The organism is Nostoc sp. (assembly GCF_036917815.1).
GTDB lineage: Bacteria > Cyanobacteriota > Cyanobacteriia > Cyanobacteriales > Nostocaceae > Nostoc.
In genome coordinates this window covers 1-57,671 of the sequence record NZ_JBALEK010000022.1, presented here as the reverse complement: position 1 = coordinate 57,671, position 57,671 = coordinate 1, and the positions used below count along the sequence as shown (strand labels likewise).

The window sequence follows — 57,671 nt, the reverse complement described above, 5'->3', positions numbered from 1 at the left end:
TTCAGGGTACTTTTGATATTGAAGTTTTCAATTATGCTATTAACAAAGTAATTCGCTGTCATCCAGGTTTACGAACGCGAATTTATGAATCTGAAGGTAAGCCTTTGCAGACAATTGCACCGCATCAAGATGTAAAAGTGACTTTGGTTGATTTTTCAAGTCATGAAAATAGTGAACGAGATGCCGAAGAGTATATAAACAGGCAATTTTCCATGCCTTTTAGCTTTGGGAAAAATTCCCCACTTGTGGCTTTTCAACTAATTCGTACTAACAGCCAAAAACATATTATTTTTGCTAAATATCATCATGCCATCACCGATGGTTGGGGAACCTCTATTTTCTTCAGGGAAGTCATCAAGACTTATAATCAACTTATCACCAAAGGTGCGGATAATCAAACAGAAATAAATTGGTCTTTAATTGAATATCTTCAGGAAGAATCAGAGTATTTAGAATCCAAGAATTTTCAGCGCGATCGCGAATATTGGCAGCAACGCCTCAAACAGGTTTCATCTAAGATTTTTCCTCAAATTAAGCCCCAACAATTGATGGGAAACCGTCAATCTATTTATATTTCTCGCGAGCAATATAACCGGGTTAATACTCTTTGCCAAAATATTCAATCGAATGTCTTTCATCTAATTTTAGGTTTAGTTACAATTTATTTAACTAAACGCTATAATAAAAGTAATTTAGTTGTTGGTTTGTCTCTTTTAAATCGCAACAAAAAAAGCTTCAAGGATGCCATTGGTTTATTTGTCAGCACTATTCCGTTCTGGGTGGAGATCGATGGCAATAAAACAGTCCATGAACTTCTAGATAAAATCCGCTCTTTATTGCGGCAAGACTATCGCCATCAACGCTTTCCCTTAGGAGAAATAAAGCGAATCTCTGGCTTACAACCAAGCAGCAAAGACCATTTATTTGAAGTTTATCTTTCCTACGAAAGGCACGATTACAACGAATGTTTTGCTGATACTAAAACAAGCTGTGTTCCTCTCTACAGTCATCAACAAAAAGTTCCACTGATTATCTATGTGCGAGAATATGAGGAACATAGTGACATCAAAATTGATTTTGACTACAACCTTTCTTATCTAGATTCTGAGAGAGTAGAACAGATAGTTACCAACTTCCAAAACCTGTTTAATAAAGCTGGAGAAAATTTAGAACAAACCATTTCTAGCCTTTCTATTGTATTACCGGAAGTAAGGATTTCACGGGATTTGGAAAACCTCTCCCCTTTTAGCGGAGAGGCTTTGAATCTTCCCCCTTTCCTACAAGGTAAGGAAATTAGGGGGTTAGGTTTCGCGTCAACCATAGAAACACTCATTTGCGCTTTTGATAGCACGGCCAACAAATATCCTGAAAATCCAGCAGTTCAATTTAACAAAATCACGCTCACCTACGCCGAACTCAATGCAAAGGCGAATCGCCTAGCTCATTATTTACAAAGCCAAGGAGTGCAGCCAGGAACACGAGTAGGATTATGTTTAGAACGTTCTGAAAACGCAATTATTGCCATACTAGGAATCCTGAAAGCTGGTGCAGCCTATGTTCCTCTAGATCCTAATTCTCCCTCTGCACGTCTGCAACTAATTCTGCAAGATAGCGGGATTTTCGCATTCATTTCTGAAGACTCAATTTTATCAGAATTGACTCACAAAAAAGTAGTAGCATTTACCTTTAAATCTATAGAAAAGGAACTTAGCAATCAACCAGATACATCGCCAGCAATCTACTTAAAACCAGAATTTCCAGCTTATATAATTTACACGAGTGGTTCCACTGGTACGCCCAAAGGTTGTGTTGTAACCCATGCTAACGCCATCCGGTTAATGCGTTCCACAGAAGCTTGGTTTGGCTTTAACGAACAAGATATTTGGACGCTGTTTCACTCCTTCGCCTTTGATTTTTCCGTTTGGGAATTGTGGGGAGCTTTACTTTACGGGGGAAAAGTGATTATTATTCCGTTCTGGTTGAGTAGATCGCCAGAATCATTCCGCGAATTTCTCACCACAGAAAAAGTAACTGTCCTGAATCAAACTCCTTCCGCCTTCAACCAACTGATTCGCGCCGACGAAGCCAGTGTGGGAAAACTGGCGTTGCGCTATGTTATCTTTGGCGGTGAAGCTTTGGATTTGCCAAGTCTGCGTCCCTGGCTGGAAAGGTACGGGGATAAAACCCCGCGTTTAATTAATATGTACGGGATTACAGAAACCACCGTTCACGTCACCTATCGCCCCATTTCCCAGTCCGACCTTAGCAAAAATCGTGCTAGTGTAATCGGTACAGAGATTCCCGACTTGCAAATATACCTGCTTGATGAAAAACTAGAACCCGTTGCTGATGGATTACCAGGAGAAATTTATGTAGCCGGTGGAGGGGTGACTGGCGGTTACTTAAATCGTCCCGCACTCACAGCAGAACGATTTTTACCGAATCCTTTTGCAGAAGGACGACTTTACCGCAGTGGCGATTTAGCGCGGAGATTGCCTAACGGAGATTTAGAATATTTAGGAAGAATAGATAGACAAGTCAAAATTCGCGGTTTTCGGATTGAGTTGGGAGAAATCCAAACAGCGCTAACGTCCCATTTTCAAGTTCGTGAAGCTTTGATTTTGACTGATGAATGGGAAGAAGAAAATAGGCTGATTGCTTATTATGTTCCAGGGGAATCCCATCCTAATACCAATGAACTGCGTCAGTACCTCAAAACCAAGCTGCCTGATTATATGGTACCAGCAGCTTACGTAAGTTTAGAAGCCTTTCCTTTGACTGTTAATGGTAAAATTGATACACAAGCATTACCTGCGACCGATTGGAACCTTTTAAGGGTAGAAGAAGACTATGTAGCTCCCCGCAATGCTGATGAAGAAAGCTTCTGTGCAATTGTAGCCGCAGTCCTTGGTGTGGAAAAAGTCGGGATTGACGATAATTTCTTTGAAATTGGCGGTGATTCGATTTTGGCTTTGCAAGTTATTGCCAAAGCTAAAAAAGCAGGTTTTGCAATTTCCGCCAGAGACCTCTATGAATTTGCAACTGTGCGCCAGTTGCCTGTTAAAAAAGCAGTATTAACTACAACTGCATTGAGTGAAACTACCGCTATTTACCTTATATCAGAAAGCGATCGCCAGCGCTTACCAAAAGATGCAGAAGATGCTTATCCCCTCTCTAGTTTACAGGGGGGAATGCTCTATCACAGTGAGATGCATCCTGACTCGGCAATTTTCCACCAAATTTTCACCTTTGATTTACGCCTTACTTATTCAGAAGCGGCTTGGAAAAATGCGATCGCTGATATTTGTCGCGCACATCCAGTATTGCGGACTTCTTTCCACTGGACAGGATACAGCACGCCGATTCAAATTGTTCGCGCTCAAGTTGAATTACCTTTAACGGTTGTCGATTTGCGTAATTTGGGAGCGAATGCACCTCATCAAGTCGCCAAATGGATTGAGTCTGAAAAAACCCGCTCCTTTAATATTGCGAAACCTCCCTTATTCCGCTTCCAGATTCACCGACTCTCAGATGACCAACTCAGCTTCAGCTTCAGTTTTCACCACGTCATTCTGGATGGTTGGAGTGTCGCAACATTACTCACGCAATTATTACAACGTTATGTTCAGTATTTAGAAACTGGAAATGTTCCAGCATTGACAGTTCCAGAGATTGCTTACAGAGATTTTATCGCTCAAGAACAACAAGCGATCGCTGACAAACAACTGCAAGAATTTTGGCAAAAACATCTCAGCAATTTGGAAGTTAGCACCCTCCCGCGTCTGAATGTAGAGCATTCAATGTCTTTACAACGCCATCTGCAACGCTTATCAATCACCATTGACGAGCAGTTAGCTAATAGCCTCCGCAAACTTGCTAAAAATGCCGGAGTTCCTCTGAAAACAGCGCTTTTAGCTGTGCATCTACGCGTTCTCTCCTTTTTAACTGGACAAAATCAAGTCGTGACTGGTAACGTCATCAATGGACGACCCGAAACCCTTGACAGTCAAAATCTGTTAGGTTTGTTCGTCAATACGGTACCGTTGAGGATGGAATTGACATCCGGTAGTTGGTTAGAGTTAATCCAAAGCGTTTTCCATGCTGAACGGGACATTCTTCCTTATCGGAATTTCCCTTTAGCTGAGATGCAACGCCTAATCGATCGGCGTCCTTTATTTGAAGTGGGATTCAACTACGTCCATTTTCACGTATATGAAGGACTGCTAAATCTACCCCAAGTTGAAGTTAAAAACGTTGATATTTTTGAAGAGACAGACTTTCCCTTCTTGGTAGAGTTTTGTTTGGTTCCTGGAAGTGCAGCCCTACAATTGAATTTAATCTATGACGTGCAGCAGTTTTTGGATACACAAGTTGAGCAATATAGCAAGTATTATCAAACTGCCCTGACTGAACTCGCCACTCAACCACAAACACCATACCACAAGCGATCGCTCCTCTCTTCTCAAGAACGTCAAAGCCTACTGCAAGCTTCCAATCTCGACTCAGCCAGTTATCTATCTAACAAAACCCTGGTTTTTGCCTTTGCTCAAGCGGTGTCCCAATATGCAGACAAAACCGCCCTCTGTTTCCAAGAAACTACTCTCAGTTTTGCAGAATTAGATACTTGTTCCAATCGCCTTGCACATTACCTAAAAAGTAAAGGCGTTAAGCCAGAAACCCTTGTAGGGCTTTGTTTGGAACGTTCCGAACATTTAGTAATAGCCATCCTGTCAATCCTCAAAGCTGGTGGTGCTTATGTTCCTGTTGATACTAGTCATCCAAGCGATCGCATAGAATTTCTATTACAAGATAGTGGCGTTTCTCTACTCATCACCCAGCGTTCAGTCGTTCCCCAAATTCTCGCAGGTGATACCGAAATTATCATTCTAGAAGATATAGCCACCCAACTAGAAAATCAAAGCCATAAGTCCTTGGCAGTCGAGATATTTCCAGAGCACCCAGCCTATATAATTTATACTAGTGGTTCCACAGGCAAACCTAAAGGTTGTGTTGTTACCCATGCCAACGTTATCCGCCTGCTCAAAGCCACTCAATCCTGGTTTGAATTTAACAGCGCAGATGTTTGGACGTTGTTTCACTCCTACGCCTTCGACTTCTCTGTTTGGGAACTGTGGGGAGCTTTACTGCATGGCGGTCAATTAGTCGTAGTCCCCTATTGGACAAGTCGCTCACCAAAAGACTTTTTCCAACTGCTCCAAAACCACAAAGTTACGGTATTAAATCAAACTCCCTCAGCCTTCAAGCAATTAATCCAAGTAGCCACATTAGAGACACAAAAGCTACCTTTACGTTACGTTATTTTCGGGGGAGAAGCCTTAGAACTACCAAGCCTACAACCGTGGTTTGAGTTCTATGGCGACGAAAAACCGAGATTAATTAATATGTACGGTATTACCGAAACCACCGTTCATGTCACCTATAGACCGATTACCCAAGCAGATATAAACGCCAATCGAGGTAGCGTTATTGGTCAACCGATTCCCGATTTAAATCTCTATATCTTAGATGAGAACCTGGAACCAATGCCGATAGGGGTTCCTGGGGAAATCTATATTGGCGGTGCGGGAGTGACGCGGGGTTATCTGCATCAGCCTCGTTTAAGTGCAGAGAGATTTATTCCCGACCCCTACGCCAAAACTCTTGGTAGTCGTCTATATCGCAGTGGAGATTTAGCGCGTCGTCTACCGAATGGCGAACTAGAATATCTCGGACGCGCCGACCAGCAGGTTAAAATACGCGGTTTTCGTATTGAACTAGGTGAAATTGCCACTGTTATCAGCACTCACTCCCAAGTAAAAGAAGCCTTAGTCACTGTAAGGAAAGCTGCAAATGGAGATAATCGGCTAATTGCCTATTTTATCTCTAATACCGATTCCGACTTGAAAACCGTCTTACCAGAGTTTTTAAAGAGCAAATTACCAGACTATATGATTCCAGTGGTCTATGTGCCACTAGAAGCAATTCCCTTAACAGTTAACGGCAAAGTAGACTACAAAGCCTTACCCGCACCCGATTGGAGTGGGACAAATAAACCTTACATTGCACCCAGAAATGACCAAGAAGCAACTATCTGTTCCCTGATGGCTAGTTTATTACAAATAGAACGGGTAGGAATTACCGATGATTTCTTTGAAATTGGCGGAGATTCCCTGCTAGTTACCCAATTAGCCATCCGTTTGCGCCAAAGCTATCAAACCGAGTTTCCCCTACCTCAATTATTCACCCATCGCACCCCAGAAGCGATCGCTCTTTTACTAGCAGCTTCTCCATCTATGCAAACAACCGCCGATATTCCCAAATCATCGCGTCAACGCCGTTCTGTAAACTTAAGCGATCATGGCATATTAATTAAAGGTAATGGGTAATAGACCAATCACCAAAATAAAGGAGCCTAAAAAACCATGAGTAACAACGAACACAACGACGAAATTATTTATCTTGTAGTAGTCAATCATGAAGAACAATATTCAATTTGGCCGAAATGGAAACAGGAACTGCCATTAGGATGGAAATCAATAGGCAAAGAAGGCCCTAAAGCTGAATGTTTAGCCTATATCGAAGAAGTATGGACAGATATGCGTCCTTTAAGTTTACGTCAGGCGATGCGGGAATAAGAGAGCAGGGGGAGCAAGGGAGTTAGAAGAGGCAGGGGGAGAGAAAAGAAGCATGTAAAGGAAAATTGAAGGTAATTATTGGATAAATAGGATAATTTTGGTCATTCGCTGGAATTTATTCTATTTATTCAATAAAACGCTCTAATTCTTCTCTATTTCCCCAGCCCATTCCTCAACATACTCCATGACTAAAATTCCCAAAATAATCCATCAGATTTTTTTTCTGGGAGAAGCAGCCATACCAGAAAAATATCGTCGTTATCATCAAACAGTTTTGCATCATCACCCTGATTGGCAACACCAATTTTGGGATGAAGCCAGAGCAAGGAAATTTATGGCAGATAATTATTCCTGGTTTCTGCCAATATTTGATGCTTATCCCCATAAAATTCAACGTTTTGATGCCATACGCTATTTCATCCTTCACCATTATGGAGGCTTCTATATTGATATGGATATTGAATGCCTCAAACCACTTGATGATTTATTAGCAGATTTTGAGCTTGTGCTTTCAAAATTAGTTTGCTTTAGTAATGCCATTATGGGAAGTGTTCCAGGGCATCCCCTCTGGTTAAAAGTCTTCGATGAATTACAAAAACGCAAAGATAATTCAGCCCAAAATACCATGCCTTATTATGTGGGCTACAGCACCGGGCCTATCATGTTAAATGATTCCGTAGTAGCAAGTAAATTCCATGAAAGTCCCACAGTTCGTATATGCCCAGGATATATTTTTGAACCAGGTGCTCCAATGGAACTAAACGGCAAAATCTTCAAGAGTCAGCCTAGCTCAGAGACTTATACCATACACCACATGACTACTTCTTGGTTGCCTGCAAAACACCAGATAACTAGAGTTTTATTCGGTATGCTTTTAGAACCATACTGGTTCTTTCGCTCTTTTCTCAAAGGTACTATGTGATTCTTTCGCGTGAGCTTGTTTATAAAAGAAGCTCACTTCAAAAAAATTATGTAATACCAATTTTCTGTGAATTTAAGTGCATCTTCATGGAGAATTGGTATAACTTATTTACAAATTTTTTCTAACTTCTCTAGCAGCAATTAAGATATATATTGTAATGGCTGTGAAGATTTCTGTTCATAAACATATCGCAGAATTTCATCTCCCGCTCGCTTTACTCCGCCAGCCGCACGACAAGCATCACCCAAACGACCACTATTTACTCGGAAAGAGTTATTATCAAAAATTCGTTGTGCCGTCTGCTGCAAGCATTCTGAAGTTATATCTTCTAACATCATCATAATTCCTGCACCCTGCTCCTGAATGCGGCGGGAAATGATTTCTTGCTCATAAGTTTGTGGTACTGCAATCATTGGTACCGAATACCAGACAGCTTCCCGTGTTCCACCGCCTGCTCCGTGCATAATGAATAGACTGGCACGTTCTAATATTTGTAATTGGGGAACAGTACCCATAGGTCGAATGATAAAGTTTTCTGGGATATCTCCTAGAAGTGTGATATCTAAAGCTGGACTCAACACCATTACTACCTGAGCATCGGTGTTAGCAAAAGCCTCAATGCATTTCTGGTAAAATCCCAAACCTGGGTCGTGAATATTCCCAAATGAAATCAGGATGAGCTTAGATGAATGCAATTTCTCCATTGGGAAATCATATTCTACTGCCCGCACTGGATTACAAGGGCCAACAAAATGAAAGCGTTCATCAAATTTATCGCTATAAGGTTGGAGTTCTATAGGTAAATAACAAATGTTGAAAGGTTCAATATTAGTAAAAGTGTCAACAAATTTAATTGGAGGTACACCATAAGTTGCTCGTAACTCACGTTGATGTTGACGATAGTGCTTCATCCCGACAGCCGCCTCTTTTAACAATCGTGGTAGTTTCTTCCTCAGCCAAGGACATTCATAGAAACTTTCTGGAGTAAAAGCAGCTGTAGCAATGGAATTAACAGCGGGAATATTGAGCAACTGCGCCACTAGTCTTCCCCAGAGACAGAGAGAGTCGTGAATAATATAATCTGGCTTTTCTGCACGCACTGATTCTAAGAGTGCTGGTAGCATTTCACGAGTACACCAAGTTAAAGAGGGCACTAGAGACATTTCATTTTCAGATGGTGGTGCTGTCTCAGGATTAAGTTGAGGATAGCAACGAAAAGCAGCTCCAAAAGACTCGATTTCTTGTTGAAAATGGGGAACCTCGTAGTAAATTACCTCTTCACCTCTTTTCATCAACTCCGTTACTAATCCAAAGGTGGGAATTACGTGTCCGGCAGCTGAAACGTTCATAAATATTACACGATTCATAGAGAATGCCCTGTTAGTTTGACAAATTTAAAGATTAACAATGACCTGATGATATTTCTTGAGACTAGGGCGATGACCAACACTAATAAAGGTTATCCCTGTTTCTACTAAAAGACTATAAAGATGTTGTTCGTTGTTAATATCTAAAGCACTAGTTGCTTCATCTAAAATTGCATATTTTGGTTTCGTAACTAAAAGCCGAGCAAAAGCTAATCTTTGTTGTTCCCCTAAAGAAAGAAGATCGCTCCAATCTTGCTCGACCTCAAAACCACCAAACCGTTCTGCTAAGTCTGATAAATTTACTCTGTGAAGAACTTGATGAAGTTCTTCATGACTCAGATCAACCTTGGCGTTAGGATAGATTAACTGCTCCCGAAGAGTCCCTAAAATCATATAAGGGCGCTGCGGTAAAAATAGTATTTCTTCTAATTCTGGACGAACAATTACACCTGTTCCCGAATTCCATAAACCAGCTAAGGCACGCAACAAAGAACTTTTACCACAACCGCTATCTCCCATAATTAGTAATCCCTGCCCTGTTTGCAATGCTACAGAAAGGTTACTAAATAAAGTTTTTTGATAATTGGGAGTTTGGACAGCCAGGTTTTCCAACGCTAAACGGCTGTCTATGACAATATCAATAGTTTTAGCATTAGCTATTGCTTTGCTTGGCTGTTTGAGATATTCAGAAAATATGTATAGGCGATTAATTGAAGCAGCAAACTTAGTGAATTTTTCAAACTGATACATAATCAGATTCACAGAAAAAGCGACCTGCCCAAAGGCACCACCCGCTTCTGTAACTTTTCCTACCTCTGTTTCACCTGACAGAATTTGGTTTCCTAAAATCAATGCTGGTATGATCCAGGGTAGATAACCAAACTGATATTTAAATATATTTAAATACACCTCTGACCATAATATCAATCGCTTAAAATTCTTAAAAACCTCATTAAATATAAGTTTAATTTTGTTGGCTTCTTGAAGGATACCGTTATAAAAAGCAATAGACTCGGCATTCTCTCTTATACGAACTAAACCAAAGCGAAAATCAGCTTCTTTTTTGAGTTGTTCAAAATTTAGTTGCGTTAATTTTTTGCCATAGAACCCAATTGTTATGGCGTAGGCTAAAATGGAGTAAATTACCAGAACAATAACTAGATTTTTTGAAATAGACCAGAGAATGACACTAAAAGCAATTACTACAAAAACAGATTCCAGACAGTTGACCAAAAATTGAATAGATTGCTGGCAGAAATTGGCAACATCTTCAGAAATACGTTGGTCTGGGTTATCAATCTCTTTGTGGGAGTTACTCAGCTCATAAAAAGCGCGATTTTTGAAATATTGATTAAGTAAATGATGGGTCAACCATCGTCGCCAATAAACGCCGATTGTCTCTCGCAGATAACCATAGGCAGAATTTAGGAAACCAAAGACAATTATTCCCCCGAACGCAACTAGTATACCTTGCCAGAATTTAGTACTATTATGAGCGGAAAGGGCAGAGATTAAATCTCCTTGTTTACTATTTAACAATACCTTGACTTGGGTAGTAGCTAACAATAAAACTCCCAGAAGCACAAGTAAACCTATAGCACCTCGTTTTTCATTACCTAACCAATAGAGTTGAGCGATCGCCCAAAACCGTTTAACCGCTTTCAAGCTGAATCGATTCATTTGTAGACTATATAAATTTTTCTAGTTCTGAGGATTTTCATAACTATGCCTTCTATAGCAATCCGATAGCGAAGCGGTAGCGAGTCATCGAGCGTCTTTGATTTCTGAATCACTCGTAGAAGTAAGGGACTGGGGACTGGGGACTGGGGACTGGGAAGAAGGAATAAAGGTGTACTGAGTTTTTTTCAAAAATCAAATATGAGTCCTATAGTTACTGCGGTAGGGATTAATCAGGTACAGGTTCAAAAGAGAGTGTCCTTGACGATCGCAATTTACCCCCTACTCGCGATCGCTAACTTTATTCCTGTAGAACTACTCCACAATCTAGAGTTTACGCACTTCCTCTTAGTTACAATAAGTAGTACTTTCATCTCAACTTGACCAAGTATACATATAATACAGAACGACAACTAAACCATAATTTTATACATAAAAATGCGTATTTTCACATTTATTTGGTTAGGACAATTAATTTCTCTGATTGGCGTCTCTATGACTGGGTTTGCTCTGGATATCTCGGTATTCCAGCAAACTGGCTCTGCTACCCAATTTGCTTTCCTTACCCTGACTTGTACAATACCACTCATTGTCATTTCGCCAATAGCAGGCACATTAGTCGATCGTTGGGATCGTCGCTGGATAATGATTATTAGTCATGTCTTTAAAGGACTATCTACACTAATTCTGATACTGCTAATAAGTATTGGTCAACTAGAGATTTGGCACATCTATCTCAGAAATATCATCACTTCCATCATCGGTGCTTTCCATACGCCCGCTTATAAAGCTTCCATTACCTCTTTGGTGCCTCAAGAAGATTTAGCGCGGGTGAGCGGTATGATTCAATTGGGAATGGGCATTCAGCAAATCATCTCGCCTTTACTAGCAGGTATTTTGCTGGGTATTGTTAAGCAAAGAGGCATTCTCATCATCGACTTCGCAACTTTACTAGTTGCCCTTGTTCCCCTTCTGTTAGTGCGATTCCCGGAGTTAAGCCAAGCTACTGATGCCAATGAGGACACTCCGCCTGCCTCACTTTTGCAAGAAACACTGTATGGCTGGACTTATCTAACACAGCGTCCTGGACTACTCAGCTTTGTGATTCTGTTTACGGTTTACCAATTCCTGGTTGGCTTTGTCAGTGTACTAACCTTTCCCCTAATTCTTTCTTTAACTACGCCAGCTAACTTAGGACAGATTGCATTTGCTAGCGGTCTTGGTATGTTCGTAGGGGCTATAGTGATGAGTACATGGAAGAATAGTTGGCAGAACTTGATCAGCCCTGTTCTAATCACTATGTCATTGAGTGGGGTGTGCATTGCCATTGCTGGTTTACGGCCTTCTATCATCCAAATTGCGATCGCTACTTTACTTTTCTTCCTGACTGCACCTTTCATCAATGGCTCAGTGCAAGTTATCTTGCAGACAAAAGTTGCTGAGTCGGTACAGGGAAGAGTATTTGCATTAACCGGAGCGATGTGGGGGGTCGCTGTACCGCTAGCTGCGATCGTTGCAGGCCCACTAGCTGACTATGTTTTCGAGCCACTGATGGCTTTTGATGGACTTTGGTCTCAAGTACTGGTTGGCCAAATAATTGGCTCTGGGCCTGGTCGTGGTATTGGACTATTGTTCGTAATTATCGGGTGTTTTATATTAGTAACAGCATTTATCGGCTCCCAATACCCTGCCATCCGAGACTTAGAAGTTAATAGTTAATGTGCCTGATTTTGAATCTTCAGCAAGCAAGGTGTCCCCCATGTAGAGATTAGAGAGGCAATAAAACTTGCTCCTATTCTTGAGCTTTACTTGTCGCCTGTAATAGTCGTCCTAAGACAAATGTGAATGGTGGAAGTTTAATTCGCATACCACCTTCCACAAGATGGAATACTCCACCTGATGTAGCAATCAGCATATCGACTCCGCAGAACTCCCCGTACCAATTAGGAATTTTGAAAGCCTCCTCCAATACTGGTGTGGCTCCCAGGTTCATCGCAATGAAAAGCGGCTGTTCATACTCTGCACCATGAATGAGTACACACCAGAGACCATTATTCCTAGAGCATAAGAGAGTGCGGTTTCCACTCTGAATTAGTCTGTTTTGAAACCTAATTTCGGCAAGCTGTCGAATTAGTAAAAAACTTGGGTGGTTTTTATTATATGGTTCAAAAATTTTGCGGTTAATCGGCCCAAACTCCCACACACACCCAGGGTTATCAAACATATCTTCCCGCACATAGCAATCATGACCAATGCACTCACCTGTATCCTGATGGTGATGCATCCCTAAAGCCCCAGAAAATTCTTGCTCTGTTCCTTGATAGATAGAAGGTATTTGTGGCCCTAAAATCAAGCAAGCAAGTGCAAAATATAAACGGACTCGCGCTTCATTTTGGCTTCCCAGACAACTTAAGAATTGATGGAAAATTCTACTTGTATCTTGGTTATCGAGGAACATAATATTATTCCGCCAACCAGCATGATATGCGTGTGATGGCTCTAGAAAACCACAAAAATAATCTGCCAAACCCCCTAGCCAATTACCATCAGTCAAAGAATGCTTGACAGCATAATAAGTAGGGTAGTCGATCAGATTTGAAAATTTAGCCCCATTGTAGGCAATTACTTCTTCATGGGTACTGCCAGCGTGTTCGGCTATTTGCAAAAACTGCTTTTTCCCAAGATAGGCAGCATACCTTGATATTTCTTCAACGCAAGGCTCCCAGAAATCAAGACCAACATGACGTGCTGAATCGTATCGGAAGCCATCAATATCTGTTTCTGCAATCCAGTATTTTAGATGTTGAATCAGCAATTCTCGGACATAACTTGTCTCTGTTCGCCAATCTTCCAGAAAGCCAAAGAGTCTTTGATTTACCATATCAGTGTATTCAGGCCCGTGGAAGAGTAATGTGTTACGTGCTTCTATAGGAAAAGGCATGACTGCAAAGTCATCACCTTGCACATACTTGAACTCTCCCCCTGGTGGGCCCCCATACTCTTCCCAGTTAATGCTATCTGCAATATGGTTGTTAACTACGTCTAAAATGACTGCAATATCAGCTTCATGAGCAGTTTTCACCAACTCACGCAGACACATAAGTGTACCCAGACGTGGATCAACCATCAACAGGTGGATGGGATGATAGCCATGATAGCCATCAGCAGCGTTGACATACACAGGGCTGAGGATAATGGCTCCAATTCCCAATGACTTCAAGTATGTTATCTGCTCAATTACGCCCCGAATAGTCCCACCATGACTTGTATAGGGGGAAGTCGGATCGTATTTGACTGCACTTAGACCAGTGTAGTTGCTGTCTGCACTGCGAGCAAATCGATCGATCATGATTGAGTAAAATAGACGTGCTTCCCAATTATTAGGACTAGATGTCATTGCAACCTTTGGTTTTAGTCCATATAAAGGCTGATTATCTACATAGCCCAGGAATACAGATGGAATTTCAGCCATTGAGCGGGGTGCTTCATCACAGACTAACAAAAAATGCGATTGCGTGCTTGTATGTTCATTACCAAATGTATCCACATAACCTAAACTGTAGCGATATCCTCCCCCATTACTGATAGGTGGTAGGATGAGTGAGAACATTTGGAAGCCATTTTCTATAATGCTTTCAGTTTGTGCCGTAATTCGATCTGAATCGCAATATCCTTGTCCATCATTCAATTCATACGCTATCTGACCAGAATCTGGATTTTTAGATAAGTGAACACCAAATCTGAGGGAGATTTTTTCATCACTCCTAAACACCCAAGTATATGGTGCTGTGCTAGGGTCGAGATGTACTTCACAGTATTCGTCAAAATAGCGCATATAGCATTCCTACGAATTAAAGATGGGGAGTTGGCAAACAATTTATCTCAGGTAATGGACTTCCCGATTCATAAATCAAAATTTTCTTCTAGAAATCATCCTTGCATATTACTATTATTTGTATTAAATATTACATAAAATTTCTTTATATTCAAATTATTAGCGAATATCGGTTTTTCTCTTTCCAGTTTTTCCATATTTGTAAAATACTAAATCCACTGTATCATCAGCATAAAAATTGAGAGATTTGCCTTATCACCATCTCTCAAAACATCTACTTTTGTCTCCTTTGTTTGCCAGTTAACCTTCCAGTTAAGCGAAAAGTTCCAAAAAGTCACACAAAGGATTGCTACCAATTTTGCCAAATATTCATTCACTCTAAATCGATAAAACAGCCAATTCACAATTAAAGCATTGAAAATAAGTCCAAAAAAACAAATTAGGTTGAATTTGAAAAAACGTTGCAAACGCTGGACTAATTGTTGCTGAACAGACACATCACCAAAAGTCCATACATCATTCCAGAGAAAATTATTAATGATTGCTATCTCTGTTGAAAGTATTGCACTCGGAGTTAACAACCAACCCAACAGGGTATGCAGAACATAGAATCCTCCCAAGTCTACAAATACACCACTTAAACCCACTATGGCGAAACGAATCAGCTGACTCATAAACAGCCAAGTTAAGTATAGTCGATTTGTGCGATCGTTAATCTGAAGATCGTAATTCATTCAGGTTCATACTTATCATATTTTTACTCCATCTCTAGCACTTATATAATCTCAACCACTACTGTTCAAGTTCGCTCAATTTTTTCAAATTCCCATAAACCTCCAGGTGGTAAATTAAGTATTTTAATCACTTTCAAAGAATAGGTTATATCTTGCTCCATTTGATGAAATAAACTACTACTATTTTGCATAAATAAAATATGACTATATTTCGGAGAAATCGGCACCAGAAGATTATCTGCTATTGGTAGTAGACAAATGTTTGGTAAATAATGACTTAAGGTTAGAATTCCTCCCAAATTAACAGGAGAGTCATTAATTATCAGTAAAGGCTTTTCTGATTGATTGAGAAATTGACCTGTTTCCCTAATATATTGGCCATCGGATTGCAGCCACCAATTCTCCGCTTGAAAAAATCTGGCATCAGAAACTAAACCTGCTATGAGCAATCCGACTATTAGGAATTGAGGTATTTTTGTCTGCCAATTAGATTTTTGGAAAATATTAAAAGCTAAAATATAGGCTACAATAATTTCTAGACTAAGATATAAAGGCAGTTGGTAACGAACTTGAATGGAGCGAATTCCTCCAGAAATTAGGTCATATATCACTAACAATAGGCTGGGAAAACCCCCCAAGATAAAAATCAATAGACTGGTTTTATTGATTGGAAATTTTCTGAGAAAAAATCCCAAGTAAATAATCAAGCTTAAACTGAATATTAACGCAGGAATACTATAAAATAAAGAGCCTTCAAGAGTAAAACTATTAAACGCAAATATATCTGAGGTTAAATTAATATCGAAAAATATTCGAGTTACTCGAATCAAAAAAATAGCGATTAGCTCAAAGGGATTATTTATCCACTTTACTGCCGACCCTGAAGTTAGCTCTAGTGCTGTGCTAGTGTGGGGGACGATCGCAATCAACCAAGGCAAAAGCATTAAGAAGGCAGCAATACTAACAAATATATAATTAAGTAAGGTTTTGGTGAAGTTAAACTGTTGTTGAATAACTAGATAAATACCATGAGCTATCATTACCAAAACTGTGAATAAATGGGTGTATAATCCCAAAACTAAGGTGAGGGTATACAAAACCCAATTTTCTTTTTTTTCTTGTCTAATAGCTCGCAATAAAGCAGCACTCGATAGTAAAATCTCTACCATCCACAAACTGTATTGACGTGCTTCTTGAGCAAAAAATAACTGCAAAGGAGAAACGGCAATTAATGCCATCGCTACCCATGCCACAAGTGGAGACTCAAACAACTCTAAACACAACCAATAGACGCTGGGAAATATGAACAGACTGATGAGTGCTGATAAACTCCTGATCCCAGTAGGTGAATCTCCAAATACTTGCACCCACAATCTCACCATTACGTAATATAAGGGGGGATGCTGTGGGTCTGAGGTGATTAAGTAATTCACTGTATCAGCCACACCACGATCTGGATTAATGTGCTGATATTTTTCGAAGGTGCTAATAGGAATTGTGCCTTGATGATTATAAACTTCCTGTTTTAGCTCGGCTACAGTGTGACCAGAAATTGCTACGGATGTCCAAGATTCGTCACAGCAGTATGTTTTATGTCCTAGATGGGCAAAGCGAAAGAAAATACCTAACCCAATGAGGATTATTAGTAAGATTTTTAACCAAGTCGGGGGATTTGCTTTTGCTAATAATTGCGGTTTGTCCATTTATTGCATTCTCATTACAAAGAAAGTTGTTGTGAACGCCGCTTGGAGGGTGTTTTAGTAGACTGTAAGGCATCATTTATGCTTTGGAGTCGTATTCTTTGCGCTAACAGCGCCCTATGAAATACTCATAACTCAAATAGTGCTATAATCACCATTTTTATTCGCGACCACGACCATATCAATCAAATGCATTTTTTTTAAAGTTTCATTTTGATTAACTTGGTGTTCAAGGTCTAATATTTCCGCAACACTCTCTATCGGTTTGATTGGTCTATAGAGGCGGGCTTGAATTTGCGGGTATTCGATATATGTGCCAACCTGCATGTTTTTATGAGTATAAAATTCAGAATGGTAAGCTTCCCATTGCTTGATGGTAAAGAGCGGTGTAGCAGGAAGTTGGTAAAATTCTGATTTAGATTTGAACTCATCCCCAAATATTTTTTGCAATGTGGGATTAAAGGGGTTAGTAAGGAGGGATTGCAAAAGGTCAAAAGGCATGTATCGAATCCCTAACCCTGCGGAATGTCCATTTTTACAAATTTCAAAAAATTCTTCCTGTGTAATTAGAATATGTTGATGGTTAAACTCTTTATTGTCACGAAAGTGATAGAGAATGGGAGATTTGCAAGCAAATATCACTAAATAACCATTGGGTTTTAGAAAGTTATAAAAAGCAGCAAGACTTTCTTGGATAACATCCAAAGAGATATGTTCAAAAATGTGTGAACAAACGATCAAATCGAAATTTCCATATTGCGATATTGCTTTACTTTGCATCACATCCTTGAGGAGATGGACTTTCTCATTTTTTAGTGGTAATGAATAAATTTCTTGAAGCAATCGTTCATATTCATTGGTTTGTACAAAGCCATCATTTTGTAATTTTTTTAATAGTTCTTGGTCTTGGTTAATTAGACATTTTGCTACCAATGAAGCGTGCAAAAATCTCCTGAGGTCTGGTTCGACCATAACAATCTTTTTAGCTGACCATAAACGAGGAAGTAATCTTCCTAGCCCACATCCAGCATCAAGAATAACTGCATCAGGCGCGATCAAATCCTGAATGTTATTAGTCCAAACTTCCCTATCTCTAGCTTTCCAAGCTTCATGAGCCACATCTGTAACCCATTTGTATGGGTCAATTGTATCGTAGACAGTAGCAGTAATTTTCTCCATTTAAAAGATACCTCAATGAGGCTAAAAAAAATTTGCTTATCATGTTCTAGTGACAGATATTGCAGTTGTGAAGCAGTTGAATAACTTTCTAATGTTCTCGATCCAACGTATTTATTATCTTATTCTTTACTATTATATCGTCAGTATTTAACAATTCTTCATCCATTTGTTTTAATGCAAAGTAATTGTACAAAATGACTGAGATAATTAAAACAAGTAGCCCTTCAAGAACCATTAAAAAACCGATTCCACGCCCTGAACCAGTTTCAATCAACCGCCCAACAGTACTAGCAAGTACCCCATCAGTAGATAGCATGGGTTCCAAAAAACCATCAGTTAGAGGGCTGGCGCTAAGATTACCAAAAGCCCCAGCCAAGCCTGCCAAAGTGTAGAACAATGAAAGAACACGTCCCTGAATATTTGGGGGGATGCTAGTTTGCAAAATTGTACTATTAATACCTAGAATAATCGGCAAGGTAAAAAATGAAATAAAAATGCCTAAGGCTATGGTAGGAATAAAGGGTTTAATACCAGTGATTATTAAACCTATTCCATTTAATGCCGAAAATAGAAACAGAGGAGAGAGCGATTTTTTCCCTCCTCCCCAGATACTCATAAGGATGCTACCAGCAACCATTCCACCACCGGCAATTGACATTACACTCCCAAACGTCGTAGCCGAGGAAAAGGATAATATCAAGGGATTAATCAAGACAGAAGTCATGCCATTCACAAAAAAATAAATTGTCATGAATGACAGTAGAATCAGCAAGAAAAAGCGAGAGTAAATGTTTTCCCAGCCATAAACAATATCATTGATGATGGTAGACATTCCTATAGTTGGCACAATACTCGATTCTGGCTGAGGAATATTAATAAATATTAGGGTTAATAATCCAATTAAATAGGTAGACAAATCAATCAGCAGCAAGCCCTGAAGTTGTACATTGGCGATGAGTATAGCCGCTAGGATTGGTGCAACCAGTTGTCCTAATGCTGTACTGAACTGAATCAAGCCATTAGCCCTCCCCATCTGATTGCTAGGAACCATCAATGGTAAAGCAGCTCCCTTCGCAGTCATTTGAAAAGAACCGCAGACTGAAGTAAAAAATGCAGAAACATAAGTATGCCAGAGTTGTAGATTGCCAGTTAGTAGCAGTACAGCAAGTGTGAGTGTAATTGAAGCCGCAGCTATTTCACTAAAAATAATTGTCCATTTTCGATTCCACCTATCTATTAATGCACCAGCAAAGGGAGTGATTAATACACCTGGCAAGGTTGTAAAAAATATAACTAAGCTTAATTGTGTAACAGCATGAGTGTTCTGATAAACCCAGATACCTAAGCCAAATCCTGTCAAGCGATTTCCGATTTCAGACAGAGACTGCCCCAGCCAGAAGAGAGTAAAATTACGCAATTCACGAATTAGTTCAATTAGTTTAATTACATACATATTTTATAAGTTAATTGTATATTTTGTGATTCGTACAAATTTATGAGGTAAATAACAAATGTCCAGAGATGAAAAAAATCACAGATTATACTATTCTAATATAGAATCATCGGCTGAAAGCTCTTTTTAAAAGAGTGGGTATCTGTGCTGCCAATCTCCGCCCAGGAGGGGTTAAAAATTGACTAATAGGTGGTTTCGCCCAGAAATTTACAGAAATGTTTAGCTCGTGATTTGAATTTGCTAGGGAGTATACTTGATGCCACCAAAAAGCAGGAATAAATAAAATTTCCCCTAGTTCGACAATACACTCAAAATATTTGGCTTTTTGGAAATTGGGAAATTTCTCCCAATCTGGTTTTTCAATATTTATTTGGCTCATGTGGGGGATTTTTGAACTAGCAGGAAAAGGATATAATGAAGATGTTTGTTGGGGGTCAAACAACAGGAAACGCTTGCGATCGCTAACTTGAGTAAATAAGTTATCCATTGCATCATAATGCAATGGGGATGTGTTACCGCCAGATCCAATCCAAATAGTTGGATCGACAAATAACTTTTTATCAAAATATTCTGGGAACTTAATATCTTGCAGTATTGCGGGAAATTCTGTGGGAATTGACTGTTGTTGCAGATAGTAATATTTCTCAAATTTATTTTTTGAAACCAGGATGTTGATGAAGTCGCTAAATTGCATTTTCTGTCTCAAATTAGCAAATCCATTTTCCAAATTTCCTGTAAAAATCCTACTTTGAGAAACACTTATATCAACCTGTTTATCACTGAATAAGGTAGTTAGATAATTAGCAGTCCATAAAGAGAGAGCATTCCAATCATTAATAGCTCCAGTAATGATAACGGGTCTTCTACGAGAGAGAAAATTCCTTTGGAATTCCTCTTTTGTCGGTTGTTCAACTCGTTCAATGTGGCTCACTGCGATTAAATCATGTTTGCTCATCAAAAAATTCCTATTTGTAGATTTTTCCTGGAATTAGGCAGACTGGGTAAATAAGATGAAAGTTGCTGTTATCTCTGATTTAACATAAATTTATCAGACCAAGCAGCAACCATTTCTGAAAATATCAATTCCAATGGCTTAGTTATAGACCAATTAGGATAATGCTTTTTGATTTTTTGTAAGTCACTATAGTAACATATGTGATCCCCTTCTCGATTTTTTCGTATATAGACAAAAATCATTTTTTTGTTAGTCAATGAAGCGACGATATCGAAAGCTTCTAATATCGAACAGGTATTATTTTTTCCGCCCCCTAAGTTATAAACTTCACCGCTACGCGGTGCTTTAATAAATTCTTCAATCAAGCGGGCTACATCATAAGAATGAATATTGTCCCGGACTTGCTTACCTTTGTAACCAAATACCTGATAAGTGCGACCTTCTAAATTACATTTCACTAAATAGCTGAGGAAGCCGTGCAATTCCACAGCAGAATGATTAGGACCAGTCAAACATCCGCCGCGCAAACAGCAAGTTTTTAGCCCAAAATAGCGCCCATATTCTTGTACCATAATATCAGCGGCAACTTTAGAAGCACCAAAAAGAGAGTGTTTTGATTGGTCGATGCGAAACGATTCCGGGATACCATGCTCATAGGCAGAATCAGCATAATCCCAACGGGTTGCTAACTCTACCATTGGGATTTCATTGGGCGCATCCCCATATACTTTATTGGTAGACATATGCACAAAAGGCGCATCTGGGACAAATTGACGAGTTGCTTCTAAAAGATTCAGTGTTCCTACAGCATTGGTCTCAAAATCATCAAAGGGAATTGACGCCGCTAAATCGTGGCTGGGTTGGGCTGCTGTATGAACGATCGCATCTGGTCGGAGACTATCAATTAAGTCTAAAATAGCAGTGCGATCGCGAATATCTATCTCGTGATGGACAAAGCCTTTAAGTTCAGATGCTAAACGTTTTTGATTCCAACGAGTATCTCCTTGAGGGCCAAAGAAAATAGCTCTTTGGTTATTATCAATGCCGTGAATTGCCCAACCTTGATGGGCAAAATATAGACAAACTTCAGAGCCAATTAATCCCGATGAACCAGTTACAAGTAATTTCTTCATTTGGGGGAATGGGGAATTTAAAATTTGAAAAATAATCCATTACTATGTTCTGTACATTCTGATGTTTAATGTATTTTTCGCTTTGTTTCTAGAAGTTTAGCTTTTTCTTCTGGCGTCATTTTTTTGAGGCGTAAAAACGCTTTTGCTATTTTTTCAGTGCGTCCTACTTGAGGTTCTCGCACCAATAAAAGTTGTGCCATTTTTTCGATTATTCGCGTATCAAAAAGTTCCCGCAATTCTAAATCAATCAAGAATACTTTTCTAATGCGAGCATGAACTTGGGCAGCTAATAAAGAATGTCCGCCCAGTCGGAAAAAGTCATCCATAATTCCCACTCTCTCAACTTGCAGAATTTCTTGCCAAATGTAGATTAATGCTTCTTCGATCGCATTTCTCGGCGCTGTATAATCAACTTGACGATCGGACTGATTTGGTAACGGTAGAGCAAGGCGATCGACTTTATTATTAGGTGTTAGAGGCATAGCATCTAAAAACACCCAAGAGTCAGGCAGCATATAATCGGGTAGTTTTGCCAACATATATGATTGCAAAGTTTCAATAGTGGGTTTTTCAGCCTCAGATTTGACAACTAGATATGCAACAAGCTTTTTACCTGCTACAGTATCGTCAATAGCTTGGACAATAGCTTGTGTGATCGCAGGATGAGTTTCTAAAACTGTTTCAATTTCCCCTAGTTCGATGCGGAAACCACGGATTTTAACTTGATAATCGATGCGTCCCAAAAATTCAATTTCACCATTGGGTAGCCAACGCGCCAAATCACCAGTCCGATATAATCGCTCACCAGGATTTGTGGCTAAGGGATTGGGAACAAATCTTTGGGCTGTCAAATCTGGTCTTTGGCGATAACCCCGTGCTAATCCTACTCCCCCAATCAACAACTCACCTATAATCCCTTCTGGAACGGGATTACCAGCATTATCCCAAATATAAATTGATGTGTTAGCAATTCCCCTACCTATGGAATGTGCATCCTGTTGTAGCTTAATTTCTTTGATGGTAGACCAAATTGTGGTTTCCGTTGGCCCGTAAACATTCCACAGATTCACTTGAAAGTTGAGAAGAGAGGCGGCTAAATCAACTGGCAAAGCTTCTCCACCGCAGAGAATGCGAAAACCATCATTTGATTGCCAACCAGCAGCCAAGAGCAATCTCCAGGTAGTTGGAGTGGCTTGCATTACCGTGGCTTGGGATGTTTGCATTAGTTGAGCTAACTTAAATCCATCTCTGGTAGTTTCTTTGTCAGCTAGGACTAATTTTGCACCGCTAATTAATGGTAAGAAAAGTTCTAGTCCAGCAATATCAAAAGACACTGTAGTTACTGCAACCAGGGTATCAGCAGCAGTCAGTCGTAGTTTTTCTTGGAAACTGAGGAGGAAATTTACCAGAGATTCATGCTGAATTTGTACTCCCTTGGGTCGTCCAGTAGAACCGGATGTATAGATCACATAAGCTAAATGGTTGTTACCAGCAATCGCAGGTGCTGCGGTTGCTGGTTGGGTCGAAACCGAATCTAGCAACAGAACTTTTGCGGATGATGCTGGAAGCGCTGGCACAATTCGATCTTCGGTGATCATTACAGCCGCCGCGCTGTCTGCAAGCATCCACTCCAGGCGATCGCGCGGGAAGGTAGGATCTAGTGGGACATAGGCCGCACCTGCTTTCATGATTCCTAACAGTGCAATCGGCAAACCTGCATGACGTTCTAAACAAACCGCCACTAAGGTTTCTGGCGTTACACCAAGTTGTAGTAGTGCGCGAGCAACTTGGTTAGATTTGCGTTCTAAGTCTGCGTAGGTTAGGGAGGGGAAAACAGCGATCGCTTCGGGAGTTTGAGCGGCTTGCTGACTGAATAATTCATGTATTGGAGTATTGGAGTAATGGGTAATGGGTAATGGGTAATTTATCTTACCTAATTCAGCTTTGGATAACAAACCAATTTCACCAATGAATTGCGGTTTTTCGGTAACAAAACTGGTCAATATTTGGGTTAGATGATGTAAGATATCTCCTCGTGTTTTTGCACTCCCAATCTGCTGCCCAAAAGCGATTTTTAACGTTAAATCATCTCCTGGCAAGGCATATAGACTGATGGGGTAATGATTTTTCTCCAAAGATTCAACAGAATAGATCGCCAGTTCTCCTGGATTTTGACGCAGACTTTCTTCCACTGGGTAATTTTCGTAAACCACAATGGATTCAAACAACGGTTCTCCTCTGGGAATGTCACTCCATCCTTGAATATCTACTAAACGAGTGAAGGAATATTGATTAATTGCCGAGATGCGATCGCGCAGTTCTATTAACCACGGTTTCAATGGTGTAGCTGCATCTAATTTCAGACGCAAGGGCAAGGTGTTAATAAATAGACCCACCATCTCTGCAAAACCTGATAATTCGGTAGTACGTCCCGATACGGTGACACCAAAAACTACATCTTCAGAACCACTATATCGGCTCAACAGAATGCCCCAAGCAGCTTGCACTAAAGTATTTAATGTTACTTGATTATTTTGAGCAAATATTTTGAGTTGGGTGTAAATTTCTTTGGGGATAGTAGTTTGTAAAGTTTGGTAATTTTCAGAATAGTGTTTTTTAATACCAAAAGTAGTTGCTTCCCGGAAACCGTTTAATTGTTTGCGCCAGAAAGATTCTGCCAAACCAGATTCTTGTTTGTGCAACCAAGCAATAAAGTCTCGGTAGATGGGTGGTTGTGGTAAATTTGGACGTTCTGTTTTAGCTTGGTAAAATGCGATCGCATCTCGGAAAACTAGCGGTAATGACCAACCATCCAAAAGTAAATGATGGTGAGTCCAGAGAAATTGCCATTTCTGTTCTTGGGTTCTCACTAACGTCATCCGCATCAGTGGGGCCCTTTCTGTTGAAAAACTTTGGTGGCGGTCTGTTGTTAACAGAATTGACCATTTCATTGCTACTTCATTAATATCGCATCCGCGCCAATCTTCGTAGACAAAGGGCAAATTGACTTGGCGGTGAATGCGTTGCAACGGTCGGGGTAAATCTTGCCATATAAAGGAAGCGCGTAAACTAGGATGGCGGTTAATACAAGATTCCCAAGCCTTTTTAAAAGTTTCTACGTCTAGAAAACCCTCAATTTCACCACTTACCTGTTGTAGATAAATATCTTTTTCTGATTCATAATTTGCATGGAAAAGTATTCCTTCCTGAACAGGGGATAGAGGATAAATATCTTCTACATCAGTAGTTCGCGCCAAAGCAATAACTAATTGTTCTGAATTAAGGTTAGCGAGGGGAAAATCAGTAGATGTTAAACTATATTCTTGCTGGCGGCTAGTTGCTAACAAAGTCTGTAAATGTTTAGAAAAACTATCTGCTAAACGGCGAATCGTTTCTTCTCGGTGCAAAGCTTTGCTAAAACCAAACCGTATTTGGAGTTTGCCGTTAGCAATTAAACTAGTAATTTCTAGTTGAAAAGCCCGCCTATTTTTTGGGTGTCGGGATAGTCCGACATCTTCGGTGGCTGGGGTAAAGGGTGCTGCTTGGGAAAGATTTTCATCAAATTGCCCCAAGTAGTTAAAGAGGATGCCTTGGGGAATTGGCGGTAAGATAGACGCGAATTCTGATTTTTGAGAAAGGATACCATAAGCAAAGCCATTATTTGGCAAGTTCCGCAACTGTTCTTTAACGCCTTTTAAATTGCTCTTTTGAGTTTTCTCTAGTTTGCAAGGGAAAAGAGATGTAAACCATCCCACAGCATCAGAGACATCAATGGCAGTAAAATCGCTTTCTCGTCCGTGACTTTCTAGGGCAATTAATATTTTTGATTCACCTGTCCATTCTGTTACCACTTCTAAAATAACTGCTAGCAAAACTTCCTGAATCCTAACTTTGTGAGTGCGCGGTAGTTCATACAGCAAACTATCAGTTTCATATTCGCTGAAATTGCATTCTATTTGAGTAGCAGAAATTTCTGTATTTTCTGCTATGCCATCAGGAAAATCAAGGGGTAATTCTGAATTAGAAACTTGTTGGGTTTTCCAGAAAGCTACTTCTTCTTGCCAATCAGAATTTTCAGTTAGGGTATGTAGATGTTGAGTCCACTGTGGGAAACCGACACTATGAGCAGATAAGGAAATTTCCTGTTCCTTTTGTAAAGCATCACAAGCGATCGCTAAATCTTGCAAAATGACGCGCCACGAAATACCATCAACTATAAGGTGATGGATAATTAGCAGTAATTTATCGGATTTATTCTCATCATTATGGAAGTAGATGGCGCGAAATAGAGGCCCAGTGGCTAAATTAAGTTGTGCTTGAAATTGACTGGCAATTTTTTGTAATTCTGTTTGAGAAATAGCAGTTTGGTTTACAATATCAAAATTTAAAACATGACTATCATCATCTAACCATTGTATCCATCCAGCTTCGGTTTGGCGGAATCGCAGGCGAAAAGCTGGATGACTTGCGGCAATATGACTTAAAACTGTTTGAAAATGTGACGCATTAAATCCCGGTTTGATATCCAATAAAGCCGTCTGATTCCAGTATTCAGGGTGTTCTAAAGATTGCTGGAAAAACCATTGCTGAATAGGAGTTAGCGCTACTTCACTACCTACAGGAATTGATAAAGCATTGGGTAATTTTGCTGTTGTTTTAATATGAGGTGTAAGTGCTGCAACTTGGGGATTTTTAAACAAATCTTGTGGCGTGAAATAAAGTCCAGCATCCCGTGCTTTAGCAATAATTTGCAGGGCAAGAATCGAATCTCCTCCCAGTTCAAAGAAGTCATCTTTAATTCCCACACGGGATACTTGTAGTACTTGCTGCCAAAGTTTAGTTAAAATCTCTTCAGTTTTGGTTTGTGGGGCGATATATTCCTCACGGGCTATGATATTCTCTTCATCAGGAGCGGGTAAAGCGTTAAGGTTAATTTTCCCATTAGGCAGTAACGGCCAAGCATCGAGACTGACAAACACCGAAGGAATCATATAATCAGGGAGCAGGGCAGATAATTGCGATCGCAAAACTGTTTGCCAGGATGTCGGTGGTGTTTTCAGTTCCAGATAAGCAACTAGTCGATTGGGTTTACCAGGAGTAGCAATAGCTTTGGTGACAGCCCGAACTACCCAAGCTTGTTTTTCTAAAGCTGCCACAATCTCGCCAGTTTCGATGCGGAAACCTCGAATTTTGACTTGTCGATCTGCACGTCCTAGAAACTCAATCCTACCATCAGGTAAATACCGGGCGCGATCGCCTGTGCGATACATCCGACTGCCTGCATTTTCAACAAAAGGATCGGGTAAAAAGCTTGCAGCGGTCATGCTTGGGGAATTCCAGTAACCACGAGCTAATTGGGAGCCAGCCACAAATAATTCACCCGGTGTACCAATAGGCACAGGTTGCAGATGAGAATTTAGGATATATAAACGAGTGTTGCTGACTGGTTTGCCGATGGGAATAACTTCGGTAATTTCCTTTTCTCCACAACAATGAAAAGCAACATCAATAGTTGTTTCCGCCGGGCCATAAAGATTCACCAATTTAGATGCAACATCTCTAAACTCATCCCACACCCGTCTTTTCAGCGCTTCACCACCGCTAAAAACTAAACGCATACATGAACATTCAGAAAATCCCGGTTCACTAAGGAGTATTTCTAAAAGACTCGGTACCAATTGCAGCAAAGTCACATTTTCTTGCTGAATAGTTTTGACTAGATACGCCGGATTTTGATGACCTCCCGGCTTCGCCATCACGAGTTTAGCTCCCACCATCAAAGGTGTCCAGAATTCCCATACCGAAGCATCAAAGCTAAATGGTGTCTTTTGCAAGACTACATCCTCACAATTCACCCCAAAAGTCTCTAAAAACCAAGCTTGATGCTGGGCTAAAGCCCGATGGGAAATCGCAATACCTTTCGGTCGTCCAGTAGAACCAGATGTAAATATGATATAGGCGATATTGTCAGCCAAAACCTGAATTTGTAAATCTTCAACAGATTTAACTGCAATTTCTTCCCTATAAATATCAACACAGATAACTTGACAAAAATCATCCAAAAAATTTGTTTTACTCTCGTTACTCTGCGGTTCGTTTTTCCCATTCCACATTTCTAAATCAGAACGAGACAGCAGCAAACTAACATGAGCATCCTCCAACATCGACTGAATACGCACAGCCGGATAATGAGGATCAATTGGCACATAGCAACCACCTGCCTTCAGAACCGCCAACATAGCGCAAACCATGTCTAAAGAACGTTCCAAATAAATACCCACAGGCTGTTCTACACTAATACCAAACTCACCCAAAAATCGCGCCAACTGATTGGCTTTTTGATTCAATTGGGCATAAGTCCAACTTTCTCCCTCACAAATAACAGCGATAGAATCAGGATTTTTTGCTGCTTGTTGGGCGAAATTTTCATGTATTGGGGATTGAAAATTGGGGATTGGCAATTGGGAATTTTGAATTGAACTATCTATGCCTAATTCACGATGAGCCTGTGGATTTACAATTAGCGACTCTAAACTTCTTTGGTAATAGTTAACAATATTCTTGATTTGCTCATCATCAAATTGTTGACGATCGTAGGTGATATTAAATGAAAGAAGTCCTGCACCTACTTCCTCACTCCAACTGACAGCAAAAGGAATATTTGTTTCATCTAAAGATTCCGCCTGGATTAATTCTACTTCTCGCCAATTGAGCAGTCCTTGATAAACGTGGAAATGAACAAAATTAAAAGATGTTTCATATAAAGGTTGATTCCCATTTAACCTTTGCAATTCTGCCAAAGGAAACCGACGATTTGCCATTAACTCTTGTTCAGCCCACCAAGTTTCTGCAATTAAATCAACCCAAGAACCCCTCGGTAAAGACAAGCGTAATGGCAATGTATTTAAGAATAGTCCTAAAACGCGATCGCTATCAGCTTCTGTCGGTCTACCACTGCTCACCAATCCAGTAACCACTTCTGTGTCGCCAGAGCAAAAACCAATAATTTGGAGATGAACTGCTAGTAATAACGTTTTTAGAGGAACACCCAATTGCTTAGATAAATCTTTTAAGTTGTGGGAAATTGTTTCTGATAAAGTGAGATCAAATTTTCCCATTTTTGTTTCTAGGGGAAGCACACCCGGCCACCTTGGTAGTCTAGTGAAGGGAATTTCCGCCAGTTTATTTTGCCAAAACTCTCGCTGATTATTATCAACCAAAGCTTGTTTTTCTAAGGTAATAAACCTAGAGTATTTCAAAGCTGGTGGAGTTGGTGGCGCAGGTACACCCCGATCGAGTAGATATAGGTATAAGCCTGTTAATTCTGATAAAAAGTTAGCTAAACTCCATCCATCCATGATGGCATGATGCAAAGTAAAAGATGCTTGCATCACATTATCATCGAGTAGGTGAATATGAAAACGCATTAATGGCGCACTCTTGTACTCGAAGCGATTCTCCCGTTCTTTGGCAATAAATGTTTTTACATAATCATCTTGTGCTGAGGGCGATAAATTAGTTAAATCCTCAAAAACAACTTTAGCAGTTACTTCTTTAACAACTGCCTGAATCGGTTGACTAAATTCAGCTAAATAAAATGCCGTCCGTAATATCTGATGTCTGGCAAACATTTGGGTATAAGCTGCTTCCCAAACTTTGAGATCAAAAGGTATACGAATTCGGAAGCTGAAAACATCATGGTAAGTTGTAGAACTTTGTGAATATTCACCATGAAAGAGCATTCCTGCTTGCAGTTGTGCCAGAGGATAGGCATCTTCAGCCCAATTTTGGAACTTTTCTTTATCTGCAAGTGAAATTAAGGCGAAGGGTTCTTCATCAATCTTATCGCTGTCTACTACTTCTGATTCTACCAACAATGTGGCTAAATCTAACAGCACAGGATGGGCAAAAATTTGCTCTAATTTTAAGTTCAATCCTTGAGTTTGTGCGAGCGAAACAACGCGAATACTGCGGATAGAATCGCCACCCAAAACAAAATAATTATCAAATCTTCCAATGCGATTTATACCTAAAACTTGTTGCCAGATGTCAGCTAAAATTTCCTCGATGGGTGTAGCGGGAGGAACAAAGGTAACTTCAAGATTTTCCCGTTTAATTTCTGGTGCGGGTAGCGCTTTGCGATCAATTTTACCATTAGCTGTCAGTGGTAATCGCTCCAGATAAACAATCTGCGACGGTATCATATAATCTGGCAAATTCTGCTGCAAATAATTTCGCAGTGTTTCGATGGTTGGTTGCTTTCCAGGAGTACAAACTACATAAGCAATTAAGCGTTGTTGATTGCTTTGGGCTTCAGAATGAACTAAAACAATAGTTTCCTGCACCTCAGGGAACTGGGAAATAACGGCTTCAATTTCGCCAATTTCAATGCGGAAGCCGCGAATTTTCACTTGATAATCTATGCGTCCTAGATATTCCAAATCGCCGTTAGGGAGAAAACGTCCTAAATCACCAGTGCGATACAAACGTGATAGTGAATCTACTGAAAAAGCATCTTCTACAAAGCGTTCTGCGGTGAGTTCTGGTCGGTTAAGATAACCACGCGCCACTCCAGCACCCCCAACATAAATTTCACCAATCACTCCAGTTGGTAGGAGATTACCATCAGAATCCAGGATATGGAGACGTAAATCGGGGATTGGTTGACCAATTAAGCTACCAGATGAGTCGTCTATATCTTTTTTGCTAATAACTCTATAGGTGACGTGGACTGTTGTCTCTGTAATTCCGTACATATTCACCAAGCGCGTCTGATTTTCTTCATGACGTTCAAACCAGGGACGCAAACTTGGTAAATTCAGGGCTTCGCCGCCAAAAATGATGTACCGTAGGGGAGAGACAATCTCTCTCACACTTGATTCTGCTGCTAGTAATTGAACAAAAGCAGAGGGAGTTTGATTCAAGACAGTAACTTGCTCATTGTGAAGCAGCTGAAGGAAGCTTTGGGGGTTACGGCTGACACAATAAGGAACGATTACCAGTCGCCCGCCATAAAGCAAAGCTCCCCAAATCTCCCAAACGGAAAAATCGAAGGCGAAGGAATGGAAGAATGTCCAAACATCCTGCTCGTTGAATTCAAACCATTGCTGGGTGTTGCGGAATAGTCGGGTAACATTGTGCTGGGTGACTAATACACCTTTGGGTTTCCCTGTCGAACCAGATGTGTAGATAATGTAAGCCCCTGAGTTAGGGTCAAGAGTATCTCTTGTCAAAAGTTCATTGCTTTCAGTTAAATAGGGCGCATCTTCCTCATCCAGACAAATTTTAAGTGTGGATTCTGGAAGTTGGGGACTGATGGTAGTTGTGGTGAGAATTAATTCCGCTTCACAGTCAGAAATGGTAAACTCGATGCGATCGCGAGGATAAGCCGGATCGAGAGGAACATAAACACCCCCTGCCTTAACTACACTCAACATAGCTATAATCAGTTCTGGAGAGCGCTCCAGACAAATCACCACGCGTTTATCTGCACCAATACCTTGCTTTTGGAGATATTGAGCAAGATGCTGAGAACGGCGGTCTAGTTCTTTATATGTAAAGCTTTCATTCTCAAATGTTAGAGCAATGCGGTCTGGATATTTGTTTACAGTTTCTGCAAACATTTCCCTGATGGTAATTGGTGATTCGTAATTGGTAATTAGCCTGTTCTCAATTACCGATTCCTTATGACCAATTAGCGATAAAGACTGCAAAGGTGCTTGAGCATTATTTGCCATGTTAAACAGTAGATGGCAGAATTGCTCTAGCAATAATTCCATAGCCACCGCATCAAAGCAACTCGCATTGTAACTTAATTTGAGTGAGAGTCCATCCCCCGGAACAACCACTAAAGTCAAGGGATAATGGGTAGTTTCAAAGAAAGACGACTCAGGAACATTCAACCCAAAATCTGCTGTTTTTAGGGATTTATCAATCGGAAAATTTTCAAAAGCCAGCAAAGTTTTAAACAGTGGTTGTCCTCGTGGAACATCACTCCATCCTTGGATATCTGATAGACTCGAATGTTCAAAGTGACGCATTAAGGCTGTGCGTGCTTGCAGGTTTTGCAACCAAGAATCAAGGGTTTGTTCTCCAGATATTAAGACGCGAAATGGCAAAGTATTAATAAAAGGGCCAATCATCCCTTCTACTTCTGGAAGTTCTGGGGGGCGTCCCGCTACTGTAATTCCGTAAACTATGTCTGTGTTGCGGGTATAACGGTTAAGTAATATCGCCCAAGCTCCCTGAATCACGGTGTTGAGGGTGACGCTACAATTACGGGCTAATTTCTGCAACAAAGCAGTATTTTCGGGCGATAATTGGTGTTTTATTTCTCCAGTTTCAAAAGCCCTACCTAGCTTTGCTTTGGACAAGATTAATAAGGGAGTAGCACTTTCAAAGCCACTCATATATTCACGCCAAAAGGATTCACCTTCTTGGGGGTTCTTCTGTTTTAACCAAGCAATAAAATCACCGTAAGGGCGCACATTTGGCAGGGAAATTTCTACATTTTCTTTAGCTGCTTTGTGCAACATCAAGAATTCACGTAGTAGTATCGGCCAAGACCAACCATCCAAAATTAGATGGTGGTGACTCCACACTAAATCCCAGCAGTCTTCGCCTAGGCGAATTAAGGTTACTCGCATCAAAGGTGGACGATTAAAAATAAATCCCTGTCGTCTATCTGATTCGAGAAATTCTCTCAGGCGGCTTTTTTGTGCGGAGTTACTTAAACCACGCCAATCTTCTTCTGCTATCTTAAATACGAGATTGCGGAATACAACTTGTACGGGTTCAGTTTGCCCTTTGGTGATAATGGCAGTCCGTAAAATTGGATGGCGGTCAACTAAAGTTTGCCATGCTTGACGGACTGCAATTACAGAAATATTTCCTTCTAAACGGCAATGGAATTGCTCAAAGTAAATGCCAGATTCTGGTTCATATAAGGAATGAAATAATAATCCTTTTTGTAAGGGTGTGAGGGGAAAAATATCTTCGATTTTATCTTTTAGGCTCATATAATAATCCTGTTTAAATGTAGATGCAGTTCAGTTATGGCTTATTTTTTTGTCTGTCAAAGTCAATTTTTAAAACCTAGACACGGAGTGGCTTTCCGCAGGCTACCGCAAAGGAAGAAAAGGAAAGAATGCTTAACTCAACTAGATGCAGGGAGACTTGTCGCAGATTACTTCAAAGGAAACAAAGTACACGAATAAAAAATAAAGATTGGATAACGGTTATTCTAAATCTTCTAAAATTGAATCTAGTTCATTTTCCGATAAATCAACTAAGTGAAAGTCGGTAGCACTATAAAATGAGGAATTGGTGGATATTGAATCTGTTAGGTATAAGCGGAGGTTATTCAGATAAGTTTCTGCAAGGTTATCGATAGTCTGTCGATGATGAATCTGCTGGCTGTAAGACCAGTCTACTTGCAAGCATTCATTTTGGATGCGAGCATTAATTGCTAATAGGTGGGAACGTTCTTGTTCAGCAAATAATCCTGTTCCTGTGGGAGCATTGCTGATATTGAATAGGTTATTGCTTTTTGATAGGTTGTCAGTTGGCCCTAAATAATTGAAACTAATGCCAGTTGGTTGTACAGTGTCTAGCATTTCCTGTAAAGCTTGATTTTGGCTGATGTAACACAGCAACCCAAAGCTGATACCATGATGGGGAATTCCTCGTAATTGGGTTTTAATTTCTTTAAGCAACACATCCCGATCTGCATTTTTGATTGGTTGTTTCAGAATAATTGGATAGAGGGATGTAAACCAGCCAACTGTTCTGGAAAGATCCAATTCACTAGCTAGTTCTTCTCGTCCATGTCCTTCTAAATCGATCGGCCAACTATCCGATTTGTAAGTGTCAGTTAGGGTTTTTAGTAATGCAGCTAGCATGATTTCTTGCACGCCAGCATGATAGATGGCGGTTGCTTGTTTGAGAAGAGTATTTGTTTCTTTTGGGGAAAGTTGGCAAGATATTATGGCTGTACTGCCTACTGTGTTGCTTCCAGGGATGACTGGATAATCAACAGGTAATGCGGTGACAGGAGTAGAGAGAATATTTTGCCAAAATGGAATGTCTTTGATGAATTCGTTTGAGTCAGCCAGAATTTGCAAAGATGTAGTCCACTCTCGATAAGAGGATGTTTTGGGAGGTAAGAAAATAGGCTGGTTATCTATAGCTTGTTGGTAAGCTTGGTTTAAGTCTTCCAGCAGAATCCGCCAGGATACGCCGTCTACAATTAAATGATGTCCGAAGAGAAACAGAACGTTTCCATATCCGGTGATATTTGTGGCATATAGCACTCGTAACAACGGCGGATGGTCAAGTTGGAAACTCCCGTGTTCTGCTTCCACGATCGCAGTTAAAGTATTTTGCTGTATTTGGGGCGGATAGTTGCTAAAGTCTTCGAGCCGCAACGGGGGACTTTCAGCCAGCCCAGAGTAAGATTGCTCCCATCGTCCTTGATGTTCAGAGAATTTTAATCGCAAAACATCATGGTGAGCAACCAAAGCATCTAATGCGATCGCTAATGCATCGATTTTCAATGGTTCTTTAATATTCAAAGCGATCGCTTGGTTCCAATGATGCGGATGAGTCCAATTTTTAGCAAAAAACCAATGCTGGATGGGTGACAGAGCAACAGTACCAGTTAATGGCTCATCAGGGCGGCGAGACTCACCTAGCGCTAATGGTTTGGCTCTCGCCGCTAGTCGGGACAGGGTTTGAGCTTCAAATATGTCTTTGGGGCTAATCTCCCAGCCAGCAGCACGGGTACGAGAAACGATTTGCAAGCTCACGATCGAGTCTCCCCCCAACTCGAAGAAATTATCATCGGGATTGACGGTTTCTAGCCCCAACACTTCTGCCCAGATTTGGGCTAATATCTCCTCTGTTTGAGTTTTTGGTATGGTTGAGGTTATTGGTATTTCGGGTGCGGGAAGGGCTTGACGATCAATTTTGCCGTTGGGGGTGAGGGGCCATTGTGTGACTAACACCACTGCACTGGGAATCATATAAGCTGGTAAAACCTCTGCTAAATAATCCCGTAATTCGTTGGTGGTAGGTGGGTTTTCCTTGGGTGTGAGAGCATAAGCTACTATCCGCTTGCGTCCTGGCATATCTTGGCGCAGGATCGCCAATGCACTGTCTACCGTGGCGTATCTGGTTAAAGCAGCTTCAATTTCCCCTAATTCAATCCGATAACCGTTAAATTTTACCTGAGCATCTTGCCGACCCATAAACCGGATGTTTCCTTGCAAGTCGTAAACGCCGCGATCGCCTGTTTTGTAAAGTCTAGCTCCCGGTGTTTTAGCTAAGGGATGGGGTATAAATGCCTCTGCTGTTAAGCTGGGGCGATGTAAGTAGCCTCGTGCTAAACTGATTCCCCCAATATAGATTTCCCCAGTTACACCCAAAGCCACTGGTTCTAAAAAGGAGTCCAGGAGGTAAATTTCGACATTAGCGATCGCTTTCCCAATGCTGGGTTCACCGAGTAAATGGGAACAATTCATCAAGCTGGCGCAGACTGTTGCTTCTGTGGGGCCATAGGCGTTAAAACAGACACGTTTCTCTCCACCCCAGCGCCGGAGTAAATCACCAGAAGCTGCTTCCCCAGCCACAATCAGGGTTTGCAATTGCGGTAAATTTGTAGGTTCAATGGCGGCTAGCAGCGACGGGGGAAGGGTGACATGAGTAATTTGCCAATTGGTTAATGCTTCCCAAAGAGCAGAACTAGGAGAACGATTTGCTTTTTCTTGCAGATATAGAGTTGCGCCGCCACCCAAGGCCATAAAAATCTCAGAAATTGCAGCATCAAAATTCAGAGAAGCAAATTGATAAACGCGACTCTCGGCTGTGACACCAAAACTCGCAGTTTGATTGCATACCAGATTTTGAATACCTGCATGAGACACTAAAACGCCTTTCGGTTTACCTGTAGAACCAGAGGTGTAAATAATGTAGGCGAGATTCTCTGCCCTAAGTTTTAAATTAGGACGATTAGGAGCATAAGGTATTGAAATTCTCCCCCGATCTCCAATAATTATCACTTTAATATCACCTGGAAATAACCCTGGTGGCGGGGCTTCTTTTGTGATAATCAGATGAGTTTGGCTATCTTCTACAATGAATTGCAGACGCGTTTCGGGATAGCTGCGATCTAGGGGAAGAAATGCCGCCCCCGCTTTCAATACGGCCAGCAGGGCAATAATAAAGTCTAGATCGGGGTGAAAATATAAACCTACAATTGATTCATAGCCAATGCCAATTGATATTAAGGTAGCGGCTAATTGATTGGCACGTTTTTCTAATTCACCATAGGTAATTGCATCATCGCCACAAACTAACGCCACAGAATTAGGATGTAAATCTGCCGAGTCTTCAAACAACTGATGAGCCGTGCGGAAATCTCCCCAAATAATAGCATTAGTATTTCCTTCATTGCTCATCTGCTCTTGTGCTGATAAAGCCTGGATTTTTCCCAATACAAAATCCGGGTTTTCAGCCAGATTGACCATAATATTTCGCAGTCGTGACAGGAGAACTTCCGCGGCTGTTGCAGACAGGAATTTTGTTTGGTAATTCAGCTTTAACAGCAATCCATTATCTGGAATTACACCGACTGTCAATGGGTAATTAGTTCGTTCATAAAACTGGATATTATCAACTCGAAAATGCTGCCCCTGCTCCTTTAAACTTTGGTCAACTGGATAATTTTCAAAGACTAAAATACTCTCAAATAATGATTCTCCCGCTGCCAAGGGAATTTCCTTTTGAATATCCGTCAGTTTACTATATTCGTATTCTCGCATCTGTACATGATGCTGTTGAATGTTTTCTAGCCAAGCGGTGACGGTTACTGTTGGATTGAGATGAACTCGCATCGGTAGGGTGTTGATAAATAACCCTACCATATTTTCAATTTCGGCAAGTTCCGGCGGTCGTCCAGAAACGGTAACACCGAATAGTACATCTTCTCCCGCACCATGTTTTTGTAAACAAAGTCCCCAAGCACCTTGAGCTACAGTATTCAGTGTTAGTCGATGCTTTAGCACCATCTTTTGTAATTTGGCAAATTCTGCTTGACTTAGGCGTAATTCTACTTCTGCATAGGCAGTTAAATTAGTTACTAATTCCTCTTCTCGTAGTTGCCAAGATAGGCGAGTTGATGTGGTGATATCATGCAGAGTCTCCTGCCAAAACTGCTTGGCTTCTTCACGATTTCGAGTTGCTAGCCACTGAATATAATTGCGGTAAGGTGGAATGGGAGGTAGAGAATGGGGAACTCGTTGACAGGTTGATTCATAAATAGCCAGAACTTCTTTAAATATTACTGGTAATGACCAACCATCAAGAATGATATGGTGATGACTCCAAATCCATTGCCAGGTAAAATTATCTAACTGAACGACGCTAAACCGCATCAATGGGCATCTATCCAATAAAAATCCATTTTGACGATCTTCTATCAGATATTGCTGAAGTTTATCTTCTTGCTGTGCAGGTGAGAAATCGCGCCAGTCTTGTTGTAAAATAGAGAGTTGGATAGATTTACTAACAATTTGCAAAGACGAATCTTGATTGTCCCAAACAAAGGCGCTACGTAAAATTGGATGTCTATCTACGACGGCTTGCCAAGCAAAATTAAACTTGTCAACATCGAGTTTACCGATAATTTTGCCTGTTACTTGCTCAAAGTAAATTCCCTCTTCTGGGTTATATATAGTGTGAAATAGCATCCCTTCCTGCAAAGGAGATAGGGGATAAATATCTTCTAACTTGGAATATTTTTCTTGCAGAATGTCTATATAAGATTGGGGAATCCTAACTAGAGCGAAATCTGAAGGTGTATATCCACCTATACCTATATTTGTACAATGGTTGAGGATATTTAGCAGATTTTGTTGAAACTCACCAGCCCATTTAACAATTGTTTCTTGGTTATGCAAGCTGGAACTATACAACCAATCAACGCGCAATTCCCCTTCAACGACAATACTGTTAATATCAATGATGTGGGGGCGCAAACCTTCAGGATTCCGTGTTACTTCGATCTCTTCATTGAGTAACTGGAATAACTTATTTTTGCCACTTTCGCTTCGCACTTGACCAAGATAATTAAAGCTAATGGGTGCTGGGAAAGCTTCAGCAAAACTATTAGCTGTTTTGTTATTGAGATATCTTAAAAGACCATAACCAAAGCCTCGCTGGGGAATGGAACGCAGTTGTTCTTTGACAGTTTTAATTATATCTGCCTCTAGACTACTAGCTGGCAATTCTAAACGCAGAGGATAAAGAGTAGTAAACCAGCCAAGGGTGCGAGTAATATCTAAATCTGAGGATAATTCTTCTCTACCGTGCCCTTCCATGAGAATTTGCAATGTTTGCCTTTGGGTAATATTCCTCAAAGTTTTACCTAAAGCGGCGATTAATAATTCTTGGGGTTGGGTGCGGTAAGCTTTATTGGCTTTAGTAAGAAATATCTGAGTTTGTTCTTTGGTTAATTTCAAGGAAACTGTTTTAACAGATGACTCTTGGTTGTCTGTTAAAGAGTTGGCAAAATCTAGAGGTAATTTCGCCGTTTCTCCTTTAATAGTATCTAGCCAAAACTGTGTTTCTGCTTGGATATCTGTTGAGTTGGCAAAGGTGTGGAGAAATTGACTCCATTGCTGGAAAGATGTTGGAGGTGATGAAATTTGGCTACAACTAATTGCTTCTACTAAATCCTGAAGCAAAATCCGCCAAGAAACGCCATCAACAATCAAGTGATGAATAACTATTAAGAGCCGAGATAGGCGATTTTCTCCCAAATTAAACCAAACAGCACGAGCCAGGGGGCCGTTAGTCAAATCAAGCGATCGCTGTACTCGTTCCCCAACTTCCCGCATGGTAGCATTTTGTTCAGACTCTGTTTCGAGAGCTAAATCAACTATTTCCCAAGAAAAGGCGGCTTCGTTTTCTGTATAAAACTGTCGCCAAACTCCTTTGTCTTCTTGAAATCTTAATCTCAAACTATCGTGATGTGAGGAAATAACTTGAATCGCTGCTGCAACTGTTGGCGCTTCTAGGGATTGATGGACTTCCAAAAGTATGGCTTGATTCCAATGATGAGGATTGGGAAGATTGAGGTTAAAAAACCATTTTTGGATGGGACTGAGGGGAACTTCACCTGCAACTATAGTAGTAGGTAATGCTGGCGATCGCATCATTTGCGCTACAATAGCCAACCGTTGGACTGTTTGTTCCTGAAATATTTCTTTTGGCGTTAATATCCACCCTTGGCGACGCATTTCGGTGACGACTCGCAACGCCAAGATAGAATCACCACCTAAATCGAAGAAATTATCCTCAATCCCTATAGAATCCAAACCTAAAACTTGCTCCCAAACGCGACAAATTACCTTTTGAGCATCAGTTTGTGGTGGTATTAAACTGCGTCTAGCAGTAGCTTGATTCCAATCTGGTGCAGGTAAAGCTTTGTGGTTAATCTTCCCTTGGGCAGTCAAAGGCATAGCATCCAACAACATAAAGGCTGGCGGAATCATATAATCGGGTAAACGCTCTTTTAGGGCTGTCCGCAACTGATTTTGATCGATTTGACCATTCGGTACAACATAAGCTACCAAACGCCGATCTTTTTCAGCTTCTGAGTGGACAATAACTACCGCTTCTGTTACTTGTGGGAGTACGGCTAAAGCGGCTTCAACTTCCCCTAATTCAATGCGAAAACCGCGTACTTTCACTTGCAAATCGCAGCGTCCCAGATATTCAATATCGCCATTGGGCAAGCGTCGGGCCAAATCCCCTGTACGATAGAGTCTAGCTCCCGGTTGTTGACTGTATGGATCGGGAATAAACCTTTCTGCTGTCAATGTTGTGCGGTTGAGATATCCTCTAGAGACACCCATACCACCCACATAGATTTCTCCTGGGATACCAAACGGTGAGGGTTCTAGGGCATCATCTAGTATATAGAGAGATAAGTCTGGGATGGGTACACCAATGACGCTACCGCGATTTTGTGAAATATCCTCTTCTAGAATGGGACGATAAGTAACGTGAACGGTGGTTTCTGTAATCCCATACATATTGATTAAACGCGGATAGCCATCGCCGTAGCGTTCTATCCAAGGTTTGAGGCTTTGTAATTCTAATGCTTCCCCACCAAAAATAATTGCTCGTAAAGCCAGTGTGTCTGCAAATTCTCTATCAGCTCGAATAAGTTGGCGAAAGGCGGAAGGAGTTTGATTGAGGATAGTAACGCCTTCTTGTTGTAAAAGGGTGCGAAAGGCTTCGGGAGAACGACTTTCTAAATAAGGAACTACAACTAGTTTGCCACCATATACCAAGGCTCCCCAAATTTCCCAAACTGAAAAGTCAAAAGCGAAGGAGTGAAACAGTGTCCACACATCATTTTCATTAAAGTCAAACCATGCTGCTGTATTTTGCATGAGTCTGACAACGTTGTTGTGAGTGACTACACAACCTTTTGGCTCTCCTGTGGAACCGCTGGTATAAATAATGTAGGCTGCTTGATTAGGGAGAATTTCGGAAGCAAAGTTTACATTTGGTGAGAATTCTATCTTGTCAATCACCAATAATTCCGTTCCCACCACCGGAATTGCAGATACCAAAACTTCTGCTGTTAACAACAAAATAATACCACTATCTTCCGCAATAAAACGTAGGCGATCGCTCGGATATTGAGGGTCTAGCGGTACATAAGTACCACCTGCTTTGAGGACTGCAAGTAAGGAAATTACTAACTCTGCACTCCGTTCTAGAAAAATGCCTACCCGTGTTTCGGTAGTTACTCCTTTTTGTTGTAAAACAGCAGCTAGTTGGTTGGAGCGTTGGTCTAATTCTTGATAAGTTAATTTTTTGTCTAATGTAATCAGAGCAATTCTATCGCCATGAGTGCGGGCGCTTTTAATAAAAAGTTCAACTAAATTTGTTGGCTCGAATTTTGTATATTCTGATGTAGAACCTAAGGCTAAAAGTTCTTGTCGTTCGCTGGTTGTTAACAGAGGTAAAGCATTAATGCTAAGATCGGGGGCACTAACAACAGCGATTAATATTTGTTGATAATGAGTTAGTATCCGCTGGGCTGTTTCCAGTGTAAACAAGTCGGTATTATATTCCAGTGCTACTAGCCATCCCTCAGCAGCAGGTTCTAACATCAAACTGAGGTCAAATTTCGCACCACCATTATCTATATAGATGGGTTTAACGATGATCCCTGGTAGCTGAATTTCGCCGATGGGTGCATTTTGCAAGGCGAAAAGGGTTTGAAAAATGGGTGAACGACTAGGGTCGCGCTTAATTTTCAGTTTCTCTACCAGGAGTTCTAAGGGGACATCTTGATGAGCGTAAGCTTCAATGCAGGTTTGGGATATTCGGCGCAGAAGTTGGCAAAACGAAGGTTGTCCAGAAAGATCGCCGCGTAGAGGTAAAGTATTAACAAAACAACCAATGAGGCAATCAATTTCACTACGTTTGCGATTAGCGATCGCAGTACCGACTATAATATCGGTTTGACCAGAATAACGAAATAGTAAAACTTGATAAACTGCCAATGCCACCATAAAAAAGGTAGCACCTTCTGATTTTGCTAATGCCTCTACAGAGGCAGTAAGAAATGCTGACAGAGGTTCACGCAACACTGCGCCATTAAAAGTTTGTGATGCTGGACGTAATTTGTCTAGGGGTAAATCAAGCACCGGCAGAGGTGATTTTAGTGCTTGTTCCCAGTAAGCTAATTGTTGTTGAATTGACTCTGCTTGCAGCCAGTTTTGTTGCCATTCAGCATAATCGCCGTATTGAATTGGTAATGCTGGCAAAGAAACTTGTGAACCTTGAACAGCTGCACTATAAAATTCGGTCAGTTCCTTAACAAATATTCCTAAAGACCATCCATCACTGATAATATGATGTAGATTCATCAAGAGAATATACTCTTGTGCTGATATCTCATACAAAATCGCTCTCATCAATGGCCCTTTGACGAGATTGAAGGGGCGACGAGATTCTGTTTTTAAGATTATTTTGAAGTTGTCTGCTTGTTTGTCTAAAAATGATTCTATTATTTTATATTCGAGATAAAATTCCTGTTCTGGATGAATTAATTGAACAGGTTCCCCATTTTCTAAAGCAAACGTTGTTCGGAGAGTTTCATGGCGGTTGATAATCTCTCGGAAAGAATCTTCCAGCGCTACTCGCTCAAGATTACCCAGTAAATGCAAGGCGATCGGAATATTATATGCAATGTTACCAGAAGAAACTATTTCCTGATACCAGAGTTGCCTTTGAGAGAGAGATAGAGGCAATACATAAACTTCCATAAATCAAATTTGTTTCTGAAGAACAGAACTAATATTAATAATTAGCGGAGGTTTGAGTTTGGGATAAAATTTTTAACCAATACTCTTCATCAATAGTTTGGTTAAGTTCCAATGGCTCGGTTAAAGTTGACTCTGGACGATTAAAGTCAATAAGTAAGACAATTCTAGTTTTGTGAGATTTATTCCAAGCTTCATGCTCAAATGTATCGTCAAAAACTAAACACTTACCTTCTTGCCAACTTCTAGTTTCACTGTCTACCCGAATCGCACATTCATCGGGCACAACTAAGCCCAAGTGACAGCGCAAAACGGCTTTAGTTGCGCCAAAATGTGGACCGATATAACTTCCTGGAGCTAAAGAAGAAAACCCCGCCGTTGTCATCCCTGGTATCATCTCAACCAAGTTAGTTGTCTCAGGGCACAATCGGCAATTTTCCTCAATCCTATTGCTAAAAGCATATAGTCCAAAAACTTCCCATCCTTGGTTATAAATATTTTTTTCTGGCCAATCAATAAAGTTTTTCGGCTTGATCTGCTCTAATTCTTTTCGGATTAGTAGCCAGTTGGCTTCTAAAAATGCGATAAATGCAAACTGATTTGATTCAAAAAACATTTTGCAGTATCTTGTTCCTTGATTTTGTTTATATATATTTTTATGTTATAGACTTTTGGAAAAATGCTCAAAAAGCTGGAATGTTTATTTAGAGCGTGGAACTTAACTCAGATTCGTGCAAAATGTTAAATTATTTTGCAATTTTCTTTGTTAACTTATATCTGGCTCCAAATACCATTTTTGATTTTTGGACTTTTGCAAGACGTCTAATGACATTTCAGTTGCTCATCATATCATGTTCTGTAAAATACTATGCAGTTAAAAAATGTTAAAGCAATAGTGACCGGGGCTGCCAGTGGAATCGGACGTTGCATCACTTTAGAGTTGGCTCGTGCTGGTGCTCAAGTGGTTGGCGGAGATTTGGATGTTGATGGGCTGAAAGCCTTGGAGGCAGAGGGTATTGGTTTACCAGGAAATATCTACGGTTTACAGCTTGATGTAGCGAATGAATCAATTGTTAAAGAATTTGTTCTCCTCGCTTTTGAAAAGATTGGACATGTTAATACCTTGGTTAACAATGCGGGTATCCTCCGTGATGGGTTACTAGTTACACGTGACGAAGAGGGTTGGTTACGTAAGCTGCCGACGGCACAATGGAAGCGGGTAATTGATGTGAATTTGACCGGTGCTTTTTTCATGTCGCGGGAATTTGCATCTGTAGCGATTGAGAAGAATATTTCCCCAGCTTTAATAGTAAATATCTCTTCTGTAACCAGGTCAGGCAATCCTGGTCAGTCAAATTATAGTGCTTCCAAGGCGGGACTAGATGCAGACACACGTACATGGGCTTTAGAATTAGCATCCTTCGGATTTAGGGTGGCTGGCATAGCACCTGGATTGACGAATACCCCAATCCTCAGTCGCGTATCTCCCGAAGCCTTGGCAAAGATGACTGCCAAAATACCTATGGGGCGCATAGCTGAACCTTACGAAATCTGGCAGGCCATGCGTTTTATTATTGAATGTGATTACTTTACTGGTAGCGTCATAGAAGTGGATGGCGGTGCCCGATTTTAACCTCCTCCCCCTGTATTTGATTATCAACCTGAATATTTGACCTTCTCTTTCTACTCGAATAGCAGGTATACCTTTCTGTTGGGAGGTGTTTTCGGGATGGGTTGGTTTGATTTGTAAGATGTCTAGGGGAGCAATGCGATTTTGTGAGGTTTGGTCAAAAACAAGCGATCGCTAAAAATTATATTTAGGTAAAAGGTGATTTTATTTGCAAATAAAATACTGGTTTGTACAAAAATTCATCTTGATGAAATATCTCAAAAAGATTGCTAGCAAGTCATTTGACGATTTTTTATAAAAATATCTGTAATAAGTCTCTTATACTTAGTATGAATTGTGTCAAAAAGCAAATTAAAGGCAGGATTAAAGTATAAAATGTATCAAACAGTTTGAGGTTTAATAAAAGAGTTAAAGATAGAACCACAAAAATTATCCCAACTTCCAGCGATCCATTGACAACGGAGATGTAACAACATTTGCTGCATTTTCTTTCAACCAAAATTTACTGTTACCCTTGATTCTTAAGTTGACAACTTGACGGATTAGACTTTCAATTGCACCACTACCAATAGGTAGTTTTTGGTCTAGTATCTTAGCGTAATTTAAACGCCTTTCACGATAGGCACGTAAAAGGTAATTTCTCTGGATCACCATACTTTTGCAACGTTCTCCCGTAGCTTCAAAGATAAATTGATCCATCTGCCTAATTATGGTCATGGCATTACTTTTTTTCAAAGTTCTTCGTGCTTTTTTAAACCAATTATTTCGCTCCTTATCATCACTAAAAGCTACATCAGCAAGCCCTAAGTAAGCTTCGGTTTTACCACCGCCTGTGGGGAAAAACAGCAAGTCTACTAATTCTCGGTCAGGGTGTTCGGGATGGGCGATACCAACCAAGTTCATTAACAAAAACGCCAGCTGAAACGGTCGCCATGCCGGTGGCTTAACAGATTCTGGGGTAATATCTGTATTGTGGGTAGAACGCTGACGAATAGCAATGGCGATCGCTCGATTTGCAATCCGAAATGCTTCTAATATATTGGGGTCATCCAGTGCTTGCAGTCCGGCGGCAATGCGTTTGTTTACCCTGGTTGCACGGTCTAGTAGGTCGTTAGCAACTTCAATTCGTTCTGGGTCACTAGGAAACTTTACCTTTTGTCCTTCAATCCACACCCCATAAGCATCAACCATCCCAGACATCATATTTCGCAGAGTTTCCACCGTGGGTGCGGCGGCGAGTGCTTCCATCCCCAGTTCCACGCCTGGAACCTGGGCAGCTACTACCTTTTCTACATCAGCAATGGGCATCCAAGCAGTGCGGACTTCTTGACAAGTAGCGTCATCGTTAGTGATGGCGACAGCTGAAACGTTATGTCCCACCGCATATTCATAATCATCTCGATACTGTAAATCTGCTACCTTCTCATCCCAATCATCACCGTGTCGTCCGCGCAGGTTGGGGCGAGGGACGAGAGAATAAGGAGTGCGGATGATGAGACAAGTTTGGAAGGCGAAGGCGATATCGCTGTATGGGTTGGCGGCTGGAGGGCGATAGTTCACCAGGAACACGGATGCAGAACGAGTCCCAGCAGGAACCAACTCTGCCGCAGTTACGGGACGCACTGAGGTAACTAGTCTCAAACCATGACTACCAGGAATTTCCCAATGTTTGGGTGCATTACTTACATGGAGAGGAACGGTTAATTCTGCTTGTCCGGGGGTTCTTTGCCACAGCCGGGGTAACTGGAGTTGGTTTTTAGAGTCTTCTTGACTTTCTTCATTCTCTTCATCAACTGGACAGTAGTCGCCCCAGTGAACAGTAACACTTATTTCCTTGGCGGTTGCTGGTACAAGAATACTTAAACCCATTGAAGAGGGAAAAAATGCTCTCCGGGCAGAGGCACTTTCGGGTTGCTTTTCATCATCGCCAGCGTTGACTTGAGAAATCTCGTCGATATCATCGTTACCTATATCTTCTGAACGCTGTTCTACCGAAGCTTCATAAGGCACTAAAAAACCCGTGAGATACCACTTAGATGGAGCTTGGTCGATAATTTCGTCAACGTGGGCGATATCATTGGGCGTAGGCCCCACTAAGTCAAGTTGTAGGGCATCAATGAGAGATGAACGCACTTCGGCAGGAGTATTGGGCATGGTGTATCGCTGTTTACTCCCTTGAAAAGATATAACAAGCAATTAACTGTTTATCTTATGTTGCCCGAAGTAGTTAAAAGTGTCAAATAATACTTTTGTTTAAAATCGTAGAAATCATTTGAGTTCAATGGTCACGTCAAAATTAAACTCATCCCCTAAAAATACGCTGATGTGCTGATTATTACCTAATCCCACCAAGCATATAACTTTTGGGAATTTATCTCTAGCTCATCGCATCCCCAAACAAATTGAACAAATTCACCAACAAAATCTAAGTCTTCCACACCGATAACTGTAATCGCATCAACAACTAAATTGGAGTTTTCTGCGTTGGTAAATGCTACTCCATCAAAATTTACTATTAACCCTTTTTCTTGGCAGCGCTGTCCAAATTCGATAAATAAACCTACGGATGGAGCCGCGTTAAAACTTGCAGATGTTGTAGTGTAACCCTCTTTAACGATCTGTTCCAATGATTCCAATGATTCCAATGATAAGCCGTGAAACTTAATTGCATTAGGCGTATATTCACTAATTGTAGTACCCAGGATTTCCTCAATACGTTGAATCATAAATTTAATGACATAGATTCATCATTGATTGATAGAATTCGAGTGCTATCTGTTGAAAAGATAGATGATTTAGCAGAAGCACTACTAGACTTTTCAGAAATATCTGATTTAGTAGCTTGGTTAAACCAGAATGAAAGTAATTAATTTCATCAATTTTTCAACTTGTCAACCACGATTCAACAGATAATGTTTTTACTTCTTTAATACGCTGAAAATCGCTATCGGCTGAGACGATGGTAAGATTATGTTGTAGAGCGATCGCTGCAATCCACAAGTCATTTTCACCAAAACCTAAATCAGTTATTTTAGTTTTTCTCCGCTTGCTTTTTTCTTTGGGCGCAAATTGATTGAATAAATCCGTTTTGAGTTGTCCGTATAAATCAGCAGTATATTCATCTATTCGGTAAATAGAAATATCTTCAAGAAATTCTATTAATCGCGCTATGTTAGTTTCTTTTTGTTGGGATCTCTCCATCATGTAGCGAAGTTCTCCCTGTACAATGACACAAGTAAAAATATTAGATTCCCCAATTTCACTAATGCGACGAATTACATTAGTTTCGCCCAATATAATTGCGCTGCAATGGTTTGTATCAAGTAAGTACATTATTCAAAAGGATTAGATTCATAATCAAATTTAGCTTTACCACGAGTAGCATAAACTGACTGAAGGCATTCTTCAAAATCATCACCAGCCCATGTCCCTGCGTGTCTGAGAAGAGAACGTCCAGAAGCCGGACGGTATGGTGTTTGAGAATTATCGTTTGGGTTTTGTTGTAGCTGTGGTTGTTCTGGTGATAATATCCGTTGTTGCTGTTTAGTTTGCAAAAATTGTACAAAATCTAAAATTTCCTGCAATAGAGGCTCAGGTAATTTTTCTAGTTCTTGTGTAATCTGTTCTTTAATTGTCATTATCTTTCCTTGTATTTAGACCATTTAATTTCAAATCACTCCAAATTTAACCCTGGTATTATTGGCGCATCTTCTTTAATTTTACGTGCTTTACTAGCTTTCTTTTTACTAGCTTTAGCCTTGGTTTTCTTTTGTGCTGCTTTACCGCCGAGAATTTCCATGTTTGCTCGCTCTTGGTTAAGGTCGAGTAGGCGTGCTAAAACTTCATCATGCACTTCTTCTGTCCAACGGTAGCGCCAAGGTTTTTTTCGCTGTCGTCCGTTGTCGGTTTCTTCTTCTTCGTTTTCATCGTCGTAGTCTAGCAGGAAGGTGCAGTCGGTGGGGATGTCACTCCAGCCGTAAGCTTCGAGGACGGCTTTATCCATTGCGGCGTGCAGTAAGCGTAATTTTAGGATATCAGCGTCGCGTTCTTCTGGGTCGTGGAAGCGGTTGTAGGTGTCGGTTAGTCCCTGGTTGTTGCGAACCATTAAGGCGGCGCGGAATTCGTAGTATTCTTTGCCTACTGCTTCTAGGGTGGGGTTGGTTTCCCAATTTTCGGGGAAAGGGAAGGTTTCAAAGCAGTCGGAAATTGTGTACCGAAGTCGGTCTTCTAAGGATGAACCAAAAAATCTCGCCCAAATTTCGTGTATACGAGATTGCAGTCCACAAAAAGAAGCAAAACTTGACAGTGGATAAACATTTAGGTAATGTGCAAAGACACGATTAGAAGGCTGATAAGCAAAACATAGGTGTGAGCTTACTTCAGAATTTACAAGTACCCTATTTAATCCGCTAATTGCTTGCCACAATTCAACTCTTTTTTCACCATATTGCCACCAATATTTTTTATACGCAGCACGATTATCAGATAGTCGCTTTGGCTTTACTTTTTGCTCAACAATATTCATCAAATCAGGATAATTCCAAGCTTCATCTTCAGCCAGATCACCAAAATTGATAATGTAGCGATGATGTGTTTGTGTGGGACTGCTATTAACTTCCGCCCCACCAATATATGGGAAGATTCTTTCAGCATTTTTGGGGTTTTCCTCAATCAATTGATACATTTCTGCAATGGGTGTTGCTTCATCGCTTGTATTATCGAAAGTAAAACCCATACCCAAAACGCAACTACCTCTGAAGCTTTTACTTTTATTAGCTAGCATAATTTGTGGATTTTCATTTCCCCCTGCATGAAAAAGAAATGCAGAAATTAGGGGAACCTCCTGCCCATTTAGCAGTTTTACCTTGTTATAAATTCCCTTAAAAACATTAATCACACTCACAACTACTGCTGCAAGTCCAGGCCACTTCAACCGCTTTTGAGAATTATAAATAGTCCCTTTATTCTGACAAATCCAACGCAGTCCCGTACTACGAGTATCACCTTGAGCAATAGTATTTGTCGCAATTAGCCCAAACGTTCCACCTTCTCGCAATATCTCAAAAGCACGACGGAAGAAAAACGCCACAATATCAGAATTACCGTGAGACTCTGGGTAAACTTCTTTTAACCAATCTTGATAACCGGGTGCATGAGCATTAATTGTTGTATTCTTCCCAGCAAACGGCGGATTCCCAATAATTGCATCAAACCCCGAATTCTCCCTATCAAACACCTCTGGAAACTCAATATCCCAGTTAAACGGAATAATCCCCTTGTCCCCACTCCGCAACTAGCAATTTCCTCCTTACAAACCCTCAGTATCAGCTTGGTGATACCGCCACCTCCTCACCAATTCTGCAATCTCAGTTTCTCTCTGCTCTCGCTGCTTTTTATTACTTCCCTCAAAAAACGCAGCAATTCTCACATCTCCCATTAACCGCGCCTGGTACAATTCTTGCTCTACCTTATATAGATAATCCCGCTTTTGGTCATCATCAGCATCACTGCGAGTATCCAACGCCTGAATTTCCGCCCGATAAGAACGCGCACGGTCAAGTTGCTCTTTCAAATATACAAATAGCGGTAAATCGTCAGTTGCATCCTTCCCAAAAGACCCAATCTGCTCCTTCCTCAACCCTACCAGCGAATCCCCACACTTGAGCGCATGGTCAAGAAATGTAAACGGTAAATCCTTCGCCAGCGTCACCAACCATAAAGATAACTTCGCCAAATTCACTGCAAACGGGTTTTTATCCACACCATATAAACACCGTTGCGCCACCAAGCGACGCGCAATTAATAAAGGTTCTTCTTTGCCATAATTGCTAATTATCGCATTTTGGTTGCGATCGCTAGGAATTATCGTATTCTGATTGCGATCGCTAATTCCCAGGCGGGTATCGTTTTCCTCGCGTTCCCACGCTTCCACCACCTTTTCAGCCAATTGACGACAGGTTTCTACCAAAAACGCACCAGAACCCATCGCCAAATCACAAACTTTCAAAGATAAAATCTGTTCCGCAGTCGGTTTTTCTCCCAACGCTTCCAACACCGGACGCAGCGTTGTTTCCACAATCGGTTTAGTGAGTGACCTGGGCGTATAATGCGAACCAGAACGCCTGCGTTCTTCCCCTGGCTGCAAGTACAGCGAACCCACAGGCAACAAATTAGGTGTTTGCCGCGATACCTTCCGACCTAGTGCAATCACTACATCTTCTAACGTCTGCGCCGCCTTCAGTTCCTTGAGGACATTCCCTGATACCTCACAATTTGCCCATTCCTTCAGTAACTTCTGACGGTCAGCTGACTTTGCTGCCAAAATCGCCGTCACATCTACTACCACCGTCGTAGAAACCTTTGACCCCTTGGGCTTGCTGTAAACTCCAATACTCGGACTTTCTGCCCGTTCTACAGCAAAACCCATAATGCCCTCATACACCGAGCCAATTTGCTCCACATCTAACGCCCGATAAGACAGGCGCTCCCCTTCTAAAATTAGTAGCTTTTCTAACAAACGATACACCACACCATCGGGAATTCGCGGAGGCTCGATTGGTTGACCCTTGACAAACTTACTACCGCGTGAGCGACCTTCCAAAAACGCATACTCATCCGGGTCAAAAAGCTGACCATGCCGTGCTGGTAAATACTCTGGTGTTTGTCCGCCGCCGTCATAAACCAATCGAAACAAACTCAACAGCCACACCCACGCCCCATAACGCTGATCCATCGTGTCAGGGTAATTTCCCACGTCTTCTCGTAGCCGTTCATACAATCCAGATACAGAATAGTTACGCTGGTAAACATCGTCTGGTGGCATTAGCCCTTCGTCCTCAGCGTAGAGCAAAAACACCAGTCGCATCAGTGTGGTTATTAATCCACCATAAATGTGTTGCGGATTTGTGGCAGCAATTTCACTTAACAGCTTACCATCAACTGCCACATCCGCCATCTGAAACCCACGCAGCAGTTCCCACAAAGCATCTAGCACTTGGTTAGCCAAGGTTGTAGAAACTTCCGCTTGGTACTTACGGCTATCTTCCAACAAATTTTGTAAACGACGGCCTGTAGTAGCACTAAACACGCGAAATGCCGACAGCAGCATTTCCATCGCCCCCAAAATCAGCCGTCCAGACACCTCACACATCGCCTGTACTGGAAAAGTCAAATGTCCAGAAGACTCGCCCCGTGGCGCATACACCAAACGCAGCAACCCACCATTACACAACAAACCTATGGGTATTTGCGTCTCCCGCAACAACCGCTCAAATTTAGCTTGGGGGCTAGCGTGCCAACCACTGCTAGACTTAGTTAATTCTGGTGCGACTACATCCAAGTCAGTACCAGAAGAAATTATTTGCACCAAAATCTGCGGCTTGTCGCTATCCGGGTCAGGCACAATATACGTAGGCGCAAGAATTTCGCTGTAATCAGGTAAAGCTATCTCATATTCTGGTGATGGTTTAACAAGATCACTATCAGCCCAGCTTAATACATTAACCACAAAAGCCGGAAAATCAGCAATATAGCCATCCTCATCAACCGCAGCCAGCAATGATTGTTGCAAATCTACAATATTGCGGTTGACCACCGCCTGTGCCTTCACCAACGCCGGGGGAGATACTACCAACCCTACAGGCTGGAGAAAACCCAACCACTCTTTATGTCTCGTGATTTCTGGGTCAATCGCCATCGTTTCTCCTTTGCGGTCTTTGAGTCTGGTACAGTTTGTTTACTTAATCTGATAACATCAAAATCTGCTAATGCACACGATATTGGTGCGATGCGAACAAAAATACAACTAATTCGCGGTCAAGATAGCATGACCGTGGAAGCAGATTTAGTAGAATTAGTGCAAAAGCACGTCAATGATTATGCCTCAGAGTGGAAAGAACAATTAAGATTGTACGGACAAGAAGATAAATTTTGGGACTGGGAGTTTAAACTTCAGTTCGTTATTCACAGACAACCAAACCGCGAAGGCTATGCAATTGAGTACGAAGGCGAAACTCAAGGGTTAATGCTGATTGAAACTCAAATGCACGGTTCGCGTATCAGTGAGGGTAAACGGTTAGTATACATTGATGGAATTGCTTCTGCGCCTTGGAATCGGGAATTTATCCAACGTCCGCCCAAATTAAAAGGCGTTGGTACTGCACTCTTAGCTTTTGCCAGAAACCGCAGTATCGAACTAGGTTACGAGGGTAGAGTTGGGTTGCATTCGCTACCAGGAGCAGAAGAATTTTATGATAATCAAGGGATGATTGATTTGGGAGAGGATGAAGATTACGAAGACCTAGTTTATTTTGAGTATGGAGTTCGTCGTTCTTCTGAATAGGTAGCGAGGTTAAGTTGATGAGTCAGGAAGAACCTAATTACAATCAAAACGCCTTTAATCAAGAAAACGCAGTAAATCCGATGGATTTATTGTTTGATGAAAAATGGTTGAGAAAAGCTGTTGAAGCAGAAGATAAAGTAGGTGGGAACATTGGTGCTGGCTTGGATTGGGGTTCTGGATTTGGCGACCTCATGCTTAACTTTGAACTTTTAGGACGTTTAACAACATTACGTATTTCTCTTAATAGAGAAGTGCGGTTACTGCTGAATAATTGGAATTTAGGAACAGCTACAAAAATTGCGGTAAAAACTGCAAGAGATAGATTACTTCAAAGATTAAGACTACCTACACCAAAAGTAAGAGAACACCTACTCGTTGTTTTGGGAACAGATGAACTTTATGGCGAAGAGTTTATCTCTAATCGAGAGATACTACGCGAATTGCTTGCGGTGTTGTTGAAACAAGAAGATTGGGAAACTATTGCAGCAGTTGCAGCAGATTCGTTAAAAGAGCGAATTATGCATCAAGTTTCTGTTGAAAAAATTTCAGCATAAGTCATAGATTTAAGAATCAATTACTGCAAATTAACAACTAACCGCTAACTGGATACAAATAAACTATACCTACAGGTTCAACGCGTACCGCCTTCACTTCATAAATTGCTTCAATTCGCGCGGGTTCGCGCACCAACTCTTCAGCTAGCATATTTAGCCGCTTATCCCAATGGCGACGGTCTGCTTCTAACTGACGCAACTCTTCTTCAGCAAATAACGAAAGCTGTAGAGGTTGTTCAGTTTCTTGTTTAGTTTTGAGAATGCGATCGCGTTGTTCCTCTAAAATCTTTTTCATTTCCTCAGCTTCCTTTTGTCCCCGTGCTGTCAGCCTTTTCTTGGCGCGTTCAGCTAGCACCTCTGCACGTTTATGCAAATGTAGTGTCAACTCTCCCACATCCTGAGATGTAGCTTGACATAAGCGTTGTCTAACTGATGCAGGAACCTCTCGCAACCGGGTCTACCACTGGGGAAAGGCTACCCAGTTCTTTTTGTATGGTTGCCGTCTTTTTAATTAAGACATCTAGTACCCGGTCTTCGGCTCGCTGTGGCAATGCAAAATAATAACAGCGAACAATAGGCGATCGTTGCAGTTTTCTGTCAATCCGCCCGTTACGCTGTTCCATGCGGCTAGGGTTCCACGGTACGTCAAAGTGAAACAGGTCAGCGCAGTTATTTTGTAGGTTTACCCCCTCCCGCGCTGCATCGGTAGCAATGATACTCTTGTAACAATCGAGACAGCTTTAATTCTGGGGCATTTGCAGGTAGCCCATCAATAACTATGGGGATAACTTGGCGATTAGGAAAATCTTCTCCTATTTCCCGTAGGTCGCGTTTTAATCGCCTTACCATCACAGTATCAAGTAGTTTTGGGTTGCGAACGGGTACGCCTCGACAAAACCGTTGTGGGTCAAGGATTTCTAGTAATGCGGCAAAGCTGTTAGAGTGGCCGTTGTGAGGAGTGGCAGACAGAAACAGCTTATGCTCAAAGCGAGGTGCTAAGTTACGAACAGTTTGTGTCAATTGAGAATCAACAGCATATTTGGCACCACTTGCTGGGGCAGCGTTATGAGCCTAATAATGGTCGGTTGTTACACACACCAGTCTGATTGCTATTCGTCAGAATATAGTAGTGTACTGTTACAAAAGCTAAATACAGAGGTAAAATATGTTTCCTTTTTGGGGTAATGCCTGTTGTGGAAGCGAACCCATTTCGCACAAAGCTAGCTTAGAGCGGAAATTAAAATTCTTGATTTGGATGCGAGATGATTTAGAGTCCAAATTGGCTGGCATCAATGCTTCTATTGATACCATTCGGCAGTAAATAGAACGCTCCTCTTCAGCTGCTTAGAACTTAGTTCTTGCAGACATTTTTACTTAAGTCGATTGTAACTATGAAAGTGACTGGGGGCTGTAAAGGTGCTGCAAAGCGTGTTGTAGGTCTTTGTGCAGCGCTCTGTCACTTTCGTAGCATACAAAAGAGGCAGTCTTGAAAAAGTCAGCCCAGTTCTTTGTGCTAGTGACTGGTGAAACTAACCCTCAATATTTAACTCAAGACAGAGGTAAAGTAAGCAGAGTTGATTAATATCTGGAAGTTAGAGCCGTAATCGTTTGAAAGTGCCAAAACTTATAGAAATGAAAAATATTATCTCGATTGGTTTGAATAATTGGTTAAAATGGCACAAAGACTCTGTTTTACTATTTGACTCAATTGCTGCCGCTAGTGAGATTGCCCTGATGCTTAACTTTTACTATTTGACTCAATTGCTGCCGCTAGTGAGATTGCCCTGATGCTTAACGGTCAGTGGGATGGCTGCAATGGTGTGATCATCGCTGACGGTGATGAGATAGCTGTTAACACTGCTGCCAAACTTATGAGCGCTACATGGTGTTATCAAGGCGCATCAAAAGCTGTTTTAGGCAGAGTAACAACTGATCAAATTTTACGCCGTTATGCAATCGGAGAAAGAAATTTTGTTAATGCTAACTTGAGGTGTGCAATACTTGCATCAGTGAAACTGAGTGAAATTAACCTAAGTTATGCCTCGTTGAGTTGGGCAGACCTAAGTCAAGCCAATCTCAGTAAAGCTGATTTAACAGCAGCAGACCTAAGCCAAGCTAATTTAAGTGGAGCGGATCTGAGTAAAGCATACCTAATGAGGACAAACCTAAGCGGGGCAGACCTGCAACAAGCTTCACTTCATGGGGCTAACTTAAGTAGTGCTAATTTAAGTGAAGTTAACCTCACTGGTGCAGATTTAACTCTCGCTAATCTATCACTAGCAGACCTAAGAGGGGCAAATTTTCACTTGTGCAATTTGAGTGGGGCTAATCTAACAGGTGCCTTGTTTATTGAAAGTGACTTGGCTTTTGCTAGACAATAATTGCGTCTAGAAGCGATCGCACTTAGGTGTGGTTTGCTTAAGTAATCAATGATAATAAATTAGGACTTACGCATTGACAGGAAATACCAAATGTGTGGTATGAATTTCAGGCATTTAACCTTGATTTTTCGCTGCTTTTTACGCGATCGCTATTTATCAAAGGATGATTAATAAAAGCCTAAAACGACGTATTTACGTTCATACACAAGATAATAAATTTGTACAGTGCGTAAGTCCTATAAATGTACTCCCGGCTCCTGCTCATCGCCCCACTAATTCTGTTAAAATCGCGTCTTCCAACACGTAAATTTTGAGGCAGTGCCATGTGTGCAAAGGGATTTGGGCAATCTCAACCTACTAAAATCGATAAACTTGTTGAATCTGCGGTACGTTATTGCCACAAGCGACACCCAGAAGCCCTAGACAGCATCTTTGATTATCTACCTGTCAACCTCAACCAACGAGTAGTAACGGGGATTTTGGCAGGATTGCAGAAAGATATTGACACTTTGAGTTGGTTTTGCGGTTACATGGCATCAGAAATCAACCGTAGTGAGGACAACCAAAAGCCTCATCATCCCATCGCGCAACTTAGCAAAACTCTGATTACATCGGGAATGGAACCCTTTACTGATTTTATGCCTTACCCAGGTTGCCGCATCGTTATACTCAATTCGGAAAAATTTGAATCATTGCCAGAGTCAGTTCAAGCTGTGGTGCAGCAGGCTTTTGACATCAAGGAAAGTACTGGGAAAGAGGCACAAAGGATAAATGATGCCTTACTGCAAGAGTTGGTGGTTCAGGAATAAAAAATTGAATAACAGGAATTGTGGTAGGCACCAGCCATGTCGCTCTTGCTAATCGCCCTTAATTCAAGCGATGCCTGCGGCGGGCTATTTGGTGTTGCCCCCATCTTTTTAGTTTTGTAGTCAGGCAATCGCACCTACATGTGATTAACTGTGATGCATAAGTTGTTAGATTATTTCAGTTATATATATATTCAATAACCAACACAGAATCACCTATGAAACTCGCTAATTCACTCAATTTTGCAAATCTTGTTGGTTTTATTTTACTACCTAGAATCGCTAACAATCAAACGGCTACCTCTAACAAGAGTGAAACATCAATTACTTTACCCAGTAATCCCATAAATATCAATTACCTGCAACCCTTTGATACTGCTGTTATTGCTTATTACATGATGGGTATTGGCAACTTTGAATAAAGCATAGTTTCCGTACAGACTTTGAAAAGCTACTTTACCTCTCCAACCTTGGAGGGGTTTTTAATTGGTGCATTAATTCTTAAGATCAACATTATATTACTCCAGAAGATAGAGACATATTGGAAAAGTTAAAGCACACTGGTAAGAGCAACTTTAACTATTCAGTAATGGTGTGGCAATGTGGCTAAAATATGGTGTAAATGAAGAAGATATCTTGATATGTATTGAAGATATCAACAGGGGGAAGACTTCACTTAAGTGTCCTTACTGCCATAGTAATTTAACTGCTAAAAAAGGCAAGGTGAAAGAGCATCATTTTGCTCATAATGAAGAAACCTGCCGCCCCATAGCTAACCGAGAATTCCCTACTCTGCCACTCTATGACAATTTCAACGTTCAATTATCTGGCAAGGATTTGGCACAGTTAAAGCTGCTTTGGCAGGAGTACGGAGCCAAAAATTACCCTATTAGTTCCTACTTAATTACTTCTGGTTTACTCAAAGCAGGAGTGTTAAGAAAAAACCTATACTTAACCCCAACAGAATATGAATTTAGTTATTTGGGTAAAATTTCCGTTGGAGCGCTAGAGTTTGCGTGGTTCAATGATGTACAGGAGCCACTATTACTTAAAAAACTGCTGAAACTTGAGCTAGCTTTTAAACACGCCGAATACAAAAACGCTCCAGATTTGGCATACCGACTCACCGATTTAAAACTCTACCGCGCTCAACTTCAACGTATTTTATCCTCTAGCCTATATTTTTTAGAGATTGAAACTAATATTGGCACTTTGTACAAAATAGGAGTAACCCAAAGACCCGTTGTCAAGCGAGTAGCAGAAGTAAAATTTGATTTACTTGCTCATTATTCGAGTGTTGCTATTAGAGTAGTAGGAACTTGGGAGCATAGAGGGAATATTGAACTGTATTTCAAACACCGCTATCAGGGCTTAAATTATCCCATCGGCAGTTTAATTGAGTACTATAAATTTAATACTGAGGATGTCAAAATTGTGCTGCGTGACCTGCAACAAATGCAACCTAAAATACTATCTCTTGATGAAATAGATATTCTTGAGGAGAATTCTAGCTGGGAGCAAATTGCTGTGTAGTATTCTCATAATCCAGTAGGAAAGTATAATTAATTACCAAGCAAAAATAATTATTTTATTGCTATATCTCTAAATACTCTACACTGATAATGACGCGACTGCCGACTCTTGATACAGCAGTATTTACTGAGGAGGTTAGGGTCGAGGTGAGCATTACTGCGTCACCCCTCCCATGCGGAACCGTGCTTGCCACTTTCATGGCACACGGCTACTCAATGTGTACATCCTTGTCAATAATGGACTTCTGACCCGTTAATCCCCAAAAATGTAGGAATATCATTACACCATTCCCAATTGAATTTCGACATGAATTTGTTAATCCTATCTAGGAATTTGGAAGTGTCCTTTTTCCTTATTTCAATCAGGTCTTCTTTGGTCTTTTCGTCATGGCAATGCCAGGGCAAACGCATCTAAATATTGACGAGCCTGAATCAGGGTGAAATACACCAAGACTCAAACTACATAAGGCTTTGAGGAAATTCAATCTCACT

Annotated in this window: 34 protein-coding genes and 1 pseudogene (1 of these 35 running past the window's edge); 14 read left to right on the top strand and 21 right to left on the bottom strand. The window is 40.9% G+C overall.

Annotated elements, in window-relative coordinates:
- From V7K97_RS06365 to V7K97_RS06355, 3 genes are all read left to right on the top strand, one after another.
- Window positions 1-6,386, top strand: partial view of an amino acid adenylation domain-containing protein gene (locus V7K97_RS06365; protein ID WP_334799929.1) — the 3' portion only. It extends 115 nt beyond the left edge of the window; 6,386 of the gene's 6,501 nt are visible here — the last part of the coding sequence; its start codon lies beyond the left edge, outside the window; it ends in the stop codon at window positions 6,384-6,386.
- 36 nt (window positions 6,387-6,422) lie between these two features.
- Window positions 6,423-6,635 (top strand): MbtH family protein, encoded by a 213-nt coding sequence (locus V7K97_RS06360; RefSeq protein WP_334799928.1) that lies wholly within the window; start codon window positions 6,423-6,425, stop codon window positions 6,633-6,635.
- A gap of 184 nt (window positions 6,636-6,819) precedes the next feature.
- Window positions 6,820-7,557, top strand: a complete 738-nt coding sequence (locus V7K97_RS06355; protein ID WP_334706509.1) for a glycosyltransferase family 32 protein — start codon at window positions 6,820-6,822, stop codon at window positions 7,555-7,557.
- Window positions 7,558-7,697: 140 nt separating this feature from the next.
- On the opposite strand, the gene V7K97_RS06350 is transcribed toward V7K97_RS06355, so the two are convergent.
- Window positions 7,698-8,906, bottom strand: coding sequence for a macrolide family glycosyltransferase (locus V7K97_RS06350; RefSeq protein ID WP_334799927.1), 1,209 nt, complete (start codon window positions 8,904-8,906; stop codon window positions 7,698-7,700).
- Window positions 8,907-8,951: 45 nt separating this feature from the next.
- A complete protein-coding gene (locus V7K97_RS06345; RefSeq protein ID WP_334799926.1) occupies window positions 8,952-10,604 on the bottom strand; it encodes an ABC transporter ATP-binding protein/permease in 1,653 nt (550 codons plus the stop codon).
- A 198-nt stretch (window positions 10,605-10,802) separates the two neighbouring features.
- Here V7K97_RS06345 and V7K97_RS06340 point away from each other — a divergent pair, with 198 nt between their 5' ends.
- Together V7K97_RS06340 and V7K97_RS06335 are read left to right on the top strand one after the other, a co-directional pair.
- Window positions 10,803-10,985: a hypothetical protein gene (locus V7K97_RS06340; RefSeq protein WP_334799925.1), complete on the top strand. Its 183-nt coding sequence runs from the start codon at window positions 10,803-10,805 to the stop codon at window positions 10,983-10,985.
- A gap of 54 nt (window positions 10,986-11,039) precedes the next feature.
- Entirely contained in the window at window positions 11,040-12,320 is a 1,281-nt protein-coding gene (locus V7K97_RS06335) for an MFS transporter (protein WP_334706514.1), read from the top strand.
- 73 nt (window positions 12,321-12,393) lie between these two features.
- On the opposite strand, the gene V7K97_RS06330 is transcribed toward V7K97_RS06335, so the two are convergent.
- The 10 genes from V7K97_RS06330 to V7K97_RS06285 form a co-directional block, all read right to left on the bottom strand.
- Complete coding sequence (locus V7K97_RS06330; RefSeq protein ID WP_334799924.1) at window positions 12,394-14,436, bottom strand: alpha-amylase family glycosyl hydrolase; 2,043 nt, start codon at window positions 14,434-14,436, stop codon at window positions 12,394-12,396.
- Between the two features lie 209 nt (window positions 14,437-14,645).
- Complete coding sequence (locus tag V7K97_RS06325; protein WP_334799923.1) at window positions 14,646-15,170, bottom strand: GtrA family protein; 525 nt, start codon at window positions 15,168-15,170, stop codon at window positions 14,646-14,648.
- Between the two features lie 65 nt (window positions 15,171-15,235).
- Window positions 15,236-16,873, bottom strand: a complete 1,638-nt coding sequence (locus V7K97_RS06320) for a glycosyltransferase family 39 protein (protein ID WP_334799921.1) — start codon at window positions 16,871-16,873, stop codon at window positions 15,236-15,238.
- A 132-nt stretch (window positions 16,874-17,005) separates the two neighbouring features.
- Window positions 17,006-18,049, bottom strand: coding sequence for a class I SAM-dependent methyltransferase (locus V7K97_RS06315; protein ID WP_334799919.1), 1,044 nt, complete (start codon window positions 18,047-18,049; stop codon window positions 17,006-17,008).
- An 88-nt stretch (window positions 18,050-18,137) separates the two neighbouring features.
- Window positions 18,138-19,502, bottom strand: coding sequence for an MFS transporter (locus tag V7K97_RS06310; protein WP_334799917.1), 1,365 nt, complete (start codon window positions 19,500-19,502; stop codon window positions 18,138-18,140).
- Between the two features lie 106 nt (window positions 19,503-19,608).
- Window positions 19,609-20,457, bottom strand: a complete 849-nt coding sequence (locus tag V7K97_RS06305) for a cupin-like domain-containing protein (RefSeq protein WP_334799915.1) — start codon at window positions 20,455-20,457, stop codon at window positions 19,609-19,611.
- 68 nt (window positions 20,458-20,525) lie between these two features.
- Window positions 20,526-21,590 carry an NAD-dependent epimerase/dehydratase family protein gene (locus V7K97_RS06300; protein WP_334706521.1) on the bottom strand — a complete coding sequence of 355 codons (1,065 nt, stop codon included), beginning with the start codon at window positions 21,588-21,590 and terminating at the stop codon, window positions 20,526-20,528.
- Window positions 21,591-21,655: 65 nt separating this feature from the next.
- Window positions 21,656-32,608, bottom strand: coding sequence for an amino acid adenylation domain-containing protein (locus tag V7K97_RS06295; RefSeq protein WP_334799913.1), 10,953 nt, complete (start codon window positions 32,606-32,608; stop codon window positions 21,656-21,658).
- Between the two features lie 219 nt (window positions 32,609-32,827).
- Window positions 32,828-41,938, bottom strand: a complete 9,111-nt coding sequence (locus V7K97_RS06290) for an amino acid adenylation domain-containing protein (protein WP_334799911.1) — start codon at window positions 41,936-41,938, stop codon at window positions 32,828-32,830.
- Between the two features lie 34 nt (window positions 41,939-41,972).
- Complete coding sequence (locus V7K97_RS06285; RefSeq protein WP_334799909.1) at window positions 41,973-42,551, bottom strand: aspartyl/asparaginyl beta-hydroxylase domain-containing protein; 579 nt, start codon at window positions 42,549-42,551, stop codon at window positions 41,973-41,975.
- A 252-nt stretch (window positions 42,552-42,803) separates the two neighbouring features.
- Between V7K97_RS06285 and V7K97_RS06280 the strand changes: the two genes are divergently transcribed.
- Window positions 42,804-43,568, top strand: coding sequence for an SDR family oxidoreductase (locus tag V7K97_RS06280; RefSeq protein WP_334706525.1), 765 nt, complete (start codon window positions 42,804-42,806; stop codon window positions 43,566-43,568).
- 377 nt (window positions 43,569-43,945) lie between these two features.
- Here V7K97_RS06280 and V7K97_RS06275 read toward each other — a convergent pair.
- Both V7K97_RS06275 and V7K97_RS06270 read right to left on the bottom strand, forming a co-directional pair.
- A pseudogene (locus V7K97_RS06275) lies at window positions 43,946-44,366 on the bottom strand (ISLre2-like element ISCst1 family transposase); the annotation flags it as partial.
- A gap of 1,538 nt (window positions 44,367-45,904) precedes the next feature.
- Window positions 45,905-46,291 carry a hypothetical protein gene (locus V7K97_RS06270; RefSeq protein WP_334799907.1) on the bottom strand — a complete coding sequence of 129 codons (387 nt, stop codon included), beginning with the start codon at window positions 46,289-46,291 and terminating at the stop codon, window positions 45,905-45,907.
- 42 nt (window positions 46,292-46,333) lie between these two features.
- Here V7K97_RS06270 and V7K97_RS06265 point away from each other — a divergent pair, with 42 nt between their 5' ends.
- Window positions 46,334-46,435: a DUF4351 domain-containing protein gene (locus V7K97_RS06265; protein ID WP_334799905.1), complete on the top strand. Its 102-nt coding sequence runs from the start codon at window positions 46,334-46,336 to the stop codon at window positions 46,433-46,435.
- A gap of 13 nt (window positions 46,436-46,448) precedes the next feature.
- Here the strand turns inward: V7K97_RS06265 and V7K97_RS06260 are convergent, their stop codons facing one another.
- The 4 genes from V7K97_RS06260 to V7K97_RS06245 are packed head-to-tail and all read right to left on the bottom strand — an operon-like array spanning window position 46,449 to window position 51,261.
- A complete protein-coding gene (locus V7K97_RS06260) occupies window positions 46,449-46,898 on the bottom strand; it encodes a type II toxin-antitoxin system VapC family toxin (RefSeq protein ID WP_334799904.1) in 450 nt (149 codons plus the stop codon).
- On the bottom strand, window positions 46,898-47,203 hold the full coding sequence (locus tag V7K97_RS06255) for a DUF2281 domain-containing protein (protein WP_100903658.1): 306 nt from the start codon (window positions 47,201-47,203) through the stop codon (window positions 46,898-46,900). The genes V7K97_RS06260 and V7K97_RS06255 overlap by 1 nt, the downstream gene beginning before the upstream one ends.
- 35 nt (window positions 47,204-47,238) lie before the next feature.
- The gene (locus tag V7K97_RS06250) at window positions 47,239-48,858 is read right to left on the bottom strand and encodes an Eco57I restriction-modification methylase domain-containing protein (RefSeq protein ID WP_334799902.1); all 1,620 of its coding nucleotides are present in this window, start codon (window positions 48,856-48,858) and stop codon (window positions 47,239-47,241) included.
- A 15-nt stretch (window positions 48,859-48,873) separates the two neighbouring features.
- Entirely contained in the window at window positions 48,874-51,261 is a 2,388-nt protein-coding gene (locus V7K97_RS06245; RefSeq protein WP_334799901.1) for a type IIL restriction-modification enzyme MmeI, read from the bottom strand.
- A 90-nt stretch (window positions 51,262-51,351) separates the two neighbouring features.
- Between V7K97_RS06245 and V7K97_RS06240 the strand changes: the two genes are divergently transcribed.
- Both V7K97_RS06240 and V7K97_RS06235 read left to right on the top strand, forming a co-directional pair.
- Window positions 51,352-51,906: a GNAT family N-acetyltransferase gene (locus V7K97_RS06240; RefSeq protein WP_322734962.1), complete on the top strand. Its 555-nt coding sequence runs from the start codon at window positions 51,352-51,354 to the stop codon at window positions 51,904-51,906.
- A gap of 17 nt (window positions 51,907-51,923) precedes the next feature.
- Complete coding sequence (locus tag V7K97_RS06235) at window positions 51,924-52,460, top strand: hypothetical protein (protein WP_334799900.1); 537 nt, start codon at window positions 51,924-51,926, stop codon at window positions 52,458-52,460.
- A gap of 37 nt (window positions 52,461-52,497) precedes the next feature.
- Here V7K97_RS06235 and V7K97_RS06230 read toward each other — a convergent pair whose 3' ends face one another.
- From V7K97_RS06230 to V7K97_RS06220, 3 genes are read right to left on the bottom strand one after another with little or no spacing between them, the layout of a single operon-like run.
- Window positions 52,498-52,911, bottom strand: coding sequence for a hypothetical protein (locus V7K97_RS06230; RefSeq protein ID WP_334799899.1), 414 nt, complete (start codon window positions 52,909-52,911; stop codon window positions 52,498-52,500).
- Entirely contained in the window at window positions 52,886-53,083 is a 198-nt protein-coding gene (locus V7K97_RS06225) for a hypothetical protein (protein ID WP_334799897.1), read from the bottom strand. The genes V7K97_RS06230 and V7K97_RS06225 overlap by 26 nt, the downstream gene beginning before the upstream one ends.
- A gap of 46 nt (window positions 53,084-53,129) precedes the next feature.
- A complete protein-coding gene (locus V7K97_RS06220; RefSeq protein ID WP_334799896.1) occupies window positions 53,130-53,480 on the bottom strand; it encodes a hypothetical protein in 351 nt (116 codons plus the stop codon).
- Between the two features lie 145 nt (window positions 53,481-53,625).
- Here V7K97_RS06220 and V7K97_RS06215 point away from each other — a divergent pair, with 145 nt between their 5' ends.
- The 5 genes from V7K97_RS06215 (at window position 53,626) to V7K97_RS06195 (ending at window position 57,180) form a co-directional block, all read left to right on the top strand.
- Window positions 53,626-53,781, top strand: a complete 156-nt coding sequence (locus V7K97_RS06215; RefSeq protein ID WP_334799894.1) for a hypothetical protein — start codon at window positions 53,626-53,628, stop codon at window positions 53,779-53,781.
- 466 nt (window positions 53,782-54,247) lie between these two features.
- The gene (locus V7K97_RS06210) at window positions 54,248-54,841 is read left to right on the top strand and encodes a pentapeptide repeat-containing protein (protein WP_334799893.1); all 594 of its coding nucleotides are present in this window, start codon (window positions 54,248-54,250) and stop codon (window positions 54,839-54,841) included.
- A 323-nt stretch (window positions 54,842-55,164) separates the two neighbouring features.
- Entirely contained in the window at window positions 55,165-55,650 is a 486-nt protein-coding gene (locus V7K97_RS06205) for a hypothetical protein (protein ID WP_334799891.1), read from the top strand.
- Between the two features lie 215 nt (window positions 55,651-55,865).
- The gene (locus V7K97_RS06200; RefSeq protein ID WP_334799890.1) at window positions 55,866-56,069 is read left to right on the top strand and encodes a hypothetical protein; all 204 of its coding nucleotides are present in this window, start codon (window positions 55,866-55,868) and stop codon (window positions 56,067-56,069) included.
- Between the two features lie 178 nt (window positions 56,070-56,247).
- Window positions 56,248-57,180 (top strand): GIY-YIG nuclease family protein, encoded by a 933-nt coding sequence (locus V7K97_RS06195; protein ID WP_334799889.1) that lies wholly within the window; start codon window positions 56,248-56,250, stop codon window positions 57,178-57,180.
- Window positions 57,181-57,671 lie beyond the last annotated feature (491 nt).

What these genes read in the sequence shown, in the direction of transcription:
- V7K97_RS06315 (WP_334799919.1), bottom strand. Translation starts at nt 18,049, where the DNA reads ATGGAGAAAATTACTGCTACTGTCTACGATACAATTGACCCATACAAA.
- V7K97_RS06340 (WP_334799925.1), top strand. Translation starts at nt 10,803, where the DNA reads ATGAGTCCTATAGTTACTGCGGTAGGGATTAATCAGGTACAGGTTCAA.
- V7K97_RS06270 (WP_334799907.1), bottom strand. Translation starts at nt 46,291, where the DNA reads ATGATTCAACGTATTGAGGAAATCCTGGGTACTACAATTAGTGAATAT.
- V7K97_RS06300 (WP_334706521.1), bottom strand. Translation starts at nt 21,590, where the DNA reads ATGAAGAAATTACTTGTAACTGGTTCATCGGGATTAATTGGCTCTGAA.
- V7K97_RS06235 (WP_334799900.1), top strand. Translation starts at nt 51,924, where the DNA reads ATGAGTCAGGAAGAACCTAATTACAATCAAAACGCCTTTAATCAAGAA.
- V7K97_RS06285 (WP_334799909.1), bottom strand. Translation starts at nt 42,551, where the DNA reads ATGTTTTTTGAATCAAATCAGTTTGCATTTATCGCATTTTTAGAAGCC.
- V7K97_RS06325 (WP_334799923.1), bottom strand. Translation starts at nt 15,170, where the DNA reads ATGAATTACGATCTTCAGATTAACGATCGCACAAATCGACTATACTTA.
- V7K97_RS06310 (WP_334799917.1), bottom strand. Translation starts at nt 19,502, where the DNA reads ATGTATGTAATTAAACTAATTGAACTAATTCGTGAATTGCGTAATTTT.
- V7K97_RS06210 (WP_334799893.1), top strand. Translation starts at nt 54,248, where the DNA reads ATGCTTAACGGTCAGTGGGATGGCTGCAATGGTGTGATCATCGCTGAC.
- V7K97_RS06345 (WP_334799926.1), bottom strand. Translation starts at nt 10,604, where the DNA reads ATGAATCGATTCAGCTTGAAAGCGGTTAAACGGTTTTGGGCGATCGCT.
- V7K97_RS06280 (WP_334706525.1), top strand. Translation starts at nt 42,804, where the DNA reads ATGCAGTTAAAAAATGTTAAAGCAATAGTGACCGGGGCTGCCAGTGGA.
- V7K97_RS06335 (WP_334706514.1), top strand. Translation starts at nt 11,040, where the DNA reads ATGCGTATTTTCACATTTATTTGGTTAGGACAATTAATTTCTCTGATT.
- V7K97_RS06255 (WP_100903658.1), bottom strand. Translation starts at nt 47,203, where the DNA reads ATGACAATTAAAGAACAGATTACACAAGAACTAGAAAAATTACCTGAG.
- V7K97_RS06295 (WP_334799913.1), bottom strand. Translation starts at nt 32,608, where the DNA reads ATGAGCCTAAAAGATAAAATCGAAGATATTTTTCCCCTCACACCCTTA.
- V7K97_RS06360 (WP_334799928.1), top strand. Translation starts at nt 6,423, where the DNA reads ATGAGTAACAACGAACACAACGACGAAATTATTTATCTTGTAGTAGTC.
- V7K97_RS06215 (WP_334799894.1), top strand. Translation starts at nt 53,626, where the DNA reads ATGTTTCCTTTTTGGGGTAATGCCTGTTGTGGAAGCGAACCCATTTCG.
- V7K97_RS06260 (WP_334799904.1), bottom strand. Translation starts at nt 46,898, where the DNA reads ATGTACTTACTTGATACAAACCATTGCAGCGCAATTATATTGGGCGAA.
- V7K97_RS06245 (WP_334799901.1), bottom strand. Translation starts at nt 51,261, where the DNA reads ATGGCGATTGACCCAGAAATCACGAGACATAAAGAGTGGTTGGGTTTT.
- V7K97_RS06355 (WP_334706509.1), top strand. Translation starts at nt 6,820, where the DNA reads ATGACTAAAATTCCCAAAATAATCCATCAGATTTTTTTTCTGGGAGAA.
- V7K97_RS06205 (WP_334799891.1), top strand. Translation starts at nt 55,165, where the DNA reads ATGTGTGCAAAGGGATTTGGGCAATCTCAACCTACTAAAATCGATAAA.
- V7K97_RS06350 (WP_334799927.1), bottom strand. Translation starts at nt 8,906, where the DNA reads ATGAACGTTTCAGCTGCCGGACACGTAATTCCCACCTTTGGATTAGTA.
- V7K97_RS06200 (WP_334799890.1), top strand. Translation starts at nt 55,866, where the DNA reads ATGAAACTCGCTAATTCACTCAATTTTGCAAATCTTGTTGGTTTTATT.
- V7K97_RS06195 (WP_334799889.1), top strand. Translation starts at nt 56,248, where the DNA reads ATGTGGCTAAAATATGGTGTAAATGAAGAAGATATCTTGATATGTATT.
- V7K97_RS06320 (WP_334799921.1), bottom strand. Translation starts at nt 16,873, where the DNA reads ATGGACAAACCGCAATTATTAGCAAAAGCAAATCCCCCGACTTGGTTA.
- V7K97_RS06290 (WP_334799911.1), bottom strand. Translation starts at nt 41,938, where the DNA reads ATGGAAGTTTATGTATTGCCTCTATCTCTCTCTCAAAGGCAACTCTGG.
- V7K97_RS06240 (WP_322734962.1), top strand. Translation starts at nt 51,352, where the DNA reads ATGCGAACAAAAATACAACTAATTCGCGGTCAAGATAGCATGACCGTG.
- V7K97_RS06225 (WP_334799897.1), bottom strand. Translation starts at nt 53,083, where the DNA reads ATGGAACAGCGTAACGGGCGGATTGACAGAAAACTGCAACGATCGCCT.
- V7K97_RS06330 (WP_334799924.1), bottom strand. Translation starts at nt 14,436, where the DNA reads ATGCGCTATTTTGACGAATACTGTGAAGTACATCTCGACCCTAGCACA.
- V7K97_RS06305 (WP_334799915.1), bottom strand. Translation starts at nt 20,457, where the DNA reads ATGAGCAAACATGATTTAATCGCAGTGAGCCACATTGAACGAGTTGAA.